Consider the following 44,534-nt stretch of genomic DNA (forward strand, 5'->3'; position numbering starts at 1 on the left):
GTTCAGCAATCTGGAGATCACTCGGGGGAGTGACCCGCTGCTCACCCCTGTCGGAGTGTCCTGCTCTCACACATCCTCGACTGTCATTCAACCCGCCGTTGACTTCGCCTCTCGGCGCTTTCGCTGGCCTGCCTCGCTCGGAGGCTCAGAAAAGATACAGGACACCCCGCCAACTGTCAAGCACCCCCGCGCACGCCCCGCGAAACCCTCTGCCCCACAATCACGAAAATGCCGTCCAGCACGCGAAACAGCATGCCGGACGGCAGGGCGGGATGCGGGGTCAGATCAGCGCATCAGCCAGTTCAGGGTGTCCTTCAGGAGCGCCGAGCGCGAGGTGGGCGTCAGCCCTTCCAGGCCGAAGCCCATCGTGACGGTGCGGTACTTGCCCGCGTCGTTCAGGACGATGGCGCCCGCCTCCTCCTGCGCGAACTGCGCCTGCACCTTCTGGGTGGGGGCCTTCTGCGCCGTCTGGCCCTGCCCGAAGATGTTGCCGAGCACGTTGCCGATCACCTGCGCGGCGATGTTCTGCACGAGGCCGCGCACGTCCTGCGTCTTCTGGGTGGTGCGGCTCTGGTTCTGGTCCACGCGGATGGACTGCGCGGTGATGGTGCCCGCGTTGGCGCCCGCCGTGCCCCAGGTGGCCGCCACGACGCTGCTGCCCACGTTCGAGATCACGTCCGGGTAGAACTGGTTCTGGGCGCTGCCCGCCGCGTTCAAGTTGTACGCGGTGTTGCCGAGCGCGCCGGACGTCACGAACTTCGCGTTGCCGCTGCTGTCCGCCACGAACCGCGTCTTGAGCACGTCACGGTAGAAGCTGCTCGACCCGATGTCGTAGCCGATGTCCTGCCCCGTCACGATCAGGCGACCGCCGCCCGAGAGGTACTGCTGCAGCACCGCCTGGTCCTGCGCGTCCAGGGTGTTCTGGTACTGCTCGCCCGTCGCCCAGATCACCACGTCGTACCGCGTGAATTCCGAGAGCGGGATCGGGCCGCGCGAACGGTCGATCACGAAGGCCCCACCGGCCACGGCGTTCGCCTTGATGGCGTCCCGCAGGTTCGCCGTCACGTCCGCCCCCTGGCCACGGTCGTCGTCGATCAGCAGGATGCTGGGCTTCTTGCCGGTGCTGGGGGCCGGTGTCGGTGCGGGGGCCGGTGTCGGTGCGGGGGCCGGTGTTGGTGCGGGCGCCGGGGTGGGTGCAGGCGTGGGAGCCGGAGCGGGCGTGGGGGCCGGTGCCGGGGCAGGCGCAGGCGTCGGCGCAGGAGCCGGGGTGGGCGCAGGAGCAGGAGTGGGCGCCGGGGCAGGCTGCGCGCCCGCGTTCACGCCGAGCTTCCCGAGGGCCGCCGGGAGGTTGATCAGGCCGTACCCGACGTTGTTGTTCTTGCTGCCCGCATTCGAGGCGCTGCCGAACAGCGCGTTCTTGATGGTGTCGATGGTGCTGCCCGGCTTGGCGGACAGCATGACCGCCACCGCGCCCGCCGCGATCGGCGCGGCCTGCGACGTGCCGCTGCGCGAACCGTACCCGCCGCCCGGGTAGCTGGACGTGATGTCCACGCCCGGCGCGACCACGTCCGGCTTCACGAAGGTGCCGGTGTACGCACCCGTCCAGTTGACGGGGCCGCGCGAGCTGAAGGACGCCACGTTGCCGCTCTGGTCCACGGCACCCACGCCGATCACGTCGGGAATGTTGCCGGGGCTGCCGGTGCTGCCCGCGTTCGGTCCGAAGTTCCCGATGGCGAAGACCGGGATGACACCCGCGCGCAGCATGTTCTGCACGGGGTTCACGAACTCCTGGTACGTGCCGGGCAGGCCGAGGCTCATGCTGACGACGTTCGCGCCGTCATTGGTGTCGGCGTTGTTGTCGGGGTCCAGCACCCACTGCATGCCCGCGATGACCTGGGCGAAGGTCCCCTCGGTGTTCGGGAGCACGAGGGCGCTCAGCACCTTCGCGTCCGGCGCGACGCCGACCGTCTTGCCGACCAGCAGGCCCGCCGTGTGCGTGCCGTGCTGCTCGGTGTCGTGCGGGGCGCTGCTGACCTTGTTGCCGTCCCCGTCGAACTCCTGGAAGGCCGCGACCTTGCCCGCCAGTTCAGGGCTGTTCGCGTCGATGCCGGTGTCGAGGTGCCCGATGCGGATGCCCTGCCCACGGAAGCCCGCAGCCCACGCCTGCGGCGCCCCGATCTTCTGCAGGTGCCACGGCGTCCCGGCGGGCGCACTGGCGGCACTGAGCGCCACGGCGCGCGGGACCTTCACCTTGAAGTTCTCGAAGATCTCATCCACGATCGGCAGGGTGGACAGCGCGTACGCCTGACCGGGCGTCATCTTGAGGTACACAGACTGGTCGAGCCACAGCTCCGCGCCGGACTGCTTCAGAGCGGCGTTCACGAAGCCCGCGGACGGCCCGAGCTTCGCGATGGCGCCCTGCAGCTGCGTGCGGAGCGCCTTGAAGGTCGCGCGGCCCGCGCCGGTGTCCGGCACACGGAAGCGGACGATGACGCCCACCGGGGTGTTCACGTTGCGTTTGGCGAGGTCAAGGAGGGTGGGCGAGACGCGGCCCGCGTCGGCGGTCCCGTGTCCGACCAGTCCGGCCGTCAGGGCCAGTCCAAGGAAAGCGGTGGCTGTTTTTCTCATGCTGGCAGCCTATCTCCGGCGACGTGACGCGCCCTGAGCTTCAGCTGAGGAAAGCTTTAGAGCGAATCAGGGCCCGGTCAGCTTGCCGCGCGGGCGGCGAGGTCAGAACAGTTCGTCGAGCAGCGCGTAGTACTGCAGGCGCGCCGGGTCCACCAGCGTGCGCCCGTACAGGTCCAGGAAGCGTTCCGCCCATTGCGGCGACAGGTTGCGGCCCAGGCTGCGGTGCGCGAGCGCGAGGTCCGCGTGCCGGTCCGCGATGCCCAGGCGGCCCACGTCGATGAAGCCGCTCAGGTACTCGCCGTCCAGGATCAGGTTCGGGAGGCAGGGGTCGCCGTGCGTGACCACCAGGTCCTCCCGCGCGGGCCGCGTGAGCAGCAGTTCGCGCAGGAGGCTGGCGGGCGTGCGACCCTCGCGTTCCGGGTCGAAGTCCTCCGCGTCCACGAGGCCCGCCTCGACGCGCGCGCGGGCGGCATGCAGGGTGGGCACCAGGGACGCGTTGAAGGGGCAGTCACGGACCGGCAGCGCGTGCAGTTCGCGCAGGGCGCGCGCCAGCAGGCCCGTCACGCGCTCCGGGTGCACCAGCGCGTCCGGGTGGTGCAGCGGCACGCCGCGCAGGCGCTCCATCGCCAGGAACTCCGCGTCCGGCGTCACCTCGTAGCCCAGCACGTCCGGGACGGGCAGGCGGGCGGCCAGCCAGCGCAGGCGCAGCGCTTCGGCCTGCAGGGGCCGCTCCAGGCCCACGCGCGGCACGGCCTTGAGGACGTGACGGGTGCTGCGCCACACGCCCGCGCCGGACTCGCCGTCCGTGACGGCCTCCCAGCGGGCGGCGGGCAGCACGCGGCGCAGCGCGTCGGGCAGGTCGGGGGCACTCACGGCCCCAGTATGCACGACCGTCAGTTCACGCCGCGCGCCCGGCCCTCCCAGAGGGCGTTGCGGAGCACGAACTTCTGGAATTTCCCGCTCGCGGTCTTGGGGAGGTCGTCGAGGTACTCGAAGCGTTTCGGGACCTTGAAGCCCGCCAGGTGACCGCGCACGAACACCGTCAGTTCCTCGGGCGTCACGGCGTGCCCGGCGTGCAGCACCACGAACGCGCACGGCACCTCGCCCCAGCGGTCGTCCGGCATGGCGACCACCACCGCCTCCCGCACCGCCGCGTGCCGGTACAGCACGCCCTCCACCTCGACGCTGCTGATGTTCTCGCCACCGGAGATGATCACGTCCTTGTTGCGGTCGCGGATCTCGATGCGGCCGTCCGGGTGGACGCAGGCCATGTCGCCCGTGTGGAACCACCCGCCCGCGAAGGCCTCGGCGGTCGCGGCGGGGTTCTTGTAGTACCCGAGCATCACGAGGTTGCTCTGCACCACGATCTCGCCCAGCGTCTCCCCGTCGTGCGGGACGGGCCGCATGTCCGGCGTCACGACGTCCACCTCGCCCGCGTTCACCATCTCGTACCCCTGCCGGGCCATCAGCACGGCACGCTCCGCGATGGGGAGCGCCCGCTGCTCGCGCGTCAGTTCCGCGACCGTCACGAGCGGACTCGTCTCGGACAGGCCGTACACCTGCAGCACCTCGAAGCCCAGCGCGTCCATGTCCGCGATGATCCGCGCGTGCGGCGGACTGCCCGCCGTCGCCACACGGACGGGCGGCACGGGCCGCGCCACCGCCGGGTCCGTGATCATGCTCAGCACCGTGGGGGCCGCGCACAGGTGCGTGACGCCGTGCCGCTCGATGGCGGCGTAGATCTCGTCGGCGCGCACGGCGGGCAGCATCACGTTCGCGCTCCCCATGCCCTGCACGGCCCACACGCCGCCCCAGCCGTTCACGTGGAAGTTCGGGAGGGTGTGCAGGTACACGCTGTCCGGCGACAGCTGCAGGTACAGCATCACGCCGATGCCGTCCATGTACGCGTTGCGGTGCGTGAGCATCACGCCCTTCGGGTTGCTGGTCGTGCCGGACGTGAAGTTGATGGTGATGGGCGAGTCCTCGTCCAGATCGAGCGGGAACGGGACCGGGTCGGCGGACGCCTCCAGCAGCCGCGTCTCGAAGGCCGCGCCGCCCTCCCCTGCCCCCATGCCCCACACCCCGAGGCCGGTCGCGGCCGCCACGTCCTGCACGCGGTCCAGCAGGGAAACGTCGCACAGCAGCAGGCGCACGTCCGCGAACTCCAGCTGGAAGCGGTACTCGGCGGGCGTGAGGCGCGTGTTGAGCGGCACGAGGACCGCGCCGAGCCACGGCACGGCCGCGTACGCCAGCAGGCCCTCGTGCGTGTTGGGGGACAGGACCGCCACGTGATCGCCCGGCCGGACGCCCGCGGCGCGCAGCGCGTGCACGAGCCGCCACAGCCGCTCGCCCCACTCGCGGTACGTGAGGCGCAGGTCGCCGTGCAGGATCGCCGGACGGTCCGGGTAGAGCTTCAGGGCGCGACGGACGAAATCCAGCGGCGTGAGCGGCCTCTTCATGCGGACACCTTCATGATCCGGACACCTTCATGGGAACCCCCGTGCGGAAGACTGGCGTTGTGTGCCCCCCATCCTAGCGGGTCGCGGGGGCAGCAACGTGTCCCTGCGGCAGTTCCGGCACGGCCGGTCCGTCAGCGGTGACCGCGCGCCGGGGCGTCGCCGTGCAGCACCTCGCGCTCGACCTTCTTCCAGAACCCGAAGAAGCGCCGCAGCGGCCCCGCGTACCCGGTCAGGCGCTCCGGCTCGTGAATCACGACGCGCACCTCCGGGCAGGCGGCCCGCAGGTCGTCCACGATGCGCGCGAAGTCCGGCGTGAAATTGCGCGTGACGTGCAGTTCCGTCGCCGCGTGCCGCGCCGCGAAGGCCGCCAGTTCCTCCGCCACACCGCCCACCCGCACCTCGGTCAGGCCCGGACGGTGCGCGGCGACGTCCCGGACACCCTGATACATGAACGCCAGGCGCGGGAACGCGACGGGCGTCCCCCGCAGGAACGGCCGGTCGAACACGAACACGGCGGGCGCGTCCGGATGCGCGTGCAGGGCGGGGTCCGTGACGGACAGCCCGTCGCCGTGCATCCACACGACGCGGCCCGTCACGCGCGCCCCCCGAACAGCTGCCCCTCCAGCGTCTCGTAGGGCGCGCGGAAGGGGCACTCGGCCGTGCAGGTGCCGCACCAGCGGCCGGAACTGTACCGGTCGATGTTGTCGCGGTTCATGAAGTACGGCTTGTTGCTGAAGGTGCTCGCCACCCACTGCCACGACAGGGCGTTGTTGGCGATGTCCCCGTCGAGCAGGTGCTCGCGGAACAGGGCGTACCCGGCCCGCCAGTGCACGCCGCGCCAGTGCACGAGGTACGCCGCGAACCACAACCTCTCGTGGTTGTGCATCCAGCCGTCCCGCATGAGGTGCCTCAGCCACGCGTCCACGCACGGCAGGCCCGTCGCGCCGGTCCGCACGTCGTCCGGGAGGTCGGGCGTCCAGCGGGCGGGGTACTTGGGGTCCTCCAGGTTCCCGAGGACACGTGCGCCCTCCTGCCGCAGCACCAGCCGGTAGAATTCCGCCCACGCCAGCTGCCGCAGGAACTCGTCGCGTTCCCGGCCGCGCATGACGCTCCTCGCGTGCGCGGCCACCTCGCGCAGGCCCAGCATGCCGTGCCGCAGGTACATGCTCAGGCGAGACACGTTGCCGTGCAGGAAGTTGCGGTTCGCGTACCCGGCGCCCGTCCAGGCGTGCAGGGCCGCGAGGGCCTCGGTGCGGCCGCCGGGGCGGGCGGGCAGGCGGGCCGGGCCGGTGTACAGGCCCGCGAGGGCCTTGCCGAGCACGTCGGGCAGGCGGTCGTCCGGCAGGTCGGCCGGGAGGGGGGTGCCAGTCATGCGTCCAGCATGGCGGGACGGGGCGCCGCAGACCGTACGAAGACGCGCAGGTGCGGCCCGCCCGGGCGGGTCAGAGGGTGGGGTCGGGGTCACCTTGCGGGCCGTTCCAGCGGCGCGCGTACGTTTCGATGTCGAACTTGCGCTTCAGGCCTGCGGCGTTCATGTAGCGCACCGTGCCGAAGATCGGGCGGCGCGTCCACGGGCGGTCGTGCAGGCCAAAGACCCAGCCGATGCCCGCGTAACTGTTCGGGTCGCGGCCGTCCTGCTCGTAGCGGTCGTTGAGGCGCACGAGCGTCGCGTGCGCCTGCTCGGGGTCCGGCGTCCATTCGAGGACCTTCTTGCCCCAGTACATCCGCAGGTAGTTGTGCATGCGTCCGGTGGCCGTCATCTGGCGCTGTGCGGCGTTCCAGTAAGGGTCGTGCGTGGCGGCGGCCTCCAGTTCGTCAGGGGTGTACAGGTCGCGGCGCTCGTCGTGTCGGTGGTCCTGCAGGGTGCGTCTCGCCCAGTCGGGCACGACCTCGAAGGTGTCGTAGTGCGGGCTGTACCAGCAGAGGTTGAAGCTCAGTTCGCGCCGCACCACGAGTTCCTCCAGGTACGCGTCCACGCCGGGACCGCCGTGGTCCTGCACGGCGAGCGCCACCTGCAGCGCCGACAGCTGCCCGTAATGCAGGTGCGCGGACAGGCCCGACGCGCCGTCCAGGGTGGGGTCGTTGCGGTCGCGGTCGTACCGGTCGAGGCGCGTCAGGAAGTGCCGCAGCTGCGCCTGAGCGGCGACCTCGCCGCCCTCCTCGCGGCCCGGCGGGACGCCCTGCACCCCGAACCGCCGCACGAGGCCCGCCGGGTCCTTCAGGTCGTGCGGGTGGAGCCACTCCAGCTCCGTGGGTCGCGGCACGTCCCGCAGGTGGTGCTGCGGGTCCGGGTCCTCGTACGCCGTCAGGTACTGCGGGAGGGCGCGGTGGATGCGGGGCCGGATGGTGCGCGCCGCGTACTCCTGCTTGACGGACGTGACGCCGACCGGCACGACGAGTTCCGACTCGACCTCCACGAACGGCAGGTCGGCGTGCTGCGCGGCGAGACGCTCGGTCAGCCACGCGCGCCACGCGCGCAGCTGCCGCAGGTAACCGCGTTCCGTGACGATCAGGGCCGCGCCGGGCGCGAGCGCGAGGGCCGCCTCGGCCGGGCCGTGCACGCCGGTCAGGCCCACGAGCAGCGGCACGCCACGCTCCTGCAGGCCCGCGCGCGCGTCGCGGACGCCCTGCAGCAGGTACAGGTAGTGGCGGGCGGTCGCGGCCGGGTACGAGGGCGTCAGGCCGAACACCGCGAGGACCGGCACCTTCAGCCGGTTCGCTTCCTGCACGGCGTACGCGAGCGCCTGGTTGTGCGCAGAACGCACGGCGGACTGCATCCAGTACAGGACGTACTGCCCGGACCTCGGGACGCCGGGACGGAGAACGTGGAGCCGCTCTGGCTGAATCATGCCCGGATGCTAGCCGCCCGCCCGCACCCGGACTGTAGGAATCCATGGGCACGCACCAGCAGGCGGGCGGGGCAACAAAAAAGCGCCCTTTCGGACGCTGATAAGGAAAATATACCCCGGTATGCATCCGGTGTCAAATCATGCACCCGGAAATGCCGGGTGGGGGGTGTGGCATACTCGGCGGAGCGGGGTCAGGGCCCGTCCGCTGGCCGCTCGTGCGGCCAGGGACGCCCGGCCTCGCCGGACCGGCCAGTGGGCGGGTCCGGCAGACCCTCACGGCGGGGCCGGGGACGACCGGGGCGGGCCTGCCTGCGGCCCGCGTCCGCCCCTGTGCCCGTGCCGGGGTCAAGGAGAGCCATGCAGAAACTTCTTCCGGTCCTGACCCTGGCGGTCCTGAGCCACGCGGCCGCCACCACGTACCCCCTCACCCTGACGGACGACCTGGGCCGCAAGGTCACGCTGCGCGCCGAGCCGAAACGCATCGTGAGCGTCCTGCCGAGCAGCACCGAGACGGTGTGCGCGCTGGGCGCGTGCGCGCGGCTGGTGGGCGTGGACGAGTACTCGAACTTCCCGGCGCAGGTGAACGCCCTGCCGAAGGTGGGCGGGCTGTACACGCCGAACATCGAGGCGATGGTGGCGCTCAAGCCGGACCTCGTGATCGTCGGGAAGTCCGGGAAGCTGGCGGACAGCCTGACGGCGGCGGGCGTGCCGGTCCTGGCCCTCAACCCGGAGACGTACGAGGAGGTGTTCAGCAAGACGCTGACGCTGGGCCGCGTGCTGAACCGCGAGGCGGCCGCGAAGAACCTCGTGGTCCAGATGCGGCGCGACATCGCGAAGGTCGAGATCCTGACGCGCAACGCGCCGCACCGGCCGAGCGCGTACTACGAGATCGACCCGACGCCGTACACGGCCGGGCCGAACAGTTTCATCGGGGTGCTGCTCGGGAAGGCAGGCGCGACGAACATCATTCCGGCGAGCCTGGGCGAATTTCCGAAGATCTCGCCGGAACTGGTGGTGCAGGCCAACCCGGAGCTGATGCTGGGCCTGGACGTGGCGACGGCGCGCGCGCGTCCCGGCTGGGCGGGCCTGCGGGCCGTGCGGTCCGGCCGCGTGGTGAGCGTCCCGGCGGGCAGCACGCTGGACGACATCCTGAACCGGCCGGGGCCGCGCCTGCCGCTGGCGCTGGCGGCCCTCGCGAAGATCGTGCATCCGGAACTGTTCCGGTGAGGGGGGGCCGTGCCCGCGCGTGACGCGCTCCGGGTGAACGGGGCGGGCACGGGAAACGGGGCAGGCACAGGACCGGCCGCGCGCACCCTGGCGTGGCGCACGGCGCTGCTCTTGGCGCTGGTGCTGCTGGCGGTGCTGCTGGCCGTGTCGCTCGGCAGCGTGAACGTGCCGCTGCCGGACACGCTGCGCGGCGTGTGGCACGGCCTGCGCGGGCAGACGCTCAGTGGGTCGGACGTGATCGTGTGGCAGTTGCGGTTCCCGCGCGTGGCGCTGGGCCTGCTGGTCGGCGCGAGCCTCGGGCTGTGCGGCGGGGCGTACCAGGGCGTGTTCCGTAACCCGCTCGCGGACCCGTACCTGATGGGCGTGGCGAGCGGCGCGGGCCTGGGCGCGACGCTGGCGGTGGTGGCGGGCTGGCCGAGCGCGGCGGTGCCGCTCGTGGCGCTGGCGGGGTCGCTGCTGAGCGTGACGGTGTCGCTGGCCCTGGCACGCAGCGGGCGTCGCCTGCCGCCCGTGCGGCTCATCCTGAGCGGCGTGGTGGTGGGCAGCATCCTGACGGCGGTCAGCACGTACCTGCTGCTGCTCACGGAGGACCGGGTGCGGCAGGTGTTCAGTTTCACGCTGGGGAACCTCGCGTTCGGCGGGTGGCGGCAGGTGGGGACGGTGCTGCCGTACGCGCTGCTGGGCGGCGGGACGCTGCTGCTGCTGTCGCGCGCCCTGAACATGCTGCAGCTGGGCGACCTGACGGCCCGCAGCCTGGGCCTGCCGGTGGAGCGGCTGCGGCTGATCGTGATCGTGGCGGCGAGCCTGGTGACGGCGGCCGCCGTGAGTTACGCGGGCATCATCGGCTTCGTGGGGCTGGTCACGCCTCACCTCGTGCGGCGCGTGTGGGGCGGGGATCACCGGGTGCTGCTGCCGGTGTCGGCCCTGGCGGGCGGGGGGCTGCTGGTGCTGTCGGACCTGCTGGCCCGCACCCTGACGCGCCCGACGGAGCTGCCGGTGGGCGTCGTGACGACGCTGCTGGGCGGGCCGTTCTTCCTGTACCTGCTGCGGCAGACGCGGGACGACGCGTGACCGCCCCCGCGCCGCACGAGGGGCCGCCGGAGGGGGTGGGCGCGTCGCTGGTCGCGCACGACCTGCACGTCCGGGCGGGCCGGGCGCTGGCGGTGCGCGGCGTGAACGCCGAGTTCCGGCGGGCGGCGTTCACGGCGATCATCGGGCCGAACGGGGCGGGCAAGAGCACGCTGCTGCGCGCCCTGATGGGCCTGGACGCCCCGTCGGACGGCGAGGTGACGCTGGCGGGCCGCCCGCTCGCCCGCTGGGGTCGCCGCGAGCGGGCCGCGCGGCTCTCGTACCTCGCGCAGGGCGAGGCGCTCCCGCCGGGCGCGCGCGTGCGGGACGTGGTGGCGCTCGGGCGGGGCGCGGGGCACTGGCGCTGGGGGCTGCTCCCGCCGCCCGGCGAGGCGGCCGCCGACCGCGACGCGGTACGGGACGCGATGCAGCGCACGGACGTGCTGCCGTTCGCGGAACGCCGGGTGGAGGAACTGTCGGGCGGCGAACGGCAACGCGTGTCGCTGGCGCGCGCGCTGGCGGCCGAACCGCACTTCCTGCTGCTGGACGAACCGACCAACCACCTGGACCTGGGGTACGCGGCCGAACTGCTGAACTACCTGCGGTGCGAGGCGGCGGGCGGGGTGGGCGTGATCGCGGTGCTGCACGACCTGACGCTCGCGTCGCAGGCGGACGCGCTGCTGCTGCTGCACGAGGGGCGGGTGCTGGCGCACGGCGCGCCGCAGGACGTGCTGACGCCCGCGCATCTCCTCACCGCGTACAATCTGAGGGCCGAGGTGCTGAGACACTCGGGACGGCTGATCGTGGTCCCGGACCTGAACGGACGCCCGCACACGACCTGACTCCCTCCCCTCCCCCACCATGACGCCACCTTACTTCCGCACGTCCGCCCACCTGCTCGTCTGCCAGCACACCAACTGCCGGACGCGCGGCTCCGACCTGCTGTACCGCGCCCTGTGGAACGCGCTGGACCGTGAGCGGCTCGCGTACTTCAAGACGGGCGGCAGCGTGCGCCTCACCGAGAGCGGCTGTCTGGGCGCGTGCACGTCCGGGCCGGTGATGTGCGTGTACCGGCAGCGGGACGCGGCGGCAGGTGGGTCCGGGGGGCTGGAGGAGGCGTGGTACGCGGCGACCACGCTGCCGCTCGCGCTGCGGGTGGCGCGCGCCGCGCACGAGGGCACGGACCTGCCCACCGACGGGCGGTACGGCCCGTGACGCCCGTCCGCACCACGGCGGTCCTGACGCCGGACGCGGTGCTGGACGCCGTGAGGCGCAACCCGGTGAACGTCGCCATTCTGGAGCGGCTGCCGGACCTGGGCGCGCCGCAGGCGCAGCTGGTGGCGGGCTGCGTGTTCGGCGCGGTCTGGAACGCGCAGGCCGGGCTGGACGCGACGGCGCACGTGCGCGACTACGACGTGTTCTACTTCGATCCCGATACGGGGTACGGCGCGGAGGACGAGGTGATCCGGCGGGCCGGGCAGCTGTTCGCGGACCTGGGCGTGACGGTCGAGGTGCGCAATCAGGCGCGCGTGCACCTGTGGTTCGAGTCGAGGTTCGGGCAGACGCGGCCCGCCATCGGGAGCGTGCGTGAGGGCATCGATCAGTTCCTGGTGCGCTGCACGTGCCTGGGCGTGGACGCGGCGGGCACCCTGTACGCCCCGTACGGCCTGCAGGAACTGGCGGCGGGCGTGCTGCGCCCCAACCCGCTGAACGCCGACGACGGCACGCTGTACCGCGCCAAGGTGGACAGTTACCGGGCGCGGTGGCCGTGGCTGCGGGACGACGCGGGCGGCCCGCCCGGCCCGCTGACCGGCCCACCGCACGCCTGATCGGGGCGGGGCTCGCCGGGGGGGCGGGGGCAGGTGGGGGTTGCCGTTTGCGATTGTTCCGCCCGGGCGGGGCGTGCTGTAATGCTCGGGTCCCGCCGTATTGGCGTGCCCTACCGTGACCCTGCTGACACAACAGTGTTCCTGCACCCTGACCCGCAGGCACCATATCTGGTACGGTTCTGCAAGGTTGGTACCAGATGTGGATCCTGAAGCTGGATTCAGAATCGGGAACGTGTTACATTTGGACCATCAGTTCAGCCGCCGCCCACAGGGGCGGTCTCCCACCCGTGCGCCGCTGCAGAGCGGCGTGAGCCTTTTCGTGCCGAGCACCACAGGAGCGCCATGACCACCCCCACCGTCCAGAACAGCACCCTCGCCAACTTCGACGAGAACGCCCACCACATCGCCCGGCGCCAGTACTTCCAGCCGGGCGACGCGGACCTGAGCAGCCTGTTCCGGCGCGTGGCCGACTGGGTCGCCATGGCCGAAGCGCCCGAGGTGCGCCTCGGCTGGGCGCAGCAGTACTACGACCTGATGGCCGGCAAGAAATTCTGCCCCGGCGGGCGCGTCATGGCCGGCGCGGGCACCCAGCACGGCAACGTCCTGAACTGCTTCGTGCAGGGCGCCACCGAGCACGACCCCAGCACCTTCGAAGGCGTGATGGAAGTCGCGAAGAAACTCGCGCTCGTCACCAAGGTCGGCGGCGGCAACGGCGTGAACCTCGACGTGTACACCCCCCGCAGCGCAGGGAGCCGCCCCGACGCGGGCGTGCGCGGCTGGGCGTACATGAGCGCCACGCACGCCGACGTGGAGGACTTCATCGAAGGCATGATGCGTCCCCCCACCCAGCCGGACGGCGACAAGCAGCCCGTCACGGTCCGCAACTGGACGCGCGTCGTGTACGGCCAGGGCCTGAAGCCCGAACTCGTCACGCTCGCCCGCCAGAACGGCGTCGCCATCGTCCGCACCCTCCCCGAAGGCGTGCAGACCGTGCAGGACGACATGGGCGGCATCGTGGACGCCGCCCGTCAGGTCGCCGAGAACGCCAAGCTCGGCCTGGAGCCCCGCATCGACCTGTCCGGCATGCGTCCCGAAGGTGCGCCCATCAAGGGTTCCGGCGGCACCTCCTCCGGCCCCGTCAGCTTCCTGATGGAGATCTTCGACAACTTCCTGGAGTGGGCGAACCTCGGCGCGGAAACGAGCGGCCCCGTCAACACCCTGCGCTTCGTGTACTCGCCCGTGCTGCGCGTCGTGCGTCAGGGTGGCACGCGGCGCGGCGCGGGCATGGCGACCATCAGCGTCGACCACCCCGACGTGCTCGACTTCCTGACCGCCAAGGACCTCGACCGCGAAGCGCAGGAAGGCGACATCAGCACCTTCAACATCAGCATCCTGATCACGCAGGCCTTCTGGGACACCCTGCAGCAGGGCGGCCTGTGGCCCATCCGGGCGCAGGAAGTGCAGAGCAAGTACCACCTCGTCCAGCAGGACGGCGCGTACACCGGCACGTGGCCCACCCTCCCCGACCGGGACAGCGACGGCGCGCGCGGCGTGCCCGTGTACGACCACCAGGGCACGCACGCCATTCCTGCAGGCTGGATCTGGCGCGAGATCGCGCAGCACGCCTGGAGCACCGGCGAGCCCGGCCTGATCTTCAGTGACCGCGTCAACGAGTACAGCGCCCTCAAGAACCTCGGGGAGCGCTACCAGATCCGCAGCACCAACCCCTGCGGCGAGATCCCGCTCACGGTCGGCGAGCCCTGCGACCTGGGCGCCATCAACCTCGCCGCGTACGTCCAGAACGGCCAGTTCGACGAGAAGGCCTTCCGCGCCGACGTGCGCACCTGCGTTCGCTTCCTGGACGACGTGCTCGACGTGAACGTCTTCGCCCTCGAAGACAACCGCGTCGCCAGCCAGGACCTGCGCCGCCTGGGCCTGGGCGTCATGGGCCTCGCCGACGCCCTCATCAAGATGGGTCTGCGCTACGACAGCGACGCCGGACGCCGCACCATCTACACCATCATGAGCGCCCTGCGCGAGGAAGCCGTCGCGCAGAGCGAAACGCTCGGCCAGGAGCGCGGCGTGTACCCCGTGTACGACCGCCACCCCGGCAAGATGCCGCACGCCCCGCGCCGCAACGTCGCCGTGCTCACCGTCGCGCCCACCGGCACGACCAGCATGCTGATGGGCGTCTCCAGCGGCATCGAGCCCGTCTTCAGCCCCTTCATCTGGCGCAAGATCGGCAGCGAGTACCGCGCGCTCCTCGCGCCGCTGTTCGTGGAACTGCTCGAAACGTACCCCGCGCCGCAGGGCATGCAGCAGAACGGCAACTGGGACTGGGACAAGGTCACCGAGGCCGTCAGCGAGAACCACGGCTCGGTCGTCGGCCTGGACTTCATTCCGCAGGCGCTGCAGCAGGTGTTCGTGTGCGCGCACGACATCGCGCCGCTCGACCACGTCCGCATGCAGGGCGTCGTGCAGTGCGCCTTCGACGCCGAAGGGTACGCCGCGAACAGCCTCAGCAAGACCATCAACCTCCCCAACACCGCCACCGTGCAGGAGATCGAGGACGCGTACAGCGAAGCGTACCGGACCGGCTGCAAAGGCATCACCGTGTACCGCGACGGCTCCCGTCAGTTCCAGGTGCTCAGCACCAGCAAGAAGAAAGAGAAGAAAGCAGAACGCACCGAAGCCGACACCACCGACGCCCCCCAGCCCGCCACGGCGCCCGCCGCCGAAGTGATGGGCGAAGCCCCCACCCCCGTTCAGGTCACCGTGCAGGCCGCCGCGCCCGCCGCGCAGCCCAGCACCACCCAGCCGCAGGCCGCCCGGCCCGGCAAGCCCGTGTACGAACGTCCGGCCCGCCTCCAGGGAGTGACCGACATGGTCAAACTGACCGACCCCACCAGCGGTCACCGCCGCAGCTTCCTCGTCACCGTCAACCACCTGCAGGGCAAGCCCGTCGAGGTGATGGTCATCAGCGGCCGTGCCGGAGACGAAGCCAACGCCGACAGCGAAGCGCTCGGCCGCGTCGTCAGCATCGCCCTGCAGCACGGCGTGCCCGCTCAGGCCATCATCAAGACCCTGCGCGGCCTGAACGGCGGCCTGTACGGCAGCTACAACGGCCGCCTCGTCGGCAGCAAGGCCGACCTGATCGCCGTGGCGCTCGAAACGTTCGCCAGCGATCCCCTGGGCCAGACGCTGCCCGTCATGGCGGGCGGCAGCGACGACACCGCGCCCGCCGCGCACGGCGTGAGCGTGGACGGCATGGCCGGCGAGAAGTGCCCCGTCTGCGACGAGAAGGCCGTGATCCGCGAGGAAGGCTGCCTCAAGTGCCGCGCCTGCGGCTACAGCAAGTGCGGCTGAACAAGGGCAGGTGAAGTAGGCCGCGCCGCCCGCAACGGATTCAGAGAGGGGAGCTTCGGCTCCTCTCTTTCTGTTGATGGTGTGCGGCGCGTGAAGGTTCTCACCCCCCCGGAGTGTGACGGTGCTTATGATGTCGGGGTGAGCCTTCCTGTGTGCCGTGCTGCCCTGCGTTCGGCGTGGGTGCTGTTGTCGTTCGTGGTGGGGCCCTGCGCGGTGGCGGCGCCTTACACCGTGCGGAGCGGGGATACGCTCTACTCGGTCGCGCAGCGGTTCGGGACGGACCCTCAGACGCTGCGGGACCGGAATCTGCTGTCGTCACCGACGCTGGCAGTGGGGCAGGTGCTGCAGGTACCGGACGCGCCTGCGCCCATCCCCGCTCCGGCGCGGCAGGCGGCCCGTGCGGGCGCGGTGAGCACCACGCGGGCGCTCCCGTCCGGGTTGCCGGTGGTGACGCCCGGCACGATTCGCGGGCCGGTCGCGTGGAAGGTGACGCCGCAGCCGACCGTGGCGGGCTTCATCGGGTACCTGCCGAGCATCGCGACGACGGCGTTCGGGAACGCGTTGCCGGTCCGGACGTACCTGGAGGGGCTGGCTTTCGACTTCCAGACGTACAACAACTGCGGGCCGAGTGCGCTGTCGGCGGTGCTGGGCTTCTACAAGGCGCAGGTGGGGCAGGACGCGATCCGGCGGGCGACGCGGGAAGGGAACGGGTACATGCGCGTGTCGGCCATCGCGCCGGAGCTGCGGAAGTTCGGGCTGCGGACCGTCACGATCCGGAACGGGCGGCTGGATCAGGTGAAGCGGCTGCTGTCGCTGGGCATTCCGGTGATCGTGCTGCAGTGGTTCGACCGTCCGGGGCACATCGCGCACTTCCGGGTGGTGCGCGGGTACGACGATCAGGCGGGGCTGGTGTGGGTGAGTGACAGCATGGTGGGGCCGGTGTCGTACCTGAACTACGCGAGTTTCGATGCACTGTGGAACACGCAGGGGCGGCAGATGTTCCCGGTGTACCCGGACGGGTTCGACGGGGCGGTGCGGGCGCTGCTGTAGGGCGGGTGCGGGTCGCGCTTGCCTGCGGGCGCGGGGTGGGTGCAGACTGCTCGGGTGCCTGCCCGCCTGCTGCCGCTGCTGACTGACGTGCCCGTTTCCGGTGAGCGCCTCGCGCGGACGCTGGGGGTGGGGCGGGTGAGCGTGAATTCGTTCGCGCGGGCGCTGCAGGAGGAGGGCTTCCCGGTGGTGGTGTCGCGGCGCGGTTACGCGCTGGAGGCGGGCTCGCCCGCGCCGTCGCTGCTGGACCTGGGTGGGCGGCCGTACCGGTACGTGGGCACGACGGGCAGCACGCAGGACGACGTGCGCGCGTGGGCGGCCGACGCGCAGGACCCGGCCGTGCCGGGCGCGGTGGTGCTGGCGGAACGGCAGACGAGCGGGCGTGGGCGGCGCGGCCGGGTGTGGGAGGGGCCGGGCGAGGCGGCGGGCCGGAACCTGACGTTCAGCATGCTGCTGCCCGCACCGGTGGACGTGGCGCGGCTGGCGCTGCTGCCGCTGGCGGCGGGCGTGGCGCTCGCGCGGACGACGCAGGCGCTGGCGGGCGTGGGGGGCCTGAAGTGGCCGAACGACCTGCTGGACCCGCGTGGCCGGAAGCTGGCGGGCATTCTGCTGGAGGCGGACGTGCGCGGTGAGGACGTGACGCGGGCGGTGCTGGGCATCGGGTTGAACGTGGGGTCGGCGCCCGTGACGACGCAGGCGGGCGGGAGTGCGTGCCTGCAGGAGTTCGCGCCGGACGTGCGGCGCAGCGACGTGCTGACGGTGCTGCTGCCCGCGCTGGACCGCTGGCTGGCCGCGCCCGGCGAGGCCATTCTGGAGGCTTGGCGGGCGGCGTCCGTGACGCTGGGGCAGCCGGTGACGGTGAGCACGGCGGGCGGCGTGCTGAGTGGCGTGGCGCGGGAGCTCGCGCCGGACGGGGCACTGGTGGTGGTGGCCGGGGACGGTTCGGTGCACCGGGTGACGGCGGGGGACGTGCAGCTGGTGGGTCGGCTGCAGTAGGGGCGTGCGCCCTCCGGGCCGCCCTGGTGCGGGCGCTGCTGGAAGCTGCATTTGTCGTTCCACGGGTCGGAATGTGCGGGCGTGGGCGCGCTACACTCTGGGCCTTCCGGGTTCACGGTACACGGGCGCGGCCGGTCCGCAGACCCGCCGAGTTATCCACAAGGTTATCCACAGGCACTGTGGATAAGGGACACCCGTCCCGCCGGGGGCGGAACCGTGCATACGCTTCAATCGTCGTCTGGGCGGGCGTTCAGGTGCAGCTCAGGAATGCGCCGTACCCCTGCGGAAGTTATCCACAGGCTCACGTTTCACTGTGGATAACTCACCCCGCAGGTCCGGCAGCGGCCAATCACGGCGACCCGCTCTCCGCCTGCAGGGCCCGGTGCGCCTCACGCGCCGCCCGCACGAAGGCCCGCACCTGCTCCGGGTCCTTCACGCCGGGCGACGCCTCCAGGCGACTCACGGCGTCCACCGCAGCGGGGCGCAGCACCCGCACCGCCTCGGCCACGTTCAGCGGCCCCAGCCCCCCCGCCAGCCACGCTCCGGCCGGGAAGTCCGCCCGCAGGGCAGCCCAGTCGAGCGCCTCCCCGCTGCCGGGGTTCGGGGCGTCCAGCATCAGGGTCACAGGACCCTCTGGCGTCGTGCCCTGTCCGGCCAGCTCCGCCGGACGCAGCACACGCAGAACGGGATGGTAGCAGGCCAGCGCGCCCAGGTAAAGACTTGACACCTCGCCGTGAATCTGCACGGCCGACAGACGCGCCGTTTCCGCCGTTCGCAGCACCTCGTCGAGCGGCTGGTTCATGAACACCCCGACGCGCGCCACGCCCGCCCCGACCGACAGGCTGATGCGCCGCGCCGCCTGCACGTCCACCCGCCGCCGACTGCCCGGCGCGAAGATCAGCCCGATGGCGTCCGCGCCCGCCTCGGCGCTCAGCAGGGCGTCGTGCACGCTGGTCGTGCCGCACACCTTCACCAGCAGGCGCTCCGGCACGCCCCTCCCCTCCCCCGCCGCGCCGCGCGTCACCCGGCCTCCCCGAACGCGGCACGCAGGTCCAGCACGAACACCTGAAAGCTCAGGCTGGGGCTCGCGTACACCTCCAGCGCCGACAGCAGCCGCTCCAGCGCCGTGTCGGCCGCGGCGCGCACGGCGGGCATCTCCGAGCGCCACACGTACCGCAGCGCCTGCGGATGCCACTCGGTGTCGAAGCGCTTCTCGGTCGCCTCGGCGGCCTCCAGCGCCCCCATCAGCGGACCGCGCAGGGCCAGCGTCAGGGTGCGCGCGTCCTCCAGCGCCCCGGTGACGCGCTCGGCGTCCCGCAGCACGCCCGGACGGCCCGCCGCGAGTTCCAGCAGGTCCGGCGGCCACCCGCCCGGCCCGCCCAGAGCACGCAGGTCGCCGTCCGGCACGGGCTGCACCGTGAGGCGCGCCGTGCGGCTCACGATGGTCGGCATGACGAGGCCCACGTCCTCCGCCAGGAACAGGAACAGCGCGTTGTGCGGCGGTTCCTCCACCAGTTTCAGCAGGGCGTTCGCCGCCTGCTCGTTCAGGAATTCCGCGCCGTCCACGATCACGACCCGGCGACGGTACGTGGGCCGCAGCTCCAGGAACTGGTACACGTGCTGCTCGTAATCGCGGCCCTCGTCGCGCGCCTCCACGATCGCCCCCACCGGAATGATCCTGCGGCGCGCGGCCTTGCCGGTCGAGGTGGTCGTGCGGGGCGACACCACCAGCAGGTCCGGGTGCGCGCCCGGCTGCGTCTCGCTGAGCGCCACGGCCCGGCACGACGCGCACTCCCCGCACGCCTCGCCCGTCAGGCCGTCCAGGGTGGGGCCGGGCTGCAGGCAGTTCTGCAGGGCCGTGATCTCCAGTGCCAGCGCCCGCTTGCCGACGCGGGACGGGCCGGACAGCAGCAGCGCGTGCCCCGCGTACCGCCGCGCCTGCACCAGCAGCGCCGGATGCAGGGACGCGGGCAGGCGCGTCACGGTCATCCGGCCTCCGACCGGATTCCGCAGCGTGTGCGGGGCCCCGTCCGGGTGGCACGAGCGGGCAGCACACGCGTTCCGTTCATTTCCCGATGCTCAGGCGGGCGGCCAGCACTTCCGGCAGGCCCGCCTCCAGAATCTGCGCCTGCGTCTGCGCGATGTCGTACGACACGCGGTACACCTGGAAGTTGTTGCGGGCCGTGTCGAAGATCGCGTAGCTCGCCTGCGGGTTCCCGTCGCGCGGCTGCCCGACCGAGCCGGGGTTCAGGATCACGCGCGCGGACGGCGGCACCATGTAACTCCCGCCGTCCTGGAACGCCTGGTACTTGATCCACTCGCCGACCGGGGCGTTCAGGGTCGCGTACACGCCCGGAATGTGCGTGTGCCCCACGAACCCCAGGCGGCCCAGCCAGTTCGCGAAGATGTCGCGGGCCGCCGTGACCGAATCGCTGTAATCGTCGAGGCTAGTGGGCGTCCCGTGCCGGTAGCGTGCGCCCACCTGCGGGTCGTCGATGCCGTCCACCCACTGGTGCAGTTCGGCGACGTCGCGCTTGCTGAGCAGGTTCCGCTGCCACTCCAGCGCCTGCGTCACGATGCCGTCGCTGCGCGCGTCGCTGCTGTGAATGAGGCGCAGCATCAGGTCCTCGTGATTCCCGAGGATGCAGGTGGCGTCCAGGTCGCGCAGCGTGTCCAGCACCTCGCGCGGCCTCGGGCCGTACCCGAGCGCGTCGCCGAGCGAGATCACCCGGTCGAACTTCCGCGTCCAGGCGTCCTTCATGACGGCCTGGAGGGCCACGCCGTTGGCGTGAATGTCGGACAGCAGCAGCAGACGCACGGCTGACATGATAGCGGCGGGCGCCGGAATTACCACCGGGCGCCCGTCCCGCCGATCTACACTGGACCCATGCGACTCGTGAACGTCTGGAGTGACCTGTACGGCAGCACCCTCGGCCTGTACGCCGGACGGGCGGGCGGGCACCGCTGGCTGGTGGCCTCCCCCCCGGAACTCGCGGGCGACCTCGCGGCGCACCTGGAGGCCCTGGACGGCAAGGGCGAGACGACGCTCCTCGTGCACGCGGGCCTCACGCCACTGCGGGCGGCCCTGGAAGCGCAGCTCGACCCGGTCCTGGGCCGCCCGCTGAGCGGCGTGGTGGTCGTGGCGGGCGCGTCGCTGGCAGGCGGCCCGGCCATGACGGTCACGGAGGGCACAGTAGACGGCGCGGACGGCCTGACGTGGCTGGAAGGCGGCCAGTTCCCCGCGTGGCAGGACGCGCTCGGCGCGCCCGGCGAGGAGGGCGAGAACGCGGCGGCCAGCGTGTGCGCGGCGCTCGGCGTGCCGGTCCGCGTGTGCAGCGCGCAGGACCTACCGGACGTGCTGCGCGGGTGGTGGACGGTCACGCCGCACGCCTTCGTCCCGGGCGGCTGAACGCCCGGAGCTCAGCTGGGTCCGGTCTCATCCCAGATTGAGCTGAACTCTCGGAGTTCAGCCGAGCGAAGCGGGCACCAACAACTCCAGTTTTGAGGAGATGCACGGGATGCCGATGCTGTTTCCGGCATCCCTGGAATCGGATCAAGACCGTCCTACTCAGGTTTGACGCGGTCGAGGGTCCACAGGGCCGTGCCGAGCGCCGCGCCGTAGAAGACGTGCGCGCCCAGGCGGTTCAGGTGCCCGCTCGCGGGGCTGGACTTCGGGCCGTCCTGCAGGCCCAGAAGCGGCACGAGCGTCTCGTCGTTCAGGGCCCACAGGGCCGCGCCGAACGCCGCGCCCGTCAGGACGTTTGCGCCGGGCCGCCCGGAGTGCCGCGTGGTGAGCAGTCCGAAGGCCGCGCCGCTCAGGATGCCGAACCCCCAGTGGACGGCCTCGCTGAGCGCCGTGCGCGTGCCCTTTTCGGGCGTGCGGCCCGTGACGGTCGTGTACGCGATGCGGCCCATGGCGGCCGTGCTGGACTCCCCGGGTTCGTGCGTCTGCCCGAACGGCGAGATGACGTTCACGTCCGCTTTCGGGCCGCTGTCCTTCTCGCCGCCGTCGCCGTCCTCGCTGGGGGGCGTGAGGAGCGGCGCGACGCGCACCCAGTACTGTCCCATGGCGAGCACGCCTGCCACGCCTGCCACGAGGCCCAGCAGCGTCCCACGGTAGGGATTCGGTTGCGGTTCACGGCGCAGGAAGCTGAACATGCTTCAGGCTAAGCGGGCGGACCGCGCGCACCATGAGAAGACGTTGACCGATCCCAGACGCGGCACAGCGAGGACGGCGACGGCCCTACGCGGCCGGGAAGTCCTGCGAGAACACCGGCGGAACGGGCGGTTCACGCCGGACGCGCACGGCGAGTCGCGTGCCGACCCACGCGGCCAGCAGCGTGAAGAGCCACGGCACGATGCCGACCTCGTGCCCCGGCACGAACGCCCGGTGCACCTGATCCACGGCGGACGCCCACGCGGCCAGCGCCAGGCCGGACGCCCGCCCGCCCGTCCAGCGGGCCAGCAGCGCTCCCAGCAGCAGGTACAGGGCCACGTCCGCCAGCGTGCCCAGCGGGGCGGGCAGGATCACACCGCCCGTGGCGTACAGCCACGCGCCCGCCAGGGCCAGGATGGCCAGCAGGCCGCGCATCAGTGCGGGTGCTCCACCAGTTCGATCAGGGTGCCGCCGCCCCACTTCGGGTGCAGGAACGCCACGCGGCTCCCCGCCCGGCCGGGACGCGGCTCGGTGTTCAGGAACCGCGCGCCGAGCGCGGACAGGCGCGCGATCTCCGCCTCCAGGTGGGTCACGCGGAACGCGACGTGGTGCAGGCCCGGCCCGCGCTTCTGCAGGAACGCCGCGACGGGACTGGCGTCGTCCTGCGGTTCGAGCAGCTCGACGAGGGTGTCGCCCAGCACGAAGGCCCGCACGCGCACGCCCTGCGACGCGACGAGTTCGTCTTCCCCGTCGGTCGGCAGGCCCAGCGCCCGGTACGGGACGCTGCCCTCGTCCAGCGAGGGCGTCACGATGGCGATGTGGTCGACCCGCGTCAGACCCGGCGGGGGGGTGGGAGGATTCGCGGTCATGCCGTCAGCGTAGCGCGCCCCGCCGCGCGGCACGACCGGTCACGCGGCCGGAGTGCGGTTCAGTTGCCGGTGAGCCACGTCGCGGCGCGCGCATCGTTCAGGCCGGTGGCGACGTCCGTGGCCTTCCACGTGCCCTGACTGAGGCCCAGCACCGTGTCGAGCTGCGTCAGGGTCGTGCCGGTCAGGGCGTACGCGTTCCCGTCCGGCGCGAACGTCACATCGCGCAGGTCGGTGAAGTAACTCGCGACGCCGCTCGTCGTGCCGTTCCAGACGGTGAGCGCCTGGTTGCCCGTCCCGCTCAGCCACGCGGCCAGCAGGCGGTCCGAGCCGTACAGGCGGGTGGGCACGCCGTTCAGGACGGTGCTCTGCGAGAGGCTGCCGTCCGTCAGGCTCACCTGGCGAACCCCGGTGTTCGTGGCGGCGTACAGGCTGCTGCCGCGCATGGCGAGGTCGTACACGGTGGCCGACAGCGGCGGGTTCGTCACGATCTTCACGCCGTCCTGATCGGCGCGCAGCAGTTCGCTCCCGCCGCCCGTCGCGGGCCGTGCCAGCCACACGGCCTGATCGGTCGTGACGGCGAAGCGGCTGAGGTCGGGCGTGCTTGGGCTGGGTGGCGAGAGGGTCGCCACGAAGGCCAGCGAGCCGTCGGAACGGTACATCACCAGCGACTGCGCCGCGCCGGACCCGCAGTCCGACAGGGCCGCCACCCGGTCGCGGGCGGGACTGGCGCGCAGGCGCACGTAGCAGGGCGTGATGCCGGTCGGCGCGGTGAGCGTCCGGACGCTCCCGAGCGCCGCGTCGCGCAGTTCGACGTGGTCCGTGAATGCCACCACGAGCTGCGACCCGCCCGGCAGGACCTCGGCGTCCACCGCCCCGGTCGTGCTCACGCGCGGGCCGGTCGCCGTGCCGGGCGTCACGACGCGGAGTTCCGTGCCGCCCGCGTTGACGAGGGCGACGCTGGTGGTGGACTGCGGTTCGGTCGTGCCGGTGCACGCGGCGAGCAGCAGCGGCGCGAGCAGCAGGGGCAGGTGGCGCAGGCGCGGGAACGGGGTCTTCATGGTCACTCCTGGGGTGGGGGCGGGGGGCCGGTTTCCTCCAGCATGCCGCAGGTGCATGGGAGTGTGTTCAGAAGCGGCAGGCGGGCCGGGGGGACAGGGCGGGCCGGGGGGACAGGGCAGGCCAGGGGAACAGGGCAGGACGGGAGGACAATGCGGGCAGGGAACTTCCGGACCGTTCACGGCATCCAACAGACAGGGGCCGGGAAGGGACGGCCCCCACCCCCGCATGAACGACCTCACGGACACGCAACTCATCGCGCTGGCAGCCCGCCAGGACGCGGCGTTCGAGGTGCTCGTGCGTCGGCACGCGCCGCGCGTGCACGCCCTCGCGAGCCACATGGTGGGGGCGGGCAGTGCCGACGACGTGGTGCAGGAGGTGTTCCTGAGCGTGCACCGTCACCTGAGGTCCTTCCGGGGAGACGCACAGTTCACGACGTGGCTGCACCGCGTCGCCCTGAACGCCTGTTACGGCCTGCTGCGCAGACGGCAGCCGGACGCGCTGTCGGACGTGCCGGAACCGTCCAGTCCGCTCGACCCGGTCGGGACAAGTGAGACGCTGCAGCTGCGCGAGCGGCTCGCGTGGGCGCTGGCGCAGCTGCCGCACGATCAGCGCGAGGCGGTGACGCTGCGGGAACTGTCGGGCCTGGAGTATGCCGCCATCGCGGAGATCACGGGGGTGGAGGTGGGGACCGTGAAGTCCCGCATCGCGCGGGGCCGCAGTGCCCTGCGGGACCTGCTGAGCGCGCGGGGCGTGACGGTGGGCAGCACGTGAGCCCTCCCCCGCCGCCCTGCCCGGACCGCACACCGCCCGCCCACCCGGACCGTCAGAGGAGAACGAAGTGAACGAAGACCTGCACCACCTGCCCGCCGAAGCCCGGCGTGGCGACGACACGGAACTGGACGACTTGGACACGCTGTTCGCGGCGGCCCGGACGTACACGCCCGCCGATCTGGGGGCCGCCGACCGCTTCCTGACGGCCCGCCGGGCACGGGGGCGACAGAGGCGGGTGTGGGCGAGCGCCGTGCTGGGCCTCGCGGCCGCGCTGGGCGGCCTGACGCTGCTGCGGCCCGCACCGGCCCTCCCGGCGAGCGCCGCGTACTCCGTGTACCACTCGGCGCTGGGGGAGGGCTGGTGAGCGCCCTGACGCCGTCCGTTCCCGCGCGCCGGGCCGCGCGTGCGGCGTGGCTGGCCGTGCTGGTCCTGCTGGCGGGCGCGCCCGCGCTTGCCGCCGCGCCCGCCAGTGTCCCACCGGCTGTGTCACCCTCCTCCGCCGCACCTCCCACCGTCACACCCGCCCCGGCCGCCACGCCCACCGAGGCGCTCCTGAGCGCCCTGCGCCGCGCCCGGCAGGCCGAGGTGCGCGGCGCGGCCGTGCTGGAACTGGTGTTTCCGCCGGGCGGCACACCCACCCGCCGCGCGGCCGCCCTGCCGCACCTGAGCGCCGTGCCGGGCCTCGTGCGCCGCAACTACACCGTCACCGTCACGCCCGGCACCGTCGCGGGCCGCGCCGCGTGGCGGTACGCGCTCACGCCCACCAACCCGCTCGCGGCCCGCTGGACCGTCTGGGTGGACCGCCGCTGGAACCTGCCGCTCGCGTACCAGGAACGCATGCCGGACGGCCGCCTCGCCCGGCGCGCCGAACTGCTCGGCGTGACCGGCCAGCCCGCCACGCTCCCCGCCGCCCTGCCTGCCCCGGCCGTCCCGGCGGGCCTGCGCCGCGCCCTGCTGGCGGGCCTGCCGGGCCTGAAGCTGCCGGACGGCTTCGAGCCGCTCAGCGTCCGCACGGCCGACACCGGCGACACCGAAGTTCTCCTCGGGGACGGACTGAACGTGCTGGCGCTCGTCGTGTCGCGCCGCAGCGTGCAGCCCGCGAGCGGCGTCGCCGTCCGGCGGATCGGCCCGCAGTCCGTGTGGCTGGTCGGGAACCTGCCGCAGTCGGCCCTGCAGGACGCGCTGAGCGGCGTGCGGCGCGTGAACGCGCAGGCCGTGCAGGCCCTCCCGGGAACTTCCGGCCCTCCGGCCGCATCTGATCAGTAGACGCGACCCCACCCCACCGTCCGCCCCCCGAGGAGACCCATGCCGCTGACCCCCACCCCCATCCGTACCCTGTCCCAGGAGGACGCCGCCCACCTGCTGCGCCGCACGAGTTTCGGCGCGACCCCCACCGAGATCCAGGCCCTGACCGGACGGACGCCCGCCGAGGCCGCCGAGCGCCTCCTGACCTTCCCGCAGACGCTCGAACAGAGCCGCTTCGATCCCCTGAGCGCCGTGACGGCCGGCGCGGCCGTGAAGCTCGTGCAGGGCCAGTGGATGTGGGAGATGCTGTACACCCCGCACCCGCTGCGCGAACGGCTCACTCTGATGTGGAGCAACCACTTCGTGGTCGGCGTGGACAAGGTCCGGAACGCGCCCGCCCTGCAGGAGTACCTGCGGCTGCTGCGCGCGCACGCGACCGGCACCTTCAGCGACTTCGCGGTCGAGGTGGCGCGCACGCCCGCCATGCTGCACTACCTCGACAACGACCAGAACCGCAAAGGCAAACCGAACGAGAACTTCAGCCGCGAACTGCTGGAACTGTTCACCGCCGGGATCGGCATGCCCGGCCAGCCGAACTACACCGAGAAGGACGTGACCGAGGGCGCGCGCGGCCTGACCGGCTGGACCTTCCAGGGCGGCCGGAACGTCAAGACCGCCTTCGCGGAGACGCCCGTCTTCATGGCCGTGCCCCGCAACCACGACGACGGCCGCAAGACGTACCTCGGCAAAACCGGCACCTTCACGCCCGAGGACATCGTGCGCCTCGCGGCCGCGCACCCCGCCACGCCCGCCCGCGTCGCCGGGAAGCTGTGGGCGACCTTCGTGAGCAGCACGCCGGACCCGGCCGGTACCGCCGCCCTCGCCGACACCTTCCAGGCGAGCGGCGGTGACCTGCGCGTGACGATGCAGGCCCTGCTGACCTCCGACGCCTTCTACGTGGCGCGGCAGCGCGGGAGTCTTTTCCGCAGCCCCGTCGAGTACGTGGTGGGCGCGCTGCGCGCCATGGGCCGCCCCGCGCTCGACGAGAAGACCGTGCTGGGCCTCGTGTCGAGCAGCGCCCGCATGGGACAGGAGCTGCTGCACCCGCCCACCGTGAAGGGCTGGGACGGCGGGCGCGAATGGATCAACGACTCCTCGCTGCTGCTGCGCATGCAGACCGCGGCGGCCCTCACGCTCGGCAAGAACGCCCCCGCGCCCACCGCGCCGCTCACGCCACTCAGCGTCCTGGGCCGCGCCGACGCCCTGCAGGCCCCGCTGGCCCGCCTGAACGACAAGCAGCGCGCGTACCTGATGCTCATCTCGCCCGAATACCAGCTGATGTGACCGCCTGAGGCCCCCGCCCTCCAGGCGGCCACGGCCCCGTGACCGACCCCCCTCCCAAGGAGAACCGCATGTCCGACCTCGACCTGAACCGCCGCGACTTCCTCAAGATCTCCGCCGTGGCCGCGTACACCATCTCCGGCATGCCGGGCTTCCTGGCCCGAGCGGCCGCGCAGGCCAGCGGCGGCAAGACGCTCGTCGTGGTGCAGCTCACCGGCGGCAACGACGGCCTGAACACCCTGGTGCCGTACAGCAACGGCGCGTACTACGCCGCGCGCCCCAACATCGCCATCCCGAAAAGCGACGTGCTGACCCTCAACCGCGACCTCGGCATGCACCCGGCCCTCAAACCCCTGATGGGCCTGTGGGACGCCGGGCAGCTCGCGTGGATGGAGAACGTCGGCTACCCCAACCCCAACCGCAGTCACTTCGCCAGCATGGCGATCTGGCACACGGCCGACCCCTCCCAGGCGAGCAGCGAAGGCTGGATCGGCCGCATCTCCGAACAGATCGGCGACCCGTTCTGCGCCAGCAACATCGGCACGTCCACGCCCCTCGCGCTCGTCGCGCAGCAGTACGCACTGCCCACCATCGACAGCGTCGACAACTTCCAGCTGAAGCTCCCGGCGGGCGTGCAGGACGCCTTCGACGCGATGCTCGGCACGCCCCGTGACGGCGAGGCCGCGTACCTGCAGCAGGCGACGCGCGCCATGCTGAAACACACCGCGACCGTGCAGGCCAACATCGGCAGGTACCGCGCGGGCACCACGTACCCCGACAGCAAGTTCGCGGGCCAGATGAAGGACATCGCGCGCCTCATCGCGTCCGGCACCGGGCAGCGGGTGCTGTACACGTCGCTCGGCAGCTTCGACACGCACGCCGGGCAGCGCGCCGACCAGGACCGCCTGCTCACCGAACTCGCCGAGGGCCTCAAGGCCTTCTACGCCGACTTGGAAGCGCAGGGCCTCGCGGACAACGTGGTCGTGATGGGCTTCAGCGAGTTCGGGCGGCGCGTCGCCGAGAACGACAGCGCGGGCACCGACCACGGCGAGGGCAGCGTGATGTTCGCGCTCGGGCGCGGCGTGAAGGGCGGCGTGCACGGCGACAGCCCCGACCTGGAGCACCTGAACCAGGGCGACGTGATCTACAGGCAGGACTTCCGGGGCGTGTACGCCGAGGCGCTCAACGGCTGGCTGAACCTCGACGCGCGCCGGATCCTGGGCGGCGACTTCCGCGGCCCCGGCTGGCTCGCCTCGTGAGGCGCATCCTGCCGCTGCTGGCGGCCGCCGCGCTCGGCACGCTGGGCGGCACGCTCGCCATGCCGCAGTTCCGCGCGGCAGCCATCGTGCAGCTGCACTACGACAAGCTCGACCCGCTCTGGCAGTACTCCGGCAAGGTCATGAGCTGCACCTTCTGCCACGTCGGCAAGGGCGGCGGCGCGCCGTGGAACCCCTTCGGTCAGGCGCTGCAGAAGGGCTTCGCCAGCAACCCCAGGGCGAACTTCTCGCAGGTGCTGTCCGCGGTGCTGCAGGCGAACGGCGACGCGGACGGCGACGGCTACCCGGACGCCGTCGAGATCTTCGCCCGCACCCTGCCGGGCGATCCCGCCAGCCACCCGGACCGCCCGCTGGCAGAAGTGCAGGCCGAGTACGACGCGGCGGGCGGCGCGGCCCAGTACGCCCCCCCGAAAGGTCAGGGCGCGCCGAAAGGCAGGTGAGCCGGACGGGTCGGCGCGGTGACCGTGCACGGGACGGAATCCGGCTGAAACGGTGTGGAATACTCGGGGCATGAAGCGCCCAGTCCTCGCGTTGCTCGTCTCGGCCCTGCTGGCCGGGGCGCTCGCCCAGTCCACCACGCCTGACCCGCAACCCCTGCCGCCCGCTGCGCCCGCCGACCCTGCGGTGCCCGCCGATCCCACTGTGCCTGCCGATCCTGCCGTCCCGGTCGTGCCGGTGGACGTGCCGCCCCTGCCGGAACCGCAGCCCGCCCCGACGCCGACGCCGACGCCGGACGCGCCCGTGACGCCAGCGCCCCTCCCGCTCCCCACGCCCGACCCGGCCCCCGCCCCGCTTCCCGCCCCGGCCACCCCCACCCCGGGCGTCACCGTGCCCGCCCAGCCGGTCCCCGCGCCCGCCGCGCCCACGCCCGGCGTGACGGTCCCCGTGCCCACCCCGGACCTGACGCTCGTGCTGGACGCGCCCCTCAAACTCCTGCAGGACGGCAGGCCCGTGACCGGCAGCGCCCGCCAGACCCTCGTGATTCCCGGCGAGCGCGTCGCCGTCCTGCGGCGCGGCGGGGTCGTCACGACCAGCCTGGAGGCCGACCTGCGCGCCTTCGCCCGCAAGGTCGGCAGCGCCCCGCAGGACGCGCGCTTCGAGGCGTACCCGAGCGGCTGGACGCTGGTGCAGCGGGACGGCGTGACGGTGGACCTCGACAGGTCACGCGCCACCCTGCTCGCCGCCCTCAAGAACCCTGCCACGCGCACCGTCGCCCTCACGTTCAGCACCCAGGCGCCCGCCCGCACCCTGAACTTTTTCGTCTCGAAGGGCGTCACGACCTTCCTCGCGACCGGACAGACGAACTATTACGGCTCCAGCCGCGCGCGCATCACGAACATCCACGTCGGCGCGAGCCGCTTCAAGGACCGCATGTTCGAAGGCAGGACCTTCTCCTTCAACACCTTCCTGGGCGACATCAGCGAGAAGACGGGCTTCGTGCCGGGCCTCGTGATCGCCGGGGACCGCACCGCGACCGGCGTGGGCGGCGGCATCTGCCAGGTGAGCAGCACCGTGTTCCGCGCCCTGTACGGCGCCGGACTGCCCATCGTGGAGCGCCGCAACCACTCGTACCAGGTGCACTACTACGACCCGCAGGGCATGGACGCCACCATCTACCAGCCGAGCCAGGACCTGCGCTTCGCCAACGACACGGGCGGCGCCCTGTGGTTCCAGACCGACTGGGACGACGCGCACGCCCGCCTCACCGTCAACGTGTTCGGCGCGCCGCGCGACTACACCGTGAGTGTCGCGCGGCCCGTCACGCTCAGCACCACGCCCTCCCCCGCCGACCGCCTCATCCCCGACCCGACCCTGCCGGCCGGACAGCGCCGTCAGGTGGACTGGGCCGCGCCCGGCGCGCAGATCCGCGTGACGCGCAGCTTCCTGCGGGACGGCAAGGTCTTCAGGACCGACACCATGAACAGCACCTACGTCCCCTGGCCGAACATCTACATGGTCGGCACCCGCAAGTAAACGGCGCCGCACCGTGGCAGCAGGGCGGGCGCATTCCCTCCAGGGTGAATGCGCCCGCCTGCGCGTTCCGGCTCAGTCCGGGTTCATTCCATCTGGCGTTCTGCGGCGAGCAGCGCGACCAGCCGGTCGAGTTCCTCGCGGGATCCGAAGTTCAGCTCGATGCGGCCGCTGTCTTCACCCTGGATGCGGACCCTGGTGCCGACCGTGCGGCTGAGGTTCAGCTCGATGTCGCGGTACGCGCGCGGCGGGTTGACCCTGATGGGGGCGGGGACGCGCGGTTCGCGTTTCAGCGCTTCGGCCTCACGGACGCTGAGTTTGCGGCTGAGGATCTGGTCGAGCGCCCACGCGCGGTCCGTTTCGGGGAGCGCGAGGACGGCTCGGGCGTGCCCGGCGCTGATGTCCCCGGCTTCCAGGGCGCGCAGCGCGGCGTCCGGGAGCTGCAGGAGGCGCAGGGCGTTCGTGACGGTGCTGCGGCCCTTCCCGACGGCCTGCGCGACCGCTTCCTGATTGAGGCCCTGGTCCATCAGGGTCTGGTACGCGCGGGCCTCTTCGAGCGGGCCGAGGTCCTCGCGCTGCAGGTTCTCGACGATGGCGATCTCCAGCGCCTCGCGGTCCGACAGGTCACGGATGATGACCGGCAGTTCCGTGAGGCCCGCGAGTCCGGCGGCCCGCCATCGGCGCTCGCCCGCCACGATCTCGAAGCTGTCGCCGCGCGGGCGCACCAGCAGCGGCTGCAGCACGCCCTTGTCGCGGATGCTCTGCGCGAGTTCGGCGAGCGCTTCGGGCGCGAACACCTGACGCGGCTGGTACCCGGCCTGCACGATACGGTCGATGCCGAGCGTCTGGCTGGCGGGGCGGGAGAGGTTGGCGGCGGGGCGGGACAGCAGGGCGTCCAGGCCGCGGCCCAGTCCGGCGCGGGGTTTGCTGCCTTCAGATTTTTTCGACACGCTGCATCACCTCCTCGGAGAGCCGTTTGTACGCGGCGGCTCCGGCCGACATGGGCGCGAAGGCCCCGATGGGTTTGGCGTAACTGGGCGCTTCGGACAGGCGGACGTTGCGGGGGATGACGCTCCAGAACACCAGTTCACCGAAGTGCCCGCGGACGTTCTGCTCGACTTCCTGCGCGAGGTTGGTGCGCCCGTCGAACATGGTGAGCGCCACGCCCAGGATGCGCAGGCCGGGGTTGAGGGCCTGCCGGACGCGTTCGACGGTGTCCGTGAGGCCCGCGAGGCCCTCCAGCGCGTAGTATTCGGCCTGCAGCGGGATGATGAGGGCGTCGGCGGCGGCGAGCACGTTGATGGTGAGCGGCCCGAGGCTGGGCGGCGCGTCGATCACCACGAGGTCGTAGCCGGGCAGGGCGTCCAGCACGGCGCGCAGCGCGCCGGTGTCGTCCGCGAGTTCCACGCCCGCGCCCGCGAGGTCCGGCGTGGCGGGCAGCAGCGACAGGCCGGGCGTGCCCGTCTCGACCACGAAGCTGGCGGCGCTGGCCGGGTCGAGGAGCGCCTGGTACAGGCCCTGCTGCACGCCGCGCTGCCCGAGGCCGCTGCTGGCGTTCCCCTGGGCGTCCATGTCGACCAGCAGCACCCGCCGTCCACCTGCGGCGAGGTAGGCGCTCAGGTTGATGGCGGTGGTGGTCTTGCCCACCCCCCCCTTCTGATTGACGATGCCCAGGATCTTCATGCTGGGTGTCAGAATAGCGGAGTTTTGGCGGGCACGCCGTCCAGCCTCGGGAAGCGGTTGGGGGTGGGCCGTGTCTTGCGGATCAGGACCAGGGTGCGAGGGTCGCCCAGCACCGGCAGCGTGAACGGCACGGCGCGCAGCAGTTCGCCGCCCACCACGCCGGCCGCCCGCATGCCCGCCTCGAGTTCCTCGTCGCGCAGCGGTCCCTTCTGGGCGATCAGGACTCCGCCCACGCGCAGCAGCGGCAGGCAGAGTTCGGTCAACACGGGGAGGGCGCTCACGGCGCGCGTCACGACGCGGTCGAAGCTGGCGCGCGTCTCGGGGTCGCGGCCCAGCGCCTCGGCACGGCCCGCGACGGCGCGGGCGTTCGGGACGGGCACCTCCCCGATGGCCTGCGTGACGAAGGCGATCTTCTTGCGGGTGGCGTCCAGCAGCGTGAACTGCAGGTCGGGCCGCGCCATGGCGAGCGGCATGCCGGGGAAGCCCGCGCCCGTCCCCAGGTCGAGGACCGTGTGCGGGCCGTCCAGTTCGCCGCTCAGCAGGCAGCTGAGCGAATCGACGTAGTGCTTGAGGATGATGTCGCGTTCGTCGGTGATGGCCGTCAGGTTGGTGCGCTGGCTCGCCTCACGGAACAGGTCGTGAAAGCGCGAGAACAGCTCCAGCCGTTCCCCGAGGTCCACGCTGAGGTCCTGGGCCGCCTGACGCAGCAGTTCGCGTCCCTCGGGGGTCACAGGCCGTACCTCGTTTTCATCTCGGTGTAGCGTTCGTGGACGTGATCGTCCAGTGTTTCCAGGTCCAGGGCGTCCAGCATGGGGATCAGTGTGGCACGCAGCGGCTCGCCGCGCACCATCCACTGGTAGTAGTGCCGTCCGCCGTGGTGGTAGGGGCCGTACAGGCGCGAGCCGGGGCACAGGCGCAGCAGGGTGTCGAAGAGGCGGGCATGGCGGGTGTGCATGCGGACGGTGACGTGCGGCTGCTTGCCGTCCCCGCCGAAGTGCCCCTCGCCGATGAGGACGCCGAGCAGCAGGCCCTGGTCGAAGGTGCTCAAGGTGAAACCTCCTTGTTTCACCGTCAAGTTTCCCGTGAAACATCCGGGGGTGTCAAGCGGCTGCGACCGTCGGCAGTGCACGCGGGGCCGGACAGCGAGGCGGGCGAATCCGCAGATCCGCCCGCCCGTGTTTCACGCCGAGTGTTGTTTCACCGTCAGGTTTCCCGTGAAACATTGCGGCCCCTCAGATGGACCAGCAGCGCCGTCAGGTCGCCGTGACGTACCCCGGAAATCCGCGAGGCCTGCTCCAGCGTGCCGGGCCGCAGCCGCGTCAGCTTCTCTCGCGCCTCGCTCGACAGGGCCGGGACCGCCGCAAAATCCAGGCCGTCCAGCCGCGTCTCACGGGCGCGCGCCTCGCCCGCCACCTGCCGCTCGGCCCGTTCGATGTACCCGGCGTACTTCACGCCGATCTCCAGCGACTCGCGCTCCTGCCGGGTCAGGGTCGGCAGCGTGAACCCCATCGCCTCCAGGTCCGTCAGCGCGAACTCCGGTCGGCGCAGCCAGCCGTCGCCGGGCGTGCCGTTCACGCGCTGCCCCGCGAGTGCCTGCCGGGCCGCCTCGATCCGCTCGTACTTGCCGCGCACCCGCCGCTCGTCCTCCGGGGTCAGCAGGCCCAGTTCGCGGCCCAGCGGCAGCATCCGCAGGTCCGCGTTGTCCTGCCGGGCGATCAGGCGGTGCTCCACCCGGCTCGTCATCATGCGGTACGGCTCGTCGCTGCCCTTGAAGACCAGATCGTCCAGCATCACGCCGATGTACCCGCCCGCCCGCTCGAACACCGGCACGTCCAGGCCCAGCCCGCGCCGCGCGGCCGCCGTGCCCGCCACGAGGCCCTGCGCGGCCGCCTCCTCGTAACCGGACGTGCCGTTCAGCTGCCCGGCCGTGAAGACGCCCGGCAGGAACCGCGACTCCAGGTTCAGGGTCAGTTCCATGCTGTCCACCACGTCGTACTCCACGGCGTACGCGTACCGCTGGATCACGGACGCCTCGAAGCCCGGCAGGCTCCGGACCAGCCGGTCCTGCAGGTGCGGCGGCAGCGACGAGCTGAAGCCCTGCAGGTACACCTCGCTCGTCTGGACGCCGTCCGGCTCCACGAACAGCAGATGCCGGTCGTGGTGCGCGAACCGCACGACCTTGTCCTCGATGCTCGGGCAGTAGCGCGGCCCGAGGCCCTCGATGTCGCCCGCGTACATCGGGGACTCGTGCAGGTTCTCCTGAATCAGCCGGTGCGTGTCCGGCGTGGTGTGCGTCTGCCACGTCGGCGAGCGGGCCGCGTCCGGGCCGGGCGTCCCCGTGAAGCTGTGCGGGACCGGGTCGGCCGGGATCTCCTGCAGCGACGCGAAATCCACCGAGTCCGCGCGGATGCGGGGCGGCGTGCCGGTCTTGTAGCGCTTGAGGCGGTGCCCGCCGCGCGACAGGGGATCCGACAGGCGCAGGGACGGCGGTTCGCCCTGCCGTCCCTCGGCGCGGGTGTGGCGGCCGTACCACGTCTGCGCCCGCAGGAAGGTCCCGGCGGCGATCACGACGCTGCGCGCCCGGAAGACGCGCCCGTCGGTGGACGTGACCTGCCAGCCTTCCCCGTCCAGGCTGAGGTCGGCGGCCTCGGCGCGCAGGATCACGATGTTCGGGTGCGCCAGTACGTGCTCCTGCGCGCGCTCGGCGTACTGGTCGCGCTCGTTCTGGATGCGGAGCGAGTGCACGGCCGGTCCCTTGCTGGTGTTCAGCATGCGGGTGTGGATGGCCGTCTCGTCCGCCACGCGGCCCATCAGCCCGCCGAGCGCCGTCACCTCCGCCACCAGCTGGCTCTTGCCGGGACCGCCGACCGCCGGGTTGCACGGCATGCGGCCGATGGTGGCGGGGTTGCTGACCATCAGGGCCACCGGGGCGAATCTGGCGGCCGCCCACGCCGCCTCGATGCCGGCGTGCCCGCCGCCGATCACGAGTACATTCCACTGCCGTCCGAACTCTTTCACCCGGCCATGCTACCCGAGAGCCGCGCCGCCTTCCGGTACTTCCGCACCCATCCGGGTCAGAATGGGCGGAGCGGCGACCCTCGGCAGGAACGCGCGGGACGGGCGGCGGTACAATGCCGTGTCAAACTCGACCGTGCGCTTCACCATTCAACCCGTGAGGGCACCCGAACCGTCGGGACGCGCACGGGGCAGGAGATCAGATGCTCGAAGCCTTTCCACTCATGCCGGACCAGATCGTCAGCGAGGACGGTCAGCTGCAGCCGGGCGAGACCGTGACCCACACGCCCGCCGAACTGCGCGCCCTCTGGGAACAGATGACGCTCGTCCGTGAATTCGACCGCAAACTCGTGACGCTGCTCCGGCAGGGCCGCACCACCTTCTATGCGCAGGCGAGCGGCATGGAAGCCACGCAGGTCGGCATCGCGACCGGCCTGCGGCCCGGACACGACTGGGTGTGGGGCTACTACCGCGATCAGGGCGTCGCGCTGGGGCTCGGCATGACGCTGCACGAGATCGTGTCGCAGATGCTCGGCTCGAACAGCGACCTGAACAAGGGCCGCCAGATGCCGCACCACGCCGGGTCCGCCCGCTGCCGCTTCGTGAGCGGGTCGTCCAGCATCGCGTCGCAGCTGCCGCCCGCCGTCGGCATGGCGATGGCGCAGGCGTACCTGGGCCTGGACGAGGTCACGGTCGTCACCTTCGGGGACGGCGCGACCAGCGAGGGCGACTGGCACGCCGCGCTCAACATGGCGGCCGTGCAGGGCGCCCCCTGCCTGTTCATCTGCGAGAACAACCAGTGGGCGATCAGTACGCCCGTCACCCGGCAGACGCGCGCCGAGAGTATCCACATCAAGGCCCGCGCGTACGGCATGCCCGGCTACTTCGTGGACGGCAACGACGTGCTCGCCGTGCAGCGCGCCGTACGCACCCTCGCAGACGGCATCCGGGCGGGCAGCGGCCCGGTGCTGCTCGAATGCCTCACGTACCGGGTCGGGTCGCACAGCAACGCCGACGCGGACGCCGAGAAGTCGTACCGGACGCGCGACGAGGTGAACGCCTGGACGTCCCGCGACCCGATCGAGCGCCTGGAGCGCTTCATGGCGCGGCAGGGGCAGGAGATCGGCGCGCAGGACCGCGCGCAGGTCGTGGCGCGCATCCACCGCGACGTGGAGGACGCCGTCGCGCGCGCCGAGGCGAGCGGCCAGCCGGACTGGCGCACCATGCTGGAAGACGTGTACGCCGACACGCCCTCGCACCTGCGCCACGCGTACGAGGACCTGAGGCAGGAGTACGGCAGCGGAGGAACGAAATGACCGCCACCAGCAGCACAGGCAGACAGGACACCCCGCAGGACACGGCCCCTACAGCGCCCGAGACGGTCACGCTGACGCTGATCCAGGCGGTCACGGAGGCGCTGCGCGGCGAGCTGCGCCGCGACGACCGCGTGGTCGTGTTCGGCGAGGACGTCGGCGCGCGCGGCGGCGTGTTCCTCGCGACGGCCGGACTGCAGGCGGAGTTCGGGGTGCGGCGCGTGTTCGACACGCCGCTCGCGGAAGCCGCCATCGTCGGGGCAGCCGTGGGCATGGCGGTGCGCGGCCTGCGGCCCGTCGCGGAAATTCAGTTCGCGGACTACATCGGGCCGGGCTTCGACCAGCTCACCAGTCAGGCCGCGAAACTCCGGTACCGTTCCGGCGGGCAGTTCAGCTGCCCGATGGTGGTCCGCACCCCGTCCGGCGGCGGCGTGAAGGGCGGGCACCACCACAGCCAGAGCCCCGAAGCGTACTACTGTCACACGCCGGGCCTGAAGGTCGTGATGCCCAGCACCCCGTACGACGCGATGGGCCTGCTGCGCACCGCCATCCGGGGCGAGGACCCGGTCATGTTCTTCGAACCGAAACGCCTGTACCGCGCCGCGAAGGGCGAGGTGCCCACCGCGGACTTCACGGTGGAGTTCGGGCGGGCCGCCGTGCGCCGCACCGGCACGGACCTGACCATCGTCGGGTACGGCGGCGTGATGCCGGACGCCGAGAAGGCCGCCGACGCGCTCGCGGCGGAAGGCGTGAGCGTGGAGGTGCTGGACCTGCGGACCCTGGTGCCCTGGGACCGCGAAGCGGTGCTGGCGTCCGTCGAGAAGACCGGCAGGGCCGTGCTGGTGAGCGAGGCGCCGCGCATCGGGAACTTCATGGGCGAGGTCGCGTCCCGCATCGGGGAGGAGGCCTTCGGGAGCCTGCTCGCGCCGGTGATGCAGGTGGCAGGCTTCGACACGCCGTACCCGTACGCGCAGGACCGCGTGTACCTGCCGGGACCGGCCCGCATCCTGAACGCGTGCGTGAAGGCGCTGCAGTACTGATGCGTGCCCGCACAGGGGGAAGGGCATGAACCTGTCCCGGCAGGCGCTCGGCATGATCGGGCTGATCGTGGGGTTCGGGCTGTACGGACTGGCGGGCCGGCTGCACAGCCCGTGGAACGAGGTGCTGATCGGGTCGGTGTTCGCGGCGCTGGGCGTGACGGCCTTCGTGTACGCGCGCGGTGAGCGGTGGATTCAGGCGCTCGGTGCGCTGCTGTTCGTGTACGGCCTGGTGCGCGCGTTCCTGCTTCGGTAGGCGCGTGCCGGGATGTGGAAAGGAGCATGATGTCGAAACAACTGCTGTTGCCTGAACTGGCCGAGAGCGTGATCGAGGGCGAGATCCTGAAGTGGCTGATTCAGGAGGGCGAGACCGTCGCGCTGGAACAACCGATCTGTGAAGTCATGACCGACAAGGTCACGGTGGAACTGCCGAGTCCCTACGCGGGCGTGCTGGAAAAGCAGCTCGCGAAGGAGGGCGAGGTGGTGGCGGTCCACGCGCCCATCGCGCTGATCTCCGAGCCCGGCGCGGCCACCGGAGCGGGCGGAGGAGATGCCGTGCAGGCCCCCGTGCAGACTCCGGTGGCGAGCGCCGTACAGGACGCCGCTCCGGACGGCGAGGAGCAGGACACCAGCCTCTTCAAGGTCGTGGAGGGCGGCGACACCCTGCCGCTCACGGCGCTGGCAGGCCTGCGGAACGCGGCCCGCCCCGCCGACACTGTGCCCACCGACACCGCACCGGCGGGTGCGGCGACCGGGGTACGGGCCGACGCCGGACGCGTGCTGGCCGTCCCGGCCGCGCGGCAGCTGGCGCGCGAACTGGGCGTGGAACTGACGCAGGTGCAGGGCAGCGGCCCGAACGGCCGCATCCGCCCGCTGGACGTGCACCGGCACGCGCAGCGCAGCGCCGAGCCCGCCCAGACCCCCAAGGACCCGGCCCCCGCTGCCCAGACCCCTACAGTCCAGACCCCCACAGCCCCGGCGCCCGCCACCCAGAACGCGAAACCGGCCGGGCTGGGCATCCCGCCCGTCACGTACCGCACCCCGAAAGGCTACGAGGCGCTGGAACGCCGCGTCCCGCTGCGCGGCATGCGCCGCGCCATCAGCACGCAGATGCAGGCCAGCCACCTCTATACCGTCCGCACCCTCACGGTGGACGAGGCGAACCTCACGGCCCTCGTCGAGACGCGCGCCCGCCTGAACGCCGCGCTCGCCCCGGAAGGCCGCAAGCTCAGCTACCTGCCGTTCATCTTCAAGGCGGTCGTCGCGGCCCTCCGGAAGTACCCGAGCCTCAACACCTCCCTCGACGAGGAACGCGGCGAGATCGTCCAGAAGGACTACTACCACCTCGGGATGGCCGTCACCACCGACGACGGCCTGACCGTGCCCGTCATCCGCGACGCGGACCGGCGCAGCCTGCTGGACCTCGGTGACGCCGTCACCACGCTGGCCGGAAAGGCCCGCGCGAAGACCCTCACGCCCGACGACCTGACCGGCAGCAGTTTCAGCGTCACCAACATCGGCAGCATCGGGGCGCTGTTCAGCTTCCCGATCATCAACGTGCCGGACGCCGCGATCCTCGGCGTGCACAGCGTCGTGCGTCGCCCCATCGTCGCGCCGGACGGCAGCATCGTCGCGGCCGACATGATGTACCTGTCGCTCAGCTTCGACCACCGCCTCGTGGACGGCGCGGAAGCTGCCCGCTTCTGCAAGGAGGTGATCCGCCTGCTGGAGAACCCGGAACTGCTGATGGCCAGCACCTGATACGGTTTTGAGCTGAACTTTTGGAGTTCAGCCGAGCGAAGCGAGCACCAACAAGTACGGTTTGGAGGATATGGAAGGGATGTCGGTGCTCTTTCCGGCATCCCTGGAATCGGATCAAAACCGATGACCCGGCTTCCGGTCAATGAGTGACGGAGCCACGCTTGCCCCGGCTGGAAGCTGGAAGGAGCAGGAGGAAGGGGGAGGGGAGACGCGGCAGAACAACAGGAGCGCGGCCCGGACACTTCAAGTCCGGGCCGCGCTCTCGTTCTGCTTCTGCGGTGTTCAGTCCACCAGCAGGGGGATCAGGACGGGGTTACGGCCGGTGGCCTTGCGGACGAAGCGGCGGACGGCGCCGTACATGTCGTCGCGGAGGTCCTCGGTGCGCTTCTTCTCGCGCAGGCCGGACTCGATGGCCTCCAGGGCGACCTTGCGGATCTGGTGGTCGAGTTCGCGGTTGGATTTCACGAAGCCGCGCGACACGATGTCGACGTGCGGGGTGGGCGCGAGCAGGGCCGTGACGACCAGCACACCTTCCTGGCTCATGCCGATGCGTTCGAGCATGACGTCGTCGCCCACGTCGCCGACACCGAGGCCGTCCACGTACAGCGCGCCGGCGGGCACGGTGCCCGTCACCTTGAATTCGTCCTCGCTGAGGCGGACCACGTCGCCGTTCTTGGCGACGAGCGTGCGGCGCGGGGGTTGCGGGACGGTCTGCGCGATGCGGGCGTGGTTGATCTGGTGGCGGGGCTCGCCGTGCCACGGCAGGAAGTACTTGGGCCGCGCGAGGCGCAGGACCGTCAGGAGTTCTTCCTGGCTGCCGTGCCCGGAGGCGTGGATCTTGTAGTTCGGGGGGTAGAAGACGTCCGTGCCGATCTCGTAGAGCTTGTTGATGATCAGGTTGACGGGTTCCTCGTTGCCGGGGATGGGGTTGCTGCTCAGGATGACGCTGTCGCCGCGTTTCAGGGCGATCTTGGCGTGCATGCCGAGCGCGAGGCGCCACAGGACGCTCATCGGCTGGCCCTGGCTGCCGGTGCACAGGAAGAGGATCTGGGAGTCCTGCAGTTCGCCGACCTCGTCGCTGGTCAGGAGGGGGTTGGCGAACTCCATGTAGCCGAGCGCTTCGGCGATCTGGCTGTACTTGACCATGCTGCGGCCTTCGATGACGACGCGGCGGCCGTGCTTCTCGGCGATCTTGATGATGTTCTGCAGACGGTGCACCTGTGACGCGAAGGTGCTGACGAACACGCGGCCGCGGCAGCTGCCGATGAGCGCGTCGAGGTTCTGCGCGACTTCGGCTTCGCTGGTGGTGGTGCCCTGGCGTTCGGCGTTGGTGCTGTCGGAGATGAGCAGCAGGACGCCCGCGTCACCGGCCTTCTCGATGCGTTCGAGGTCGCTGGGCTGGCCGTCGGTGGGGTGCGCGTCGAGTTTGAAGTCGCCGGTGTGGATGACGCGGCCGACGGGGGTGTGCAGGATGTACCCGAGGTTGTCGGGGATGCTGTGCGTCATGCGGAAGAACTCGACCACGAAGTGCTCGCCGATGCGGACGGTCTCGCCGGCCTTGATGACGCGCAGGTCGGTGTCGACTTCCTTGACGCCGTACTCGTTGAGTTTCTCGCGCACGAGGCCGAGCGTGAGGGACGCGCCGTACACGGGCACGCGCGGGAGGCGCGGCATGATGTACGGCAGGCCGCCGATGTGGTCTTCGTGGCCGTGCGTGAGGACCCAGCCCTTGATGAGGGCGGCGTTCTGCTGCAGGTAGTCGATGCGGGGCACGATGAGGTCCACGCCGGGCTGCAGGGAGTCGGGGAAGGCGAGGCCGCCGTCGACGACCATGATCTCGTCGCCGAAACGGAAGGCGAACATGTTCTTGCCGATCTCGCCCATGCCGCCCAGCGGGATGACCTCGAGGTGTCCCTTGCCGGGCGCGTTCTGGTTGTTGTCCTTGCTCATGTAGTGTTCTCCCTGCCGCGTAATCGTGCGGCCAGCACGTCAATCCGTTCGTGCGTGATTCGTGATGTTGTGGCGTCAGTCTGCCGGCCCAGGCGGGGGCGTGGGGGCAGAAGAACGCAGTCACTGCAGACTATCACGCGGCCCTGTGCCGTCCGTCACGGGGGCACGGTGTGCGTGCGGGGGCGAGTGCCTTGGTGCGGGTTGTGAAGGCCACATGACCGTTTTTCATTCGAAATTCATCTTTGCGGGTTCGGTGTTCATGATACCCACATATCTTTCGGGTTCCGCAGGCGGGCGGCGCCGTGTGCGGGCCGTGCGGGTCGTTCCGGACGGACGGACGCGCTAAGATGAGACTGTGACCAAGCAACGCATTCTCGTGATCGAGGACGACCTCGATATTGCCAATGTCCTGCGGATGGACCTGGAGGACGCGGGCTTCGAAGTTCATCATGCCGACGCCGCCATGACGGGCCTCATCCGCGCCCGCGAACAGAGCCCCGACCTGATCCTCCTCGACCTCGGCCTGCCCGACTTCGACGGCGGGGACGTGGTACAGCGCCTGCGCAAGAACAGCAGCGTGCCGATCGTGGTCCTCACCGCGCGCGACACCGTGGACGAAAAGGTCCGCCTGCTCGGCCTGGGTGCCGACGACTACATCATCAAGCCCTTCCACCCGGAGGAACTGCTGGCGCGCGTCAAGGTGCAGCTGCGGCAGCGGGGCAGCGAGGCCCTCACGCTCGGCGACCTGGAACTCGACCCGCAGAAGCGCCTCGCGCGCTACAAGGAAGACGAACTGCGCCTCTCCCCGAAGGAGTTCGAGATCCTGGCGCTGCTGATCCGCCAGCCGGGCCGCGTGTACTCGCGTCAGGAGATCGGGCAGGAGATCTGGCAGGGCCGCCTGCCGGAAGGCAGCAACGTGGTGGACGTCCACATGGCGAACCTGCGCGCCAAGCTGCGCGACATGGAAGGCTACGGCCTGCTGAGAACCGTGCGCGGCGTCGGCTACGCACTGCGTGGCTGAATCCCCGGACGGCACGCCGGGTGACGAGCGGGCAGCCCTGATGCTCGGCGGGGCCGGGTGGCTCATCCATCACCTCCCGATGGGCGTCATCGTGCAGGACGCCGACGGGCGACTGCTCGAAGCGAACCGGGCGGGACGCAGCATCCTGGGCGTCACCGGCGACGAGCTGAGCGGCCTGAACAGCCGCGATCACCGCTGGGAGATCCTGAACGAGCGCGGTCAGCCGCTCGCGCCGCAGGACCAGCCCGCCATGCGTGCCATCCGCAGCGGTCAGGTGAGCCGCGCCACCGTCAGCCTGCGCGCCCTCTCCGGCGAGCGCCGCTGGCTGAAGGTCACGGCCATCCCGCAGTTCACGGAAGGGGACGACCCGCCGCCCGGCACGCGCCCGCACCTCGTGTACTCGGTGTTCGAGGACGTGACGGACAGTTACGCCATGCAGCTGGACTTCGAGCGCAGCGAGCAGCGCTACCGGGCGCTCGTGATCGCCACATCGCAGTACGTCTGGACGAACAGTCCGGAAGGCTTCATGACCGACGAACAGCCGGACTGGGCCAGCCTGACCGGGCAGACGCGCGAGGAATACCAGGGGTACGGCTGGTCGGACGCCGTGCACCCGGACGACCGCGCGCCCACCGTCTTGCGCTGGCAGGAGGCCGTCTCCACCCGCACCCGTTTCGACACGGAGCACCGCGTCCGCACGCCGGGCGGCGAGTACCGCACCTTCAGCGTGCGGGCCGTGCCGCTGCTGGACGCGGACGGCGAACTGCTGGAATGGGTGGGCCTGCACACCGACATCACCGCGCTCCGCACGGCCGAAGCGGCCCTGAAGGCCATCAACGCCGACCTGGAAACGCAGGTGATGGAACGCAGCCGCGCGTACAGCGACCTCGCGCGCTTCAACTCGCTGCTGCTCGGCAGTGCGGGCGAAGGCATCTTCGGGCTGGACCCGCAGGGCCGCGCGCGCTTCACGAACCCCGCGGCTGCCAGCATGCTCGGGTACACCGTCGAGGAACTGCAGGGGCAGGACATGCACGCGCTGATCCACGCGAGGCACGCGGACGGCACCCCGTACCCGGAGGAGGACTGCCCGGTGTCGCGCATGCTGAACGGCCTGGACGGCAGCGGCGCGCGGCGCGTGGAGGGCGAGGTGTTCTGGCGCAAGGACGGCACGCCCGTCCCGGTCGAGTATGTGGTGACGCCCCTGCCCGCCAGTGAGGACCAGCCGGGCGGCGTCGTCCTGATCTTCCAGGACGTGACGGCCGCCCAGCAGGCCCGCGCGGCCCTGGAGCAGGCCATCGCGGAACTGGAGCGCAGCAACCGCGAACTCGAGCAGTTCGCGTACGTGTCGAGCCACGACCTGCAGGAACCGCTGCGGACGGTCGGCAGTTACGCCGAGCTGCTCGGCCGCCGTTACCGGGGCCAGCTGGACGCGCGCGCCGACCAGTACCTGGACTTCATGCAGGACGCCGTGACGCGCATGCGGCAGCTCATCAACGACCTGCTGTCCTTCTCGCGCATCGGGCGGGCCGAGGCGCCCGAGTCGCCCGTCGCGCTGGACGGCGTCCTGCACGGCGTCACGGCGGGCCTGAAGGCGCTGCTGGACGAGCAGGGCGCGAGCGTCACGTGGAGTGACCTGCCGGTCGTGCGCGGCAACACCATGCACCTGCACCAGCTCATGAGCAACCTCGTGTCGAACGCCCTGAAGTTCCGCCGCCCGGACGCGCCGCCCGCCGTGACGCTCAGCGCCCGGCCGGACGAGCAGGACGCGGCCTTCACGCACCTGCAGGTGCACGACAACGGCATCGGCATCGCGCCGGAATTCCACGAGCGGGTGTTCGGGCTGTTCCAGCGCCTGCACCGCCGCGAGGAGTACGAGGGCACCGGCCTGGGCCTCGCCATCTGCCGCAAGATCGTGCAGGGAATGGGCGGCGAAATCTGGCTAGAATCAGACGTCGGCGTGGGCACCACGGTGCACCTGAGGCTGCCGCTGGCATCCGGCCAGACCACCCCTCAGCCTTCCAGCACGTGAATTCAGGAGTTCCCGAATGACCCCAATGTCGGCCCCCACCCCCATCGAGATCCTGCTCGTCGAAGACAACGAGCCGGACGTGATCCTCACCCAGGAGGCGTTCCAGGACGCCCGCATCGCCAATCACCTGCACGTCACCCGCGACGGCGTGGAGGCCATGGCCTTCCTGCGCCGCGAGCCGCCCTTTCAGGACGCGCCCACCCCGGACGTCGTGCTGCTCGACATCAACATGCCGCGCAAGAGTGGCCTGGAGGTGCTGGAGGAGGTGAAGCACGACCCGCTGCTGCGGCACATTCCGGTCGTGATCCTCACCACGTCCCAGGCGGACGAGGACATCCTGCGCTCGTACCAGAACCACGCGAGCAGCTACATCGTGAAGCCCGTCGGCTTCGAGAACTTCTACCAGGCGATCCGGGCCTTCGAGACGTACTGGCTGAGCTTCGTGCGCCTCCCGCCCCGCTGACCGCATACCCGCGTGGTCGTGGGGTCATGGTAATGAGGCGTTGTAGCGGTGGATGAAGAGCCACACGAGCATCTCCAGATGGGCCTGCTTGCGGCTGAACGACA

The 44,534-nt window shown here is 71.4% G+C and carries 42 protein-coding genes; 23 read left to right on the forward strand and 19 right to left on the reverse strand.

Features of this window, described 5'->3' with window-relative positions; genetic code table 11:
* Positions 1–285 precede the first annotated feature (285 nt).
* From IEY33_RS17855 to IEY33_RS17880, 6 genes are all read right to left on the reverse strand, one after another.
* A complete protein-coding gene (locus IEY33_RS17855; RefSeq protein ID WP_188964654.1) occupies positions 286–2,628 on the reverse strand; it encodes a S8 family peptidase in 2,343 nt (780 codons plus the stop codon).
* A gap of 102 nt (positions 2,629–2,730) precedes the next feature.
* A complete protein-coding gene (locus tag IEY33_RS17860; protein WP_188964655.1) occupies positions 2,731–3,501 on the reverse strand; it encodes an APH(3') family aminoglycoside O-phosphotransferase in 771 nt (256 codons plus the stop codon).
* Positions 3,502–3,521: 20 nt separating this feature from the next.
* Complete coding sequence (locus IEY33_RS17865) at positions 3,522–5,087, reverse strand: AMP-binding protein (protein ID WP_188964656.1); 1,566 nt, start codon at positions 5,085–5,087, stop codon at positions 3,522–3,524.
* 131 nt (positions 5,088–5,218) lie between these two features.
* A complete protein-coding gene (locus IEY33_RS17870; RefSeq protein ID WP_188964657.1) occupies positions 5,219–5,683 on the reverse strand; it encodes a deoxyribodipyrimidine photo-lyase in 465 nt (154 codons plus the stop codon).
* Entirely contained in the window at positions 5,680–6,459 is a 780-nt protein-coding gene (locus IEY33_RS17875) for an FAD-binding domain-containing protein (protein ID WP_188964658.1), read from the reverse strand. The genes IEY33_RS17870 and IEY33_RS17875 overlap by 4 nt, the downstream gene beginning before the upstream one ends.
* A 70-nt stretch (positions 6,460–6,529) precedes the next feature.
* Positions 6,530–7,936, reverse strand: a complete 1,407-nt coding sequence (locus tag IEY33_RS17880; protein WP_188964659.1) for a deoxyribodipyrimidine photo-lyase — start codon at positions 7,934–7,936, stop codon at positions 6,530–6,532.
* A 357-nt stretch (positions 7,937–8,293) separates the two neighbouring features.
* On the opposite strand from IEY33_RS17880, the gene IEY33_RS17885 reads away from it, so the two are divergent.
* From IEY33_RS17885 to IEY33_RS17920, 8 genes are all read left to right on the forward strand, one after another.
* Complete coding sequence (locus IEY33_RS17885) at positions 8,294–9,163, forward strand: ABC transporter substrate-binding protein (RefSeq protein ID WP_188964660.1); 870 nt, start codon at positions 8,294–8,296, stop codon at positions 9,161–9,163.
* Between the two features lie 87 nt (positions 9,164–9,250).
* On the forward strand, positions 9,251–10,234 hold the full coding sequence (locus IEY33_RS17890) for a FecCD family ABC transporter permease (RefSeq protein ID WP_188964685.1): 984 nt from the start codon (positions 9,251–9,253) through the stop codon (positions 10,232–10,234).
* The gene (locus tag IEY33_RS17895) at positions 10,231–11,073 is read left to right on the forward strand and encodes an ABC transporter ATP-binding protein (protein WP_229671140.1); all 843 of its coding nucleotides are present in this window, start codon (positions 10,231–10,233) and stop codon (positions 11,071–11,073) included. Before IEY33_RS17890 ends, IEY33_RS17895 begins: the two co-directional genes overlap by 4 nt.
* 19 nt (positions 11,074–11,092) lie before the next feature.
* Positions 11,093–11,446, forward strand: coding sequence for a (2Fe-2S) ferredoxin domain-containing protein (locus IEY33_RS17900; protein ID WP_188964661.1), 354 nt, complete (start codon positions 11,093–11,095; stop codon positions 11,444–11,446).
* On the forward strand, positions 11,443–12,060 hold the full coding sequence (locus tag IEY33_RS17905) for a nucleotidyltransferase family protein (protein ID WP_229671141.1): 618 nt from the start codon (positions 11,443–11,445) through the stop codon (positions 12,058–12,060). Before IEY33_RS17900 ends, IEY33_RS17905 begins: the two co-directional genes overlap by 4 nt.
* 342 nt (positions 12,061–12,402) lie before the next feature.
* Positions 12,403–15,426, forward strand: coding sequence for an adenosylcobalamin-dependent ribonucleoside-diphosphate reductase (locus IEY33_RS17910; RefSeq protein WP_188964662.1), 3,024 nt, complete (start codon positions 12,403–12,405; stop codon positions 15,424–15,426).
* Between the two features lie 138 nt (positions 15,427–15,564).
* Positions 15,565–16,476: a LysM peptidoglycan-binding domain-containing protein gene (locus IEY33_RS17915; protein WP_229671142.1), complete on the forward strand. Its 912-nt coding sequence runs from the start codon at positions 15,565–15,567 to the stop codon at positions 16,474–16,476.
* A gap of 54 nt (positions 16,477–16,530) precedes the next feature.
* Positions 16,531–17,469, forward strand: coding sequence for a biotin--[acetyl-CoA-carboxylase] ligase (locus IEY33_RS17920; RefSeq protein ID WP_188964663.1), 939 nt, complete (start codon positions 16,531–16,533; stop codon positions 17,467–17,469).
* Between the two features lie 349 nt (positions 17,470–17,818).
* Here IEY33_RS17920 and IEY33_RS17925 read toward each other — a convergent pair whose 3' ends face one another.
* From IEY33_RS17925 to IEY33_RS17935, 3 genes are all read right to left on the reverse strand, one after another.
* A complete protein-coding gene (locus IEY33_RS17925; RefSeq protein ID WP_229671143.1) occupies positions 17,819–18,493 on the reverse strand; it encodes a phosphoribosylanthranilate isomerase in 675 nt (224 codons plus the stop codon).
* Entirely contained in the window at positions 18,490–19,458 is a 969-nt protein-coding gene (locus IEY33_RS17930; RefSeq protein WP_188964664.1) for a DNA polymerase III delta subunit-related protein, read from the reverse strand. Before IEY33_RS17930 ends, IEY33_RS17925 begins: the two co-directional genes overlap by 4 nt.
* A 76-nt stretch (positions 19,459–19,534) precedes the next feature.
* Positions 19,535–20,296 carry a metallophosphoesterase family protein gene (locus IEY33_RS17935; protein WP_188964665.1) on the reverse strand — a complete coding sequence of 254 codons (762 nt, stop codon included), beginning with the start codon at positions 20,294–20,296 and terminating at the stop codon, positions 19,535–19,537.
* Positions 20,297–20,356: 60 nt separating this feature from the next.
* On the opposite strand from IEY33_RS17935, the gene IEY33_RS17940 reads away from it, so the two are divergent.
* Entirely contained in the window at positions 20,357–20,878 is a 522-nt protein-coding gene (locus IEY33_RS17940; protein ID WP_188964666.1) for a hypothetical protein, read from the forward strand.
* A 155-nt stretch (positions 20,879–21,033) separates the two neighbouring features.
* On the opposite strand, the gene IEY33_RS17945 is transcribed toward IEY33_RS17940, so the two are convergent.
* The 4 genes from IEY33_RS17945 to IEY33_RS17960 form a co-directional block, all read right to left on the reverse strand.
* On the reverse strand, positions 21,034–21,627 hold the full coding sequence (locus IEY33_RS17945; RefSeq protein WP_188964667.1) for a DUF1440 domain-containing protein: 594 nt from the start codon (positions 21,625–21,627) through the stop codon (positions 21,034–21,036).
* A gap of 85 nt (positions 21,628–21,712) precedes the next feature.
* On the reverse strand, positions 21,713–22,060 hold the full coding sequence (locus IEY33_RS17950) for an antibiotic resistance protein VanZ (protein ID WP_188964668.1): 348 nt from the start codon (positions 22,058–22,060) through the stop codon (positions 21,713–21,715).
* On the reverse strand, positions 22,060–22,494 hold the full coding sequence (gene mce / locus IEY33_RS17955) for a methylmalonyl-CoA epimerase (protein ID WP_188964669.1): 435 nt from the start codon (positions 22,492–22,494) through the stop codon (positions 22,060–22,062). The genes IEY33_RS17950 and mce overlap by 1 nt, the downstream gene beginning before the upstream one ends.
* Positions 22,495–22,553: 59 nt before the next feature.
* On the reverse strand, positions 22,554–23,552 hold the full coding sequence (locus IEY33_RS17960; RefSeq protein ID WP_188964670.1) for a hypothetical protein: 999 nt from the start codon (positions 23,550–23,552) through the stop codon (positions 22,554–22,556).
* Between the two features lie 226 nt (positions 23,553–23,778).
* Here IEY33_RS17960 and IEY33_RS17965 point away from each other — a divergent pair, with 226 nt between their 5' ends.
* The 7 genes from IEY33_RS17965 to IEY33_RS17995 all read left to right on the forward strand — a co-directional run bounded on the left by IEY33_RS17965 (position 23,779) and on the right by IEY33_RS17995 (position 30,161).
* The gene (locus IEY33_RS17965; protein WP_188964671.1) at positions 23,779–24,324 is read left to right on the forward strand and encodes a sigma-70 family RNA polymerase sigma factor; all 546 of its coding nucleotides are present in this window, start codon (positions 23,779–23,781) and stop codon (positions 24,322–24,324) included.
* 67 nt (positions 24,325–24,391) lie between these two features.
* Positions 24,392–24,688: a hypothetical protein gene (locus IEY33_RS17970; RefSeq protein WP_229671144.1), complete on the forward strand. Its 297-nt coding sequence runs from the start codon at positions 24,392–24,394 to the stop codon at positions 24,686–24,688.
* Positions 24,685–25,590, forward strand: a complete 906-nt coding sequence (locus IEY33_RS17975) for a transcriptional regulator (protein ID WP_229671145.1) — start codon at positions 24,685–24,687, stop codon at positions 25,588–25,590. Before IEY33_RS17970 ends, IEY33_RS17975 begins: the two co-directional genes overlap by 4 nt.
* 39 nt (positions 25,591–25,629) lie before the next feature.
* Entirely contained in the window at positions 25,630–26,913 is a 1,284-nt protein-coding gene (locus tag IEY33_RS17980) for a DUF1800 domain-containing protein (RefSeq protein ID WP_188964672.1), read from the forward strand.
* 68 nt (positions 26,914–26,981) lie between these two features.
* Entirely contained in the window at positions 26,982–28,169 is a 1,188-nt protein-coding gene (locus IEY33_RS17985) for a DUF1501 domain-containing protein (RefSeq protein ID WP_188964673.1), read from the forward strand.
* A complete protein-coding gene (locus IEY33_RS17990) occupies positions 28,166–28,627 on the forward strand; it encodes a hypothetical protein (protein WP_229671146.1) in 462 nt (153 codons plus the stop codon). Before IEY33_RS17985 ends, IEY33_RS17990 begins: the two co-directional genes overlap by 4 nt.
* Positions 28,628–28,697: 70 nt before the next feature.
* Entirely contained in the window at positions 28,698–30,161 is a 1,464-nt protein-coding gene (locus IEY33_RS17995) for a VanW family protein (RefSeq protein WP_188964674.1), read from the forward strand.
* A gap of 83 nt (positions 30,162–30,244) precedes the next feature.
* On the opposite strand, the gene IEY33_RS18000 is transcribed toward IEY33_RS17995, so the two are convergent.
* The 5 genes from IEY33_RS18000 to mnmG form a co-directional block, all read right to left on the reverse strand.
* Positions 30,245–31,108, reverse strand: coding sequence for a ParB/RepB/Spo0J family partition protein (locus IEY33_RS18000; RefSeq protein ID WP_373288142.1), 864 nt, complete (start codon positions 31,106–31,108; stop codon positions 30,245–30,247).
* Positions 31,092–31,841 carry a ParA family protein gene (locus IEY33_RS18005; RefSeq protein ID WP_188964675.1) on the reverse strand — a complete coding sequence of 250 codons (750 nt, stop codon included), beginning with the start codon at positions 31,839–31,841 and terminating at the stop codon, positions 31,092–31,094. Before IEY33_RS18005 ends, IEY33_RS18000 begins: the two co-directional genes overlap by 17 nt.
* Positions 31,842–31,849: 8 nt before the next feature.
* Entirely contained in the window at positions 31,850–32,572 is a 723-nt protein-coding gene (rsmG, locus tag IEY33_RS18010; protein ID WP_188964676.1) for a 16S rRNA (guanine(527)-N(7))-methyltransferase RsmG, read from the reverse strand.
* Positions 32,569–32,889, reverse strand: coding sequence for a hypothetical protein (locus tag IEY33_RS18015; protein WP_188964677.1), 321 nt, complete (start codon positions 32,887–32,889; stop codon positions 32,569–32,571). The genes rsmG and IEY33_RS18015 overlap by 4 nt, the downstream gene beginning before the upstream one ends.
* Positions 32,890–33,044: 155 nt before the next feature.
* Positions 33,045–34,859: a tRNA uridine-5-carboxymethylaminomethyl(34) synthesis enzyme MnmG gene (mnmG, locus tag IEY33_RS18020; protein WP_188964678.1), complete on the reverse strand. Its 1,815-nt coding sequence runs from the start codon at positions 34,857–34,859 to the stop codon at positions 33,045–33,047.
* 200 nt (positions 34,860–35,059) lie between these two features.
* Between mnmG and IEY33_RS18025 the strand changes: the two genes are divergently transcribed.
* Genes IEY33_RS18025 through IEY33_RS18040 form a run of 4 tightly spaced genes read left to right on the forward strand, consistent with a single transcriptional unit; the run spans position 35,060 to position 38,967 of the window.
* The gene (locus IEY33_RS18025) at positions 35,060–36,172 is read left to right on the forward strand and encodes a thiamine pyrophosphate-dependent dehydrogenase E1 component subunit alpha (protein WP_188964679.1); all 1,113 of its coding nucleotides are present in this window, start codon (positions 35,060–35,062) and stop codon (positions 36,170–36,172) included.
* A complete protein-coding gene (locus tag IEY33_RS18030; RefSeq protein WP_188964680.1) occupies positions 36,169–37,209 on the forward strand; it encodes an alpha-ketoacid dehydrogenase subunit beta in 1,041 nt (346 codons plus the stop codon). The genes IEY33_RS18025 and IEY33_RS18030 overlap by 4 nt, the downstream gene beginning before the upstream one ends.
* A 25-nt stretch (positions 37,210–37,234) precedes the next feature.
* Complete coding sequence (locus IEY33_RS18035; protein WP_188964681.1) at positions 37,235–37,462, forward strand: hypothetical protein; 228 nt, start codon at positions 37,235–37,237, stop codon at positions 37,460–37,462.
* A gap of 29 nt (positions 37,463–37,491) precedes the next feature.
* Complete coding sequence (locus IEY33_RS18040; RefSeq protein WP_188964694.1) at positions 37,492–38,967, forward strand: dihydrolipoamide acetyltransferase family protein; 1,476 nt, start codon at positions 37,492–37,494, stop codon at positions 38,965–38,967.
* 282 nt (positions 38,968–39,249) lie between these two features.
* Here the strand turns inward: IEY33_RS18040 and IEY33_RS18045 are convergent, their stop codons facing one another.
* Complete coding sequence (locus tag IEY33_RS18045; protein ID WP_188964682.1) at positions 39,250–40,917, reverse strand: ribonuclease J; 1,668 nt, start codon at positions 40,915–40,917, stop codon at positions 39,250–39,252.
* Positions 40,918–41,272: 355 nt separating this feature from the next.
* Between IEY33_RS18045 and IEY33_RS18050 the strand changes: the two genes are divergently transcribed.
* The 3 genes from IEY33_RS18050 to IEY33_RS18060 are packed head-to-tail and all read left to right on the forward strand — an operon-like array spanning position 41,273 to position 44,430.
* Positions 41,273–41,938 carry a response regulator transcription factor gene (locus IEY33_RS18050; protein ID WP_188964683.1) on the forward strand — a complete coding sequence of 222 codons (666 nt, stop codon included), beginning with the start codon at positions 41,273–41,275 and terminating at the stop codon, positions 41,936–41,938.
* Positions 41,931–43,967: a PAS domain-containing sensor histidine kinase gene (locus tag IEY33_RS18055; protein WP_188964684.1), complete on the forward strand. Its 2,037-nt coding sequence runs from the start codon at positions 41,931–41,933 to the stop codon at positions 43,965–43,967. The genes IEY33_RS18050 and IEY33_RS18055 overlap by 8 nt, the downstream gene beginning before the upstream one ends.
* Before the next feature lie 16 nt (positions 43,968–43,983).
* Positions 43,984–44,430, forward strand: a complete 447-nt coding sequence (locus tag IEY33_RS18060) for a response regulator (RefSeq protein ID WP_229671147.1) — start codon at positions 43,984–43,986, stop codon at positions 44,428–44,430.
* Positions 44,431–44,534 lie beyond the last annotated feature (104 nt).

This window comes from Deinococcus aquiradiocola (genome assembly GCF_014646915.1).
Classification (GTDB): domain Bacteria; phylum Deinococcota; class Deinococci; order Deinococcales; family Deinococcaceae; genus Deinococcus; species Deinococcus aquiradiocola.

Bases quoted from the DNA above. Each gene is read 5' to 3' on its own strand.
- IEY33_RS17855 (WP_188964654.1), bottom strand. From the start codon at position 2,628: ATGAGAAAAACAGCCACCGCTTTCCTTGGACTGGCCCTGACGGCCGGA.
- IEY33_RS17865 (WP_188964656.1), bottom strand. From the start codon at position 5,087: ATGAAGAGGCCGCTCACGCCGCTGGATTTCGTCCGTCGCGCCCTGAAG.
- IEY33_RS17875 (WP_188964658.1), bottom strand. From the start codon at position 6,459: ATGACTGGCACCCCCCTCCCGGCCGACCTGCCGGACGACCGCCTGCCC.
- IEY33_RS17880 (WP_188964659.1), bottom strand. From the start codon at position 7,936: ATGATTCAGCCAGAGCGGCTCCACGTTCTCCGTCCCGGCGTCCCGAGG.
- IEY33_RS17885 (WP_188964660.1), top strand. From the start codon at position 8,294: ATGCAGAAACTTCTTCCGGTCCTGACCCTGGCGGTCCTGAGCCACGCG.
- IEY33_RS17900 (WP_188964661.1), top strand. From the start codon at position 11,093: ATGACGCCACCTTACTTCCGCACGTCCGCCCACCTGCTCGTCTGCCAG.
- IEY33_RS17910 (WP_188964662.1), top strand. From the start codon at position 12,403: ATGACCACCCCCACCGTCCAGAACAGCACCCTCGCCAACTTCGACGAG.
- IEY33_RS17930 (WP_188964664.1), bottom strand. From the start codon at position 19,458: ATGACCGTGACGCGCCTGCCCGCGTCCCTGCATCCGGCGCTGCTGGTG.
- IEY33_RS17935 (WP_188964665.1), bottom strand. From the start codon at position 20,296: ATGTCAGCCGTGCGTCTGCTGCTGCTGTCCGACATTCACGCCAACGGC.
- IEY33_RS17940 (WP_188964666.1), top strand. From the start codon at position 20,357: ATGCGACTCGTGAACGTCTGGAGTGACCTGTACGGCAGCACCCTCGGC.
- IEY33_RS17945 (WP_188964667.1), bottom strand. From the start codon at position 21,627: ATGTTCAGCTTCCTGCGCCGTGAACCGCAACCGAATCCCTACCGTGGG.
- IEY33_RS17950 (WP_188964668.1), bottom strand. From the start codon at position 22,060: ATGCGCGGCCTGCTGGCCATCCTGGCCCTGGCGGGCGCGTGGCTGTAC.
- mce (WP_188964669.1), bottom strand. From the start codon at position 22,494: ATGACCGCGAATCCTCCCACCCCCCCGCCGGGTCTGACGCGGGTCGAC.
- IEY33_RS17960 (WP_188964670.1), bottom strand. From the start codon at position 23,552: ATGAAGACCCCGTTCCCGCGCCTGCGCCACCTGCCCCTGCTGCTCGCG.
- IEY33_RS17965 (WP_188964671.1), top strand. From the start codon at position 23,779: ATGAACGACCTCACGGACACGCAACTCATCGCGCTGGCAGCCCGCCAG.
- IEY33_RS17980 (WP_188964672.1), top strand. From the start codon at position 25,630: ATGCCGCTGACCCCCACCCCCATCCGTACCCTGTCCCAGGAGGACGCC.
- IEY33_RS17985 (WP_188964673.1), top strand. From the start codon at position 26,982: ATGTCCGACCTCGACCTGAACCGCCGCGACTTCCTCAAGATCTCCGCC.
- IEY33_RS17995 (WP_188964674.1), top strand. From the start codon at position 28,698: ATGAAGCGCCCAGTCCTCGCGTTGCTCGTCTCGGCCCTGCTGGCCGGG.
- IEY33_RS18005 (WP_188964675.1), bottom strand. From the start codon at position 31,841: ATGAAGATCCTGGGCATCGTCAATCAGAAGGGGGGGGTGGGCAAGACC.
- IEY33_RS18025 (WP_188964679.1), top strand. From the start codon at position 35,060: ATGCTCGAAGCCTTTCCACTCATGCCGGACCAGATCGTCAGCGAGGAC.
- IEY33_RS18030 (WP_188964680.1), top strand. From the start codon at position 36,169: ATGACCGCCACCAGCAGCACAGGCAGACAGGACACCCCGCAGGACACG.
- IEY33_RS18035 (WP_188964681.1), top strand. From the start codon at position 37,235: ATGAACCTGTCCCGGCAGGCGCTCGGCATGATCGGGCTGATCGTGGGG.
- IEY33_RS18040 (WP_188964694.1), top strand. From the start codon at position 37,492: ATGTCGAAACAACTGCTGTTGCCTGAACTGGCCGAGAGCGTGATCGAG.
- IEY33_RS18045 (WP_188964682.1), bottom strand. From the start codon at position 40,917: ATGAGCAAGGACAACAACCAGAACGCGCCCGGCAAGGGACACCTCGAG.
- IEY33_RS18060 (WP_229671147.1), top strand. From the start codon at position 43,984: ATGACCCCAATGTCGGCCCCCACCCCCATCGAGATCCTGCTCGTCGAA.